This window comes from Mucilaginibacter agri (genome assembly GCF_009928685.1).
GTDB classification, from domain to species: Bacteria; Bacteroidota; Bacteroidia; order Sphingobacteriales; family Sphingobacteriaceae; genus Mucilaginibacter; species Mucilaginibacter agri.
Genome location: NZ_WWEO01000040.1, coordinates 228,100 through 285,770, shown reverse-complemented (window position 1 = coordinate 285,770; position 57,671 = coordinate 228,100). Strand labels below are relative to the sequence as shown.

47 protein-coding genes and 1 tRNA gene (1 of these 48 running past the window's edge) are annotated in these 57,671 nt (G+C 45.1%); 25 read left to right on the top strand and 23 right to left on the bottom strand.

All coding sequences use genetic code 11. The features are described from left to right. Positions 1 to 371: 371 nt before the first annotated feature. From GSY63_RS07070 to GSY63_RS07060, 3 genes are all read right to left on the bottom strand, one after another. Positions 372 to 935 (bottom strand): sigma factor-like helix-turn-helix DNA-binding protein, encoded by a 564-nt coding sequence (locus GSY63_RS07070; RefSeq protein WP_166585089.1) that lies wholly within the window; start codon positions 933 to 935, stop codon positions 372 to 374. Then, entirely contained in the window at positions 886 to 1,236 is a 351-nt protein-coding gene (locus tag GSY63_RS07065; RefSeq protein WP_166585088.1) for an RNA polymerase sigma factor, read from the bottom strand. Before GSY63_RS07065 ends, GSY63_RS07070 begins: the two co-directional genes overlap by 50 nt. A 148-nt stretch (positions 1,237 to 1,384) precedes the next feature. Further along, a complete protein-coding gene (locus GSY63_RS07060) occupies positions 1,385 to 1,843 on the bottom strand; it encodes a carboxymuconolactone decarboxylase family protein (RefSeq protein WP_166585087.1) in 459 nt (152 codons plus the stop codon). Between the two features lie 217 nt (positions 1,844 to 2,060). Between GSY63_RS07060 and GSY63_RS07055 the strand changes: the two genes are divergently transcribed. Beyond that, on the top strand, positions 2,061 to 2,834 hold the full coding sequence (locus tag GSY63_RS07055) for an SDR family oxidoreductase (RefSeq protein WP_166585086.1): 774 nt from the start codon (positions 2,061 to 2,063) through the stop codon (positions 2,832 to 2,834). A gap of 70 nt (positions 2,835 to 2,904) precedes the next feature. Here GSY63_RS07055 and GSY63_RS07050 read toward each other — a convergent pair whose 3' ends face one another. Both GSY63_RS07050 and GSY63_RS07045 read right to left on the bottom strand, forming a co-directional pair. Beyond that, on the bottom strand, positions 2,905 to 3,858 hold the full coding sequence (locus GSY63_RS07050) for a TolB family protein (RefSeq protein ID WP_166585085.1): 954 nt from the start codon (positions 3,856 to 3,858) through the stop codon (positions 2,905 to 2,907). Positions 3,859 to 3,885: 27 nt separating this feature from the next. After that, on the bottom strand, positions 3,886 to 4,863 hold the full coding sequence (locus GSY63_RS07045) for a TolB-like translocation protein (protein WP_166585084.1): 978 nt from the start codon (positions 4,861 to 4,863) through the stop codon (positions 3,886 to 3,888). Positions 4,864 to 5,323: 460 nt separating this feature from the next. Between GSY63_RS07045 and GSY63_RS25210 the strand changes: the two genes are divergently transcribed. The 3 genes from GSY63_RS25210 to GSY63_RS07030 all read left to right on the top strand — a co-directional run bounded on the left by GSY63_RS25210 (position 5,324) and on the right by GSY63_RS07030 (position 7,958). Continuing rightward, positions 5,324 to 6,127, top strand: coding sequence for a DUF3108 domain-containing protein (locus GSY63_RS25210; RefSeq protein ID WP_449560055.1), 804 nt, complete (start codon positions 5,324 to 5,326; stop codon positions 6,125 to 6,127). 107 nt (positions 6,128 to 6,234) lie between these two features. Next, positions 6,235 to 7,251 (top strand): sensor histidine kinase, encoded by a 1,017-nt coding sequence (locus GSY63_RS07035; RefSeq protein ID WP_166585082.1) that lies wholly within the window; start codon positions 6,235 to 6,237, stop codon positions 7,249 to 7,251. Between the two features lie 11 nt (positions 7,252 to 7,262). Then, complete coding sequence (locus GSY63_RS07030) at positions 7,263 to 7,958, top strand: LytR/AlgR family response regulator transcription factor (protein ID WP_166585081.1); 696 nt, start codon at positions 7,263 to 7,265, stop codon at positions 7,956 to 7,958. A 167-nt stretch (positions 7,959 to 8,125) separates the two neighbouring features. Here the strand turns inward: GSY63_RS07030 and GSY63_RS07025 are convergent, their stop codons facing one another. Both GSY63_RS07025 and GSY63_RS07020 read right to left on the bottom strand, forming a co-directional pair. Beyond that, positions 8,126 to 9,361, bottom strand: coding sequence for a site-specific integrase (locus GSY63_RS07025; protein ID WP_166585080.1), 1,236 nt, complete (start codon positions 9,359 to 9,361; stop codon positions 8,126 to 8,128). A 603-nt stretch (positions 9,362 to 9,964) separates the two neighbouring features. Continuing rightward, entirely contained in the window at positions 9,965 to 10,477 is a 513-nt protein-coding gene (locus tag GSY63_RS07020) for a helix-turn-helix domain-containing protein (RefSeq protein ID WP_166585079.1), read from the bottom strand. Positions 10,478 to 11,001: 524 nt separating this feature from the next. On the opposite strand from GSY63_RS07020, the gene GSY63_RS07015 reads away from it, so the two are divergent. The 3 genes from GSY63_RS07015 to GSY63_RS07005 are packed head-to-tail and all read left to right on the top strand — an operon-like array spanning position 11,002 to position 16,874. Next, a complete protein-coding gene (locus GSY63_RS07015) occupies positions 11,002 to 12,315 on the top strand; it encodes a TlpA family protein disulfide reductase (protein ID WP_166585078.1) in 1,314 nt (437 codons plus the stop codon). A gap of 3 nt (positions 12,316 to 12,318) precedes the next feature. After that, positions 12,319 to 15,492, top strand: coding sequence for a SusC/RagA family TonB-linked outer membrane protein (locus tag GSY63_RS07010; protein ID WP_166585077.1), 3,174 nt, complete (start codon positions 12,319 to 12,321; stop codon positions 15,490 to 15,492). An 11-nt stretch (positions 15,493 to 15,503) separates the two neighbouring features. After that, a complete protein-coding gene (locus GSY63_RS07005) occupies positions 15,504 to 16,874 on the top strand; it encodes a RagB/SusD family nutrient uptake outer membrane protein (protein ID WP_166585076.1) in 1,371 nt (456 codons plus the stop codon). 56 nt (positions 16,875 to 16,930) lie between these two features. Here GSY63_RS07005 and GSY63_RS07000 read toward each other — a convergent pair whose 3' ends face one another. Next, positions 16,931 to 17,224 carry a hypothetical protein gene (locus GSY63_RS07000; RefSeq protein ID WP_166585075.1) on the bottom strand — a complete coding sequence of 98 codons (294 nt, stop codon included), beginning with the start codon at positions 17,222 to 17,224 and terminating at the stop codon, positions 16,931 to 16,933. A gap of 93 nt (positions 17,225 to 17,317) precedes the next feature. Next, on the bottom strand, positions 17,318 to 17,761 hold the full coding sequence (locus tag GSY63_RS06995) for a MauE/DoxX family redox-associated membrane protein (RefSeq protein WP_166585074.1): 444 nt from the start codon (positions 17,759 to 17,761) through the stop codon (positions 17,318 to 17,320). Between the two features lie 85 nt (positions 17,762 to 17,846). On the opposite strand from GSY63_RS06995, the gene GSY63_RS06990 reads away from it, so the two are divergent. After that, positions 17,847 to 20,777, top strand: coding sequence for a lantibiotic dehydratase (locus tag GSY63_RS06990; RefSeq protein WP_166585073.1), 2,931 nt, complete (start codon positions 17,847 to 17,849; stop codon positions 20,775 to 20,777). Between the two features lie 33 nt (positions 20,778 to 20,810). Here the strand turns inward: GSY63_RS06990 and GSY63_RS06985 are convergent, their stop codons facing one another. Beyond that, positions 20,811 to 21,545 (bottom strand): LytR/AlgR family response regulator transcription factor, encoded by a 735-nt coding sequence (locus GSY63_RS06985; protein ID WP_166585072.1) that lies wholly within the window; start codon positions 21,543 to 21,545, stop codon positions 20,811 to 20,813. Further along, positions 21,542 to 22,558, bottom strand: coding sequence for a sensor histidine kinase (locus GSY63_RS06980; RefSeq protein WP_208094479.1), 1,017 nt, complete (start codon positions 22,556 to 22,558; stop codon positions 21,542 to 21,544). The genes GSY63_RS06985 and GSY63_RS06980 overlap by 4 nt, the downstream gene beginning before the upstream one ends. A gap of 104 nt (positions 22,559 to 22,662) precedes the next feature. On the opposite strand from GSY63_RS06980, the gene GSY63_RS06975 reads away from it, so the two are divergent. The 3 genes from GSY63_RS06975 (at position 22,663) to GSY63_RS06960 (ending at position 24,647) form a co-directional block, all read left to right on the top strand. Further along, positions 22,663 to 22,803, top strand: coding sequence for a hypothetical protein (locus GSY63_RS06975; RefSeq protein ID WP_166585070.1), 141 nt, complete (start codon positions 22,663 to 22,665; stop codon positions 22,801 to 22,803). Between the two features lie 177 nt (positions 22,804 to 22,980). Continuing rightward, complete coding sequence (locus GSY63_RS06970; protein WP_166585069.1) at positions 22,981 to 24,057, top strand: hypothetical protein; 1,077 nt, start codon at positions 22,981 to 22,983, stop codon at positions 24,055 to 24,057. A 311-nt stretch (positions 24,058 to 24,368) separates the two neighbouring features. Beyond that, positions 24,369 to 24,647, top strand: a complete 279-nt coding sequence (locus tag GSY63_RS06960) for a helix-turn-helix domain-containing protein (protein ID WP_166585067.1) — start codon at positions 24,369 to 24,371, stop codon at positions 24,645 to 24,647. A 399-nt stretch (positions 24,648 to 25,046) separates the two neighbouring features. Here the strand turns inward: GSY63_RS06960 and GSY63_RS06955 are convergent, their stop codons facing one another. The 6 genes from GSY63_RS06955 to GSY63_RS06930 all read right to left on the bottom strand — a co-directional run bounded on the left by GSY63_RS06955 (position 25,047) and on the right by GSY63_RS06930 (position 32,455). Next, a complete protein-coding gene (locus tag GSY63_RS06955; protein WP_166585066.1) occupies positions 25,047 to 26,180 on the bottom strand; it encodes a hypothetical protein in 1,134 nt (377 codons plus the stop codon). A 377-nt stretch (positions 26,181 to 26,557) separates the two neighbouring features. Then, positions 26,558 to 27,061, bottom strand: coding sequence for a DUF1281 family ferredoxin-like fold protein (locus tag GSY63_RS06950; protein WP_166585065.1), 504 nt, complete (start codon positions 27,059 to 27,061; stop codon positions 26,558 to 26,560). 1,222 nt (positions 27,062 to 28,283) lie between these two features. Continuing rightward, positions 28,284 to 28,556, bottom strand: a complete 273-nt coding sequence (locus tag GSY63_RS06945; RefSeq protein WP_166585064.1) for a helix-turn-helix domain-containing protein — start codon at positions 28,554 to 28,556, stop codon at positions 28,284 to 28,286. A gap of 157 nt (positions 28,557 to 28,713) precedes the next feature. Then, on the bottom strand, positions 28,714 to 29,973 hold the full coding sequence (locus GSY63_RS06940) for a site-specific integrase (protein WP_166585063.1): 1,260 nt from the start codon (positions 29,971 to 29,973) through the stop codon (positions 28,714 to 28,716). 247 nt (positions 29,974 to 30,220) lie between these two features. Further along, positions 30,221 to 30,310 (bottom strand) — tRNA-Ser (locus GSY63_RS06935). An 81-nt stretch (positions 30,311 to 30,391) separates the two neighbouring features. Further along, the gene (locus GSY63_RS06930) at positions 30,392 to 32,455 is read right to left on the bottom strand and encodes an HD family phosphohydrolase (RefSeq protein ID WP_166585062.1); all 2,064 of its coding nucleotides are present in this window, start codon (positions 32,453 to 32,455) and stop codon (positions 30,392 to 30,394) included. Positions 32,456 to 32,669: 214 nt separating this feature from the next. On the opposite strand from GSY63_RS06930, the gene GSY63_RS06925 reads away from it, so the two are divergent. The 7 genes from GSY63_RS06925 (at position 32,670) to GSY63_RS06895 (ending at position 41,850) form a co-directional block, all read left to right on the top strand. Next, on the top strand, positions 32,670 to 33,848 hold the full coding sequence (locus GSY63_RS06925; RefSeq protein ID WP_166585061.1) for an acetyl-CoA C-acyltransferase: 1,179 nt from the start codon (positions 32,670 to 32,672) through the stop codon (positions 33,846 to 33,848). Beyond that, positions 33,754 to 34,764, top strand: coding sequence for a hypothetical protein (locus tag GSY63_RS06920; protein WP_166584876.1), 1,011 nt, complete (start codon positions 33,754 to 33,756; stop codon positions 34,762 to 34,764). The genes GSY63_RS06925 and GSY63_RS06920 overlap by 95 nt, the downstream gene beginning before the upstream one ends. A gap of 105 nt (positions 34,765 to 34,869) precedes the next feature. Next, positions 34,870 to 36,588: a peptide MFS transporter gene (locus tag GSY63_RS06915; RefSeq protein ID WP_166585060.1), complete on the top strand. Its 1,719-nt coding sequence runs from the start codon at positions 34,870 to 34,872 to the stop codon at positions 36,586 to 36,588. Between the two features lie 95 nt (positions 36,589 to 36,683). Continuing rightward, positions 36,684 to 37,415, top strand: a complete 732-nt coding sequence (locus GSY63_RS06910) for a polyprenol monophosphomannose synthase (RefSeq protein ID WP_166585059.1) — start codon at positions 36,684 to 36,686, stop codon at positions 37,413 to 37,415. A gap of 146 nt (positions 37,416 to 37,561) precedes the next feature. Next, positions 37,562 to 38,584, top strand: a complete 1,023-nt coding sequence (gene ruvB / locus GSY63_RS06905; protein ID WP_166585058.1) for a Holliday junction branch migration DNA helicase RuvB — start codon at positions 37,562 to 37,564, stop codon at positions 38,582 to 38,584. Positions 38,585 to 38,612: 28 nt separating this feature from the next. Then, the gene (locus tag GSY63_RS06900) at positions 38,613 to 40,907 is read left to right on the top strand and encodes a GH92 family glycosyl hydrolase (RefSeq protein WP_166585057.1); all 2,295 of its coding nucleotides are present in this window, start codon (positions 38,613 to 38,615) and stop codon (positions 40,905 to 40,907) included. An 85-nt stretch (positions 40,908 to 40,992) separates the two neighbouring features. After that, positions 40,993 to 41,850, top strand: coding sequence for a polysaccharide deacetylase family protein (locus GSY63_RS06895; protein WP_166585056.1), 858 nt, complete (start codon positions 40,993 to 40,995; stop codon positions 41,848 to 41,850). Positions 41,851 to 41,974: 124 nt separating this feature from the next. Here GSY63_RS06895 and GSY63_RS06890 read toward each other — a convergent pair whose 3' ends face one another. Then, on the bottom strand, positions 41,975 to 42,271 hold the full coding sequence (locus GSY63_RS06890; RefSeq protein ID WP_166585055.1) for a hypothetical protein: 297 nt from the start codon (positions 42,269 to 42,271) through the stop codon (positions 41,975 to 41,977). A 149-nt stretch (positions 42,272 to 42,420) separates the two neighbouring features. Between GSY63_RS06890 and queG the strand changes: the two genes are divergently transcribed. Continuing rightward, positions 42,421 to 43,359 (top strand): tRNA epoxyqueuosine(34) reductase QueG, encoded by a 939-nt coding sequence (gene queG / locus GSY63_RS06885; RefSeq protein WP_166585054.1) that lies wholly within the window; start codon positions 42,421 to 42,423, stop codon positions 43,357 to 43,359. 142 nt (positions 43,360 to 43,501) lie between these two features. Here queG and GSY63_RS06880 read toward each other — a convergent pair whose 3' ends face one another. Then, positions 43,502 to 44,512: a 3'-5' exonuclease gene (locus GSY63_RS06880; protein ID WP_166585053.1), complete on the bottom strand. Its 1,011-nt coding sequence runs from the start codon at positions 44,510 to 44,512 to the stop codon at positions 43,502 to 43,504. Positions 44,513 to 44,740: 228 nt separating this feature from the next. Between GSY63_RS06880 and GSY63_RS06875 the strand changes: the two genes are divergently transcribed. From GSY63_RS06875 to GSY63_RS06865, 3 genes are read left to right on the top strand one after another with little or no spacing between them, the layout of a single operon-like run. After that, positions 44,741 to 46,615: a DUF3857 domain-containing protein gene (locus GSY63_RS06875; protein ID WP_243749171.1), complete on the top strand. Its 1,875-nt coding sequence runs from the start codon at positions 44,741 to 44,743 to the stop codon at positions 46,613 to 46,615. After that, the gene (locus GSY63_RS06870; protein WP_166585051.1) at positions 46,616 to 48,529 is read left to right on the top strand and encodes a DUF3857 domain-containing protein; all 1,914 of its coding nucleotides are present in this window, start codon (positions 46,616 to 46,618) and stop codon (positions 48,527 to 48,529) included. 7 nt (positions 48,530 to 48,536) lie between these two features. After that, positions 48,537 to 49,307, top strand: a complete 771-nt coding sequence (locus GSY63_RS06865) for a TMEM175 family protein (protein WP_166585050.1) — start codon at positions 48,537 to 48,539, stop codon at positions 49,305 to 49,307. Between the two features lies 1 nt (position 49,308). Here GSY63_RS06865 and GSY63_RS06860 read toward each other — a convergent pair whose 3' ends face one another. The 3 genes from GSY63_RS06860 to GSY63_RS06850 all read right to left on the bottom strand — a co-directional run bounded on the left by GSY63_RS06860 (position 49,309) and on the right by GSY63_RS06850 (position 53,418). Continuing rightward, positions 49,309 to 49,878, bottom strand: coding sequence for a C40 family peptidase (locus tag GSY63_RS06860; RefSeq protein ID WP_166585049.1), 570 nt, complete (start codon positions 49,876 to 49,878; stop codon positions 49,309 to 49,311). 173 nt (positions 49,879 to 50,051) lie between these two features. Continuing rightward, positions 50,052 to 52,661 (bottom strand): DNA mismatch repair protein MutS, encoded by a 2,610-nt coding sequence (mutS, locus tag GSY63_RS06855; RefSeq protein ID WP_166585048.1) that lies wholly within the window; start codon positions 52,659 to 52,661, stop codon positions 50,052 to 50,054. Positions 52,662 to 52,989: 328 nt separating this feature from the next. Beyond that, positions 52,990 to 53,418: a hypothetical protein gene (locus tag GSY63_RS06850; RefSeq protein WP_166585047.1), complete on the bottom strand. Its 429-nt coding sequence runs from the start codon at positions 53,416 to 53,418 to the stop codon at positions 52,990 to 52,992. Between the two features lie 492 nt (positions 53,419 to 53,910). Here GSY63_RS06850 and GSY63_RS06845 point away from each other — a divergent pair, with 492 nt between their 5' ends. After that, positions 53,911 to 54,495 carry a Crp/Fnr family transcriptional regulator gene (locus GSY63_RS06845; protein ID WP_166585046.1) on the top strand — a complete coding sequence of 195 codons (585 nt, stop codon included), beginning with the start codon at positions 53,911 to 53,913 and terminating at the stop codon, positions 54,493 to 54,495. A 70-nt stretch (positions 54,496 to 54,565) separates the two neighbouring features. Then, positions 54,566 to 55,540, top strand: a complete 975-nt coding sequence (locus GSY63_RS06840) for a quinone oxidoreductase family protein (RefSeq protein WP_166585045.1) — start codon at positions 54,566 to 54,568, stop codon at positions 55,538 to 55,540. A 48-nt stretch (positions 55,541 to 55,588) separates the two neighbouring features. On the opposite strand, the gene gnd is transcribed toward GSY63_RS06840, so the two are convergent. Continuing rightward, complete coding sequence (gnd, locus tag GSY63_RS06835) at positions 55,589 to 56,551, bottom strand: phosphogluconate dehydrogenase (NAD(+)-dependent, decarboxylating) (protein WP_166585044.1); 963 nt, start codon at positions 56,549 to 56,551, stop codon at positions 55,589 to 55,591. Positions 56,552 to 56,864: 313 nt separating this feature from the next. On the opposite strand from gnd, the gene GSY63_RS06830 reads away from it, so the two are divergent. Further along, on the top strand, positions 56,865 to 57,671 hold the 5' portion of the coding sequence (locus GSY63_RS06830) for an AraC family transcriptional regulator (protein WP_166585043.1). It continues 84 nt past the right edge of the window; the window shows 807 of its 891 coding nt (coding positions 1-807); the start codon lies at positions 56,865 to 56,867; its stop codon lies beyond the right edge, outside the window.

Sequence of the window (57,671 nt, the reverse complement as noted above, 5' to 3'; positions counted from 1 at the left end):
ATTAAACGACAAGTAGATATTGAAAGGGAGCCTCTATGCAATTTTTCGCGTTCACACCGTAATGCTGGTCGGTCATACTGGCGACTTTCAGCCCTCGAAGGTTATTTGCGATCGAGATCTGACTATAAAATGCGCCGCTTTTAGATGCTCATCCGCATAAGCATATCGATTTTCTGAAATGTAAATCATCTGTTCCGTTCAAGAAAATCACCGGTAACAGTGCCCTCGGTGATTTTTGTCCGCTTAAAAGGATGATCAATGCATTGAGTCTGCTACCTGCTTACTCATGTAAATACAGGCCATGCTGTGATACGCCAATCAACTCTTACAGTACGAGGAGTAGGAACTTCGTTCGCGCCATTGCAGGGTTATCATCTTAACCTAAATTCATTATTTAGATTTTTCAACTTTTGCGGATCAACCATTGAACAGATTTGCGTTATCCTGTATGAATCGTCAAAATTAAATATCTGACAACTGGTAATTTTACCATTTGAGTGATAAAGTAATGCGGGTTGGTGATTTAACTCGCCAACCGTTATTTCGTTCTTAAATGAATAATTATGAAACACATACAAGGAAATCTCGATGACAGCCGAAGCACCGGAGGCAATCTTCTGTACTACTTGGACATGATCACCACCGTCCGCACACAAGGTGATTTCATCGATTAACAATTTTTCCAGCGTCTTTAAATCGCGATTGCGTATTGCAGCAATATAATTATCTAATATCTTTTCGTTTGTTTTGGCCTTTTTGCTTCTTGAATTTGCCGCCGAAGATTTGAAAAGCGTTGCCTTTGCCCTGCTTAGTAATTTCCTGGATTGTTCGCGTGAAAAGGAAAGAATATCTGCTATTTCCTCGTGAGAATAGCTGAAGCTTTCTTTAAGAATAAATACGGCTCGTTCCTTTGCACTTAATTTTTCGAGGAGCACCAATAGTGAATATGAAAAGGATATCTCTCAAATGAAGATTAATATCAGCAGCATCTGATGTGGCAACCGGCTCGGGCAGCCAAACGCTGTTTTCAGATATCAGTCTGGATGATTTGATTTTAGCATTTATTGCGCGGTTTATTACACTTTTGATAAGGTATTTACGCTCATCTTCATCCGGGACCTTTGGTATGGAAAGATAGGATTCCATAACTTCCTGAACAACGTCTTTCGCATCATCAGCTGTACCAACGATATTGTAAGCATAGGGGAATAAAAAATTTTGATAATTTTCGATCATTGGTTGTTATTAAGTATCTGTTTCAGATTTTTTCAACCTATCATTAGCCTGTTATTAACTAAAGCAATCGGCTGACGTAAAAGCACGTGACTTATAAAATAACTTGGCCTTCACTTGTGGTAAAAAGCCAATGTATTCCTGAACTTTATTAATGACGCCCGACTACGTGATTTCCCGGAACAGATCTTATAGTTTTGTTTATTCTGTTCCATACGTTAATCTGGCTTATTGCTACTGTTAACACGGCAATTTCGCTTTTGGAGAAGTGACTAAGCAGTTGAGCATACAGTAAATCACTTACGTCATTGGTCGACGCATTCGTTAGTACCTCAGTAAATCTTAAAGCCGCCCTTTCACTATCGGTATAAAAAGGACATTCCTCCCAGGCTGAAAGAGAATATAATCTTACTTCATCCTCTCCTAAATGCTTTGCTTCTTTAAAATGCATATCAATGCAAAAGGCACATTTATTTAATTGAGATGCCCGAAGCTTAATCAATTCGAGCAATTTAAAATCTATGCCTGAATTTTTTAAAGCCACGTCGGTTTTAATAAGGCCGTCTCCCAAGCCAGCGGGAAAGTCTTGGTAATTTAGTCTTTGTTCCATGCGTAAAAGTTTTTAGGATAAACAAGCCTCAATCGCTAAACGTGACAAGATATTTCCGAATCAAACCCGACGTAGAGCAACCGCTTATGGCATCTTTGAAAGAACAGTACAGGTAATATTATTCGTTCTGTTCTTTATCAGAGCCATTTTTTAATGAAAAAGGTTCAAATCAGTCACGAAATGCAGGATATACCTGTTAATGCAATAAACTGAGAATATGAACGACGAACAGATGCCTGAAATTTTAATAACGGGTGGCACAGGACTCTTAGGAAAATCGGTATGCGCATTATTTGGACGTGATCATATACCCTACGTTATTGCTACGCATAGTCGTCAGCATTTGACTAGCAACCGCATATTTATTGACCTGTCGACCGGTGAAGGCATTAAGCAGGCGGTAGCAGGAAAAAAGATCATACTACACCTTGCATCAGATAAAAAGCATCCGAAAAATGACATTTCAGGAACGGCAGCGCTTCTCCGGGAAATACAGGCTTTGGAAGAAAAACCGCATCTCATTTATATCTCTATCGTAGGTATCGACCGCTTGCCGCTGCCCTATTTTAAAGAGAAGTGGCAAACTGAGCAGGCCATTATAAATGCTGCTGTCCCTTACTCTATTTTAAGAGCGACCCAGTTTCACGAATATGTCGAAGATCTGTTGAAACGATTGCTGAAATGGCCGCTCGGTATTCTGCCGAAGAAAGTGCCTATACAGCCTATAGATGTTTTAACAGTTGCAAAAGCCCTGTATATGATGGTAAAAGAACCGCCATCAGGAATGATTAAAAACGTGGGAGGGCCGCAGATATTTCCATTTATCGATGCGGCAAATAGCTGGCTAAAGAAAAATAATAAACGGCGATTGCTGCTGAATTTTCCACTATGGGGAATTGCAGGCAGAAATATAAAGAACGGGGCGCTCACCAGCAAAGATAGGAATGACCAAAGCGTTCCCTGGATTGAATGGCTGAACAAACCCCGATAAAATTCATCGATGAGTGGAAATTTAAAAACGAGCCATTATGAACCCTTCCGGTTGCTAGCTGCATGTCAACTTACTTTTTATTCAACGTCTGTACAGGAATCAATAAAATATTGCTGTCGCTATTGAAGACGCTTTTGCTTTCCGCCTCTACCGCATCAAAGTCCAAGGGTGGGGCACTGAGGTCACGTTTGTAAAACCCTTTCACCCTACTACTTGAATAATACAAAGTTTTGCCATCCGGAGATATATATGGGGACGAATTCGGGTCGCCATTGTTAACCTGTGGGCCTAGCTTTTCTGCTTTAGCCCAAGTCTGGCCATCTTTCCTGCTGTAATAAAGGTCTTTTCCGCTAAGAAAGATTATATAACTCTCATCGGGCGCAATGAAAGGATCCTGAACATCTTCATCTCCTAACAAAATGAGCCGCTCAGGCTTAGCGTAATGATCCCCTAACCATTTCGCGAAATAACCGCACATTCCTTTATTCCCTTCTCTGCCGCGCGAACAAAAGAACAAAGTGCCTTTAGCGCTTACTGAAGGTGCATAATTATTACTGCCGTCAAGGTTGACCGGTGAATCCAGATGCTTAGGCGCTGACCAGGAATGATTAGCCACTCGGTCTACATACCAAAGGTGATAATTTTTCTGCGGCTCACCATTTCCTGTCATTGGGCGGTTAGAGACGAAAAACAGCCGTTTGCCGTCCGGACTGATAAATGGATCAGTATCATTATACCTTCCAGAGAATGGTGCGACGCGCGGACGGGTCCACTGACCGGCTACCTTCGTAGCATAACATACCGTCCAGTAACTTGCTCCGCGGCAGAAAAAGACAGTGTCGCCGCGAGGTGACATGGATGTTGACCATTCGCTGGATGCCGAGGAAATAACTCCCGGTGCGAAAACCTCGGGGTGGGCAGTGCTGTCCAGTAAAGTTGCCTGACCGAGAACCGGCAAGGTCCCGCAAACTGTGATAAGTGTTGCGGCGGTCAGCATTTTCAAACGTAGGAAAATCGCGTTCATTGATCGAAATTTAATTTTGTTGATGGGTTATTTTAGGGAAGCTGGTGTTGTAATATGGTGGGCCTGTAGCAAACGGGTTAAACTGACAGACCACAAAAACTGTCCATCAGCTGTCATTTCTCCGAGTTCATTTAAGGAGTTACTGTAATAAAGAGTTTGCGCATCTGGGGAGAGCCGGGCTTCAATGCCGAAGACATGAGGGCCTAACACCTCTGCAAGATCGACAGGCTCTCCCCAGCCATTCTTTTCCCGGAATACAATAAAGAGGTCTGACCTTTTTACGGCTGGCGCACGACCCGAAGAAAAGATCAGGAAGGATTCATCGGGCGCAACTGCAGGATCAAAGTCTCCAAATTCCGGGACGCTGAAAGAACATAATATGGGTTTCAGGTAATCGCCCTTTCGGAGCTGTGACCGATATATATGAAATTTCCCGCCGCTGTCCGCTCGCATAAAATACAGACTGCCATCGCCGGCAACTGCGGGACTAAAGACTGTACTATTTGAATTTATAACATTAGGCAGCCGTTCCGGCCTTGCAAATTGTTGCCCCCGTAGTTTAACTTTCCAAAGGTTTCCGCCTCGTCCAGGCAGGCGCTTCCCGTTGTAGTAACCGATTAATTCACTGCCGTTCGGACGCAGTGGGCGGTTGGATGCAAATATCAGATATTTACCATTCGGGGCCATTGCCGGTTCCAGATCACGGTAGGTGCCTGTAAAATTAACCGGTCCGTTATATGACCATTGACCGTTACTCATTTTTGAAAGTTCTAGCGTATACTTATCATTTTCGCTGTGTTGACCCAGTAATACCGTTTTGCCATCGGGAAAAAATGCAGGAGCCGCAAAACCTGAAACAGATTCTTGCCTGGGAACTGGAATAAACTGAACAGGCACCGGCCTGGAAGTTTGAAGCGTATCTTTGACTGGAACCGAGAAACTTGCCGGGTTGGTTAAGGAAATGAGCCAAGTGATGGAATGAATGAATGCGTATAAATGATCCATGTTGTTTTGCTTTACATCATAAGAATTAAAGCAAACATGCACGGATATGCTTAAGTTACGGTACGCTTTCAATCAATGGGATCATATTTTTAACGTTTGCTATCAACCAGTTAACTTTTTATATTCAACGAGAATATCCTGTAAATTATAAAACGTTTGATCCGTAGCGGATTGCGCTGGTTTTTAATGCTTGTGGTAGTAAAAAAGTGCGAATGGCGTAAACTCGTTTTTACGCAATTCCACCTTAAAGATCCTGGTTTAAAGTTTAATACAGCGGAAAGTCCTCTAATGGTCCTTTTAATAGACCGTCGTAATGTGAAACATGAATTACCTATAGAAAAATTGAAATGACCTTGCGGATTTATGGACGAAAAGGCCGGATAGTTAAAAATACGACCTGACTGATTGAAATCATGGTGACGCATCGATTGCCGGAAAGATATTTAAGGTTTTAAATTAAATGATTATGAAATTGATTTCGATCGTTGCACTGACTTTGACGCTTTCCTCCAGGACATTTGCAGATAACCGGGATACAGTCCGTGTCCAGCCACACGACCTTAATTTGAACAGGGCGCAAACAGGAAACATGAATTATCTCATGTATTCAAAGAAAGGCAAGTCAGATATTCCGGTTCGGCCCACGTTGATTAGTTTTAACATTTCCCGGTCAGATTATGAAGGGAAACCGGCCTTAATCGTCAGGCAGCAATGGAATTCCGATACTACGACACACAAATGCTTTACGGTCTTTGATCCTGCGACGTTCCGGACCTTGTTTCATGAGACTTATTGGAAGCGCCTCGGCTACACTATGAAATTTGATTTCCGAACCAATGCGGTCTCATTTGTTCCCACCAGTGCTACGATCATTATTCCCGACTCGGTAAAGGCAACTGCCAAGCAAGATTTCATTGGTTCGCTCAGTACTTTTAACCTGAACTGGCATGCTGACCTGATCATTTATACGCTGTTAAAATACCAGGCAGGCAGAACTTTTATCATCAATTATTACGATCCGGGCTTTGGGAAGAATGAACAGGTCAGTTATACCGTAACAGGCAGCGATGTACTAACAGGCAGTGGAGGTCAAAAGATCGACTGCTGGATACTTAATCATTTCAATGACGACCATTCCGATAATGGAGGTTATGAGCGCTTTTGGATCAGCAAATCAACGAATGAGGTATTAAAAATGGAAGACTTCGGCGGGAACGGTCGTGGTTATCGGTACAAACTAAAACTTGGCGTGTCGGCAGAATAACGGGGTATAAGCAGAGAAGGGTTAGAATTTATAGCCGGATGGTTGAAATCCAATGGCCATTCATTTAAAAGCCTGGGAACACCCGCAAATGATTCGTATGTTTAATTATGAAAATGATCAAAAGGGAGCCCACTGTCCGCCAGTTAGTGATGCTGGTTTGGGCTGCTGTTTTCGTGGTCATTTTCTTTACTTTTTTGCCGGAGGAAGGTTTTACATTATCCCTCACCTATGCCGTGATCAATACTATTTTTTACGCATTCATTATCTATGGAAATATAAGCTTCTTATATCCGCGATTTTACTTAAAAGGCCGGCTTTCCGCGTACATTGCGGCGTCGGTCTTGCTTTTAGTTCTTGTCGGCGCGAGCCGTTGCTTCATTATCCTAACGGTACATAATGTCCTTTCCAGCGATGCGCCGGAGGAAGTGACAACCCTTCGCCTGGTTAATTATGTAACAGCTTGCGTCCTGATATTTATCCTGAGCTTCGTATTCCGTATAGCTTTGGCCTACTTTACGGTCAAAAAGCAGTCAGAGCAAATCCTTCTTCAAAAAAGCGCTGCAGAGCTGAGCCTGTTAAAATCTCAGGTTCAACCGCATTTTTTGTTCAACACGCTCAATAATATCAATTATGTGCTATATCGAGAGGCACCAGACACGGCTGTTCTAATCGAGCGCCTGGCTGATATCATGCGGTATTTTGTGGATGAAAGCCCAAAAGACCGCGTTTCTATCGCCGCGGAAGTTAAATTCCTCGAAAACTATATTGAATTGGAGCGGATCCGCATCAGGTTTCAGACGGAGATCAAATTCGGGAAAAATTATACCGAGTCCGATCTGGTTCCACCCATGTTGTTCATGACCTTCGTCGAAAATATATTCAAACACGGTATCGATAAATCAGGTAATAACTCGATAACTATATCCCTCCGTCAACAGAATGGCTATTTACAATTTGAAACGATAAATGAAATTAACCGGCGGGATAAAGCCGAGGGCATTAGTGGCTTCGGGCTGAGTAACCTTGACAAACGCCTGAAATTGTTGTTTGGCAACGCCTATTACCTTGATACCCGTGAAGATGCAAACTTATTTTTTGCTGAGCTTAAAATACCTATTACATGAATATCAATTGTATGATCATCGACGACGAACCCTATGCTGTAGAGTTGCTCGAACTGTTTATTCAAAAATCCAGCGATTGGACGATCATCAGCAAGTGTTATGATGCCGCAGAAGCAATGCTGATGATTAAAAGCAATGCGCCGCAGGTCATCTTTCTGGATATTAATATGCCAGGACTTAATGGGCTGGAACTCGCGCAGCTCCTGCCAGCAAATGTGCGGGTGGTTTTCACTACCGCTTATTCCGAACATGCCGCGGAAAGCTATAATTACCAAACCCTGGATTACCTTTTGAAGCCACTTACCTTGAAGCGCTTTTTAGCGACAGTGCAAAAAGTAGAGACTCACTTCAGTATTGCCGAAGCTGCTGCTGGAAGCAACATCTCAAAAGATACGGAGCATTTTTATATTAAATCAGGAAAAACACTGCACAAGATATTTTTAGATGACATTTTATATTTCGAAGGGCAGAAAGAATACGTCTGTCTCGTCACTTCCCTCGAAAAGATACTCATTTACCGACGTTTAAAAGATATTGAGCAGCAATTTTCCATGCCGTTCGTACGTGTTCATAATTCTTATATTATCAACACACGGCACCTGGTGAAGGTGATGGATAATCACATTTATTTAGCTGGGATACAAATACCAATCAGCGACAAGTTCCGGAACAGCTTCATGTCAGCTATCAGACAGTCGATTATTTGATTTACTTAAGTAACGTTATTGCCAACATTAGCTCACTCAAATGCTATATCAATTTCCATGGTTAAATCATCGATTACCTGTTCTTGTTATCCAATATTTTGATTTCAAAGGTGGCGGTTGGGGTAATAGGAACGACCGGACTCCGGGCGGAGTCCGGTAATTTTTTGTTAACCATGGTTGCCGGTCGCCGACAGACGCGAACGCAACGTGTGCATGTCGCGGCTCACTTTTTTCTCCTTCACACGCGCATAGATCTGCGTTGTAGTAATTTTGGTGTGCCCCAGCATCTTGCTCACCGATTCTATTGGTACATCGTTCTCCAGCGTAACCGTCGTGGCAAAAGTATGACGCGCCATATGTGTCGTCAGATTTTTTTTAATCCCGCAAAGCTCGGCTATTTCCTTTAGATAGGCATTGTATTTCTGATTGCTCTTGATCGGCAGCAGCTTGTTTTTAACATCACAGTAAGGGTGATCCCTATATTTTTCGATGATCGCAAGCGCCTGAGGAAGCAGCGGCACATTCGCCGTGATGTCGGTTTTTGTACGGCTGGTGTTGATCCATAATTGGCCGTCCTTACCGGTCACCAGGTTTTCTTTGGTTAGCTTAGATGCATCCACGAAGGCGTAACCGGTATAACAACTGAAAAGGAAGCAATCTCGCACTTCATCGAGACGGTCAGCATGTAGATTCTTTTGTGCCAGCACAGCCAGTTCTTCCTCGGTAAGTTCCTGCCTTTCAACCTTGCGCATACTGCATACGAAACCCGCGAACGGATTATGCAGGAGCCATTTGTTATTTAATGAGATCGTAATAATGCGTTTCAGCCGTTTGATATAAGCCATCGCAGTGTTGTGATCAATATCTTCAGCAGTTTTCAGGTAGTGTTCAAAACCCGTTACAAAGTTGTATTCTAATTGTTCAAGAAGAATATCCTCTTTGTCATATTTATGACGGATAAAAGCTGCGACCTTGCTCCGTATTGTTTTATACTTTGTCAGCGTAGCCTGTACGAAATCCTTGCCAACGAGATCAGCCATTGCCTGGTTATGTTCATCGAATACCTCCAGTAAATACTTATGTGGCGCGTCGTTACGGAGAAACAAGTCCTTGATCTCGTCAGCCGATACATACTCAGCAGAAGTTTGCTTTTGCGTGTAGATGTTCCAAAGCTGGTTGCGGGCCTCGGCGAGATATTTATTGACTTCACGAACTTCTGTACTACCGCCCTGCATATAACCGGTCTGGGCGTTCCAGTTCGCCGGTTTAACTTTTTTCTTTAGCGAGATCTCTGCCCGCTTGCCGTTGACGGTTACCCTGGCGTATAGTGGTAACAATCCGTTTTGATCTGCTTTTGATTTATTCGCCCAGATCAGGATCGAAAAACTTTGTAGATTTTTCATGTCCGTTTCCTTTCTTCAATTTTGGTGTTGGAAAATTTGGTTGGTTTAGGCATCATGAGGACGCATTTGTTAGCGTTTGATGCCAAATCATTCTTGGAAGTGGTGGCGCGCAGGAGCGCGAACCGTAAGGCCAAAATTAAAGGGGGCGGCCGTGCAATGCTATAGGAGAAAGGAGCAGGCTGAATGCTTTGTGCCGAAACAGCTCTGCTTGTCTTCCGATAGTAACCGAAACAGCCTTTTAGTTGAAAGATTTGACCATTTTGACGCGATTTAATCGTAGTCAAGTCTTTCAAAATCAATACATTATAATCGATTCGGTTACCTATTTTGGCACCGGACACAACAGGTAACCGAATAGGTAACTGCAAATGTTGAAAAGGATGATTTAAAATGGGTCTATATGAAACAAAAAAACCGCTTAAATCGTTGATTTTAAGCGGTTTTGGTTCTAAATGAACCTTAAAAAGCGGAATGGACGGGACTCGAACCTGCGGCCCCCCCCCCACCGATACTTTGACTTGCTTGCATCTAAATAGTTGACAAATTCAAGTAAAATTTACCTAACCTATTACTTGACACATGGGGTAAATCAAATCTTAACAACTATTTTAATGCCTTCTTAGAATATAAACGAGTATTTCCCTTTACAGTGCTCCATTCGATTTTGATAAAATTTGATAGCTCTGATAAGGAATTTGAGACTGAACCCGGATGATAGCTCCAACCTTTGGATTCGAAATAATCTAAAATCACAATCCTCTCGACGGGGGTGTCCAGGATATTTGTTTTCAGTAAATAATTTTCAATAGCGAATTTTATCCCTGGCGGCTTCAGTAAAATCCGATATTGCGATTTATTGCCATATTTCTGGATGAGTCGTTCTCTATAGTTAGAATCGATAGAAAAATCAGACGATTCTAATTTTCTTTTTGTGAAACCCAAGAACTGATACACAATACGCAGGATATCGTCAGCAACAGATTCTTTGCCTGTTTCAATATTATTAATTGTAGTCTTAGCGAGATTTAAAATTGTTGCAAGATCTTTTTGGGAAAGATTGAGCGCAGTCCTAGCCAATTTGACATTTCTTCCAAAATTGCCCCGGTTACATTCCATCGAGCAAATAGAACTTTTGAAATCGTGTGTAATTGAACACGAAAATCCTTGACAATGATATTTTTTTGGTTTACATTTGGATTATAAGTTGGTACAAATAAGAGTCTTGCGGTTACATTTTCTGACGCCGTGACGTAAGACGGTAGTTTATACCCACATCTTTATTCGGATATGTTATATTAGCGTGTCAAAATAGGATGTGGGAGCTGCCGTAAATCCATGTCACGTAAGGCGTCAGAAACTTTAATGTAGCCGTGGTTGGTAGTTCCCACATTCTATAACTCCAATGTTAAGACTCGTAATAATACGAGCATGAAAAACCTAACCCCACATGAATCTGTCAATCTCTGCACTTCCAAAGAGTTGCAGGCTTCCTGCCATTCCCGGTCTTCCCGTGCTTTCTCCATCAAATATTCATTTAGGAATTTAATTAAAGCTCCGGTTTAACCGTCTATTGCTATAGCAATCTCCTGACTGCTATTCTATCCTAGTAATCTCATTTCCTGAACTTTTACAACCTTAAAATGAAGCTAAAATTTTGCTTCCTGCTACTCCTATGCCCTATTTTCCGGGTATGGGCGCAGGAAAATATCACAGCCAAAGGCCTGCAGCCTGGGGACAAAGTGCCCGATCTGCGCCTTGCCATTTCCAACCATCAACCTACTTACGTCCACCTTTCAGATTTTCACGAAAAGGTATTAATACTGGATTTCTGGGCAACCTGGTGTGCACCCTGTCGCGTGATGATACGAAAAGGTGACTCCTTAAATACCGCATTTGCGGGTAAAGCCCTCATCCTTCCGGTCACCTATGAAACCGAGCAGCTGGCACGGCCGGTATTGACCAGTATCCGCAAACGGATTGACAGGGTTTCCCCGGAGATCTTCCATGACAGCCTGCTCCACCGCCTGTTCCCCCACCAGTCGTTACCGCACTATGTGTGGATCGATGGCACCGGCACTGTACAGGCATTGACAGAAGCCGGCGAAGTCAACGCAAATGCTATCACCGCAGCCCTCGCTGGTCAATTTCCTACCCGGCAAAAGATAGACCTGTCCATGCCTTATACCGACAACCAGCCCTTGCTCGTAGACGGCAATGGTGGTACAGGACAATTTTTGCGGTACCATTCGATGCTGGCTGGCTATATCCCCGGCCTCACGCCGGGTACAACCATTACGCGCTATGACACCGTCAAAGGGCAAAAGTTCAATGTGCGGAACGTACCGATGCTGTCCCTGCTCCGTATGGCCTTCGGCGACCGCGGCCGCTACTTCGCGCCTTCACAGTTTATTATCCAGACCAAAGACTCCCTTTCCCTAACCTCCAAACTGACCGGCAGCGCTTACACCGAGTGGCTGAGTGCCGGTCATGGCTACACTTACGAACTATTGTTACCCCCGGCACTTGCGACCCGGGCCTACCCTATCATGCACGCGGACATCGACCGGCTCTTCCCGCAATACAAGGTCAGCGTAGTCCGGAAAGATTCCACCTGTCTCGTGTTGGTAAAAACTTGCGAAATGGACCATTTCCGTTCTGCCGGTGGTGAGGTTAAAGTTGCCGTCACTCCATTTGGCTGTGAGCTGCATAACAGCAGCCTGGCACAACTGCTGATGCGGCTCAGTCACCAATACCTGCAGCTTTACCCCCATCCCATCCTCGATGGCACCGGCTACAAAGGCCGAGTTGACATCGAATTTTCCGCCTCGATGTCCAATGTTGCGGCCATCAATGCCGGGCTGGCACCCTACGGCCTGAAACTCGTCGAAAAAAACGCCCAGGCGGATTTCCTGCAGGTTGCAGATAACCCTGATTACCTACAAACTAAACCCTAACCCATGCATAAAAATTATTTACTCTTATTGCTGCTCTGTTGCCTTTTCGGCAGTGGGTATGCCCAAACCGTGCTGACCGGGAAGGTCAGCAACGGTTCCACGCCCCTTGCCGGGGCAACGGTAAGTATCCCCGGTACGGCTTACCAGGCCCGGAGCGACGGAAATGGCACCTTCCAATTCCGTCTGCCTTCCGGCAAATACCTTTTAAAAACCACCTACGTCGGATACGAGCCACTGGAACAGGTATTCCTGATGCCACATTCGGACACTTTGCGTGTAAATTTGGTATCCGCCACTGCGGAGCTCAAAGAAGTGGTTGTATCCACCGGTTACCAAACCTTACCGAAAGAACGGGTGACCGGTTCTTTTGTACAGGTAGACCACACCCTATTGAACCGGAGCGTCAGCACCGATATTTTAACGAGGCTGAAAGATGTGACCCCGGGATTGAGCTTTAATACCACCGGTACCCAGATCAGCATCCGCGGGCAAAGCACGCTGAAATCCGCTAGTGCCGATCCGCTGATCGTCGTGGACGGCTTTCCTTTTAACCAGCCCATCGAAAATATCAACCCGAACGACGTAGAAAGCATCAGCGTACTGAAAGATGCCGCTGCCGCTTCCATTTGGGGCGCCAAGGCCGGTAACGGGGTAATCGTGATCACCACCCGTAAAGGGAGCTATAACCGGAGTATGCGGGTGACTTTCAATGCCAATGTAAACATTGGCGAGCGTCCGAACCTGTTCTACCAACCGCAGATGAGCAGCAGCGATTATATCGCGATTGAACGCCGCCTGTTTACGGAAGGTTATTTTACAGGCACTGAAAATTCTGATTTCCACGCGCCGCTTTCTCCTGTTGTCGAACTGCTGATTGCCAGCCGGGATGGTAAGCTTTCTGCCGCCGAAGCCAACCGCCAGATCGCAGCCCTGGCAGGTAACGATTTACGACAGGACGAAACTAAATACCTTTACCGCAACAGCGTGAGCCAACAGTACGCACTCGGGCTGGATGGCGGAACAAGTACGCAGCGTTACCAGTTTTCTGCAGGCTTTGACAGGAATTTAGCGAACCAGTCCGGGAATGCCTTCAACCGGGTGACCCTCAATGGCGGCAATACCTGGTCGATGCTCAACCACCAGCTGGAGTTTTCGGCGTCGGGCTATCTGACCCAAACGCAAAACCAGCTGAACAACCCCGGGATCCCGGTATGGAACTACGGCAACAAATTATACCCTTATGCGCACTTCACCGATGATGCGGGCAATGCAGTACCGATCACGAAAGACTATCGCCAGGATTTTGTAGCAGCTGCCGCGCAGCAGGGCGTCTTGAGCTGGGCTTACAGCCCGATCGATGAGCTGGACGCTGCCAATAATACCAACAAGGTTTCCGACATCCGGTTAAACACTTCCTTGAAATATATCATTCTGCCAGGTTTGAACGCGCAGGTCTTATACCAGTACGACCATACATTGACGCGTGGCCGCAACCTCCAGAGTTTGGATACTTACTATACCCGTACCCTCATCAACCAGTTTACGCAGGGAACAGCCGGCTCGCTGACGCGTCCGGTCCCACTGGGTGGCATACTGGATAGGTTAGATGGGGAATCCATCAACCATGACATCCGCGGGCAGCTCAACTATGATTATCACCAGGGGCCGCACCGGTTGACAGCCATCGGTGGATACGAGCTGCAAACGCTGCATGTCAATTCCCTGGGGAACCGGTTGTATGGCTATGATGGTGCGCATGCCACCAGCCAGCCGGTGGATTACCAGAGCATCTTTTTCATGTACGACAACCCCTTTAACATTAACACCATTCCTTACGCTGATTACGAAACCGATGCGACCGATCATTATGTTTCCTGGTATGGCAATGCCGCTTATACTTTCCGGGACAAATACACGCTGACGGGAAGTGCCCGTTTTGACCGTTCGAACCTGTTCGGGGTGACCACCAACCGGAAAGGCGTACCGCTTTGGTCGGCGGGTCTGGGCTGGGCGATCTCCCGGGAGGATTTTTACCATCTCAGCTGGATGCCCGAACTGAAATTCCGCGCAACTTACGGTTACAACGGCAATATCAACAAAAGCCTGTCGGCATTTACGACAGCCTCCTATTTCGACGGCAGCGACAGCCAGAGCCGTTTACCCTATGCGACCATCATCAACCCGCCGAACCCGGAACTGCAATGGGAACGTATCCGTAACATTAACCTGGGGTTGGACTTTGCCTTGTTTGGCAGCCGGCTGAGCGGAACGTTTGAATATTTCTTCAAACAGGGAAAAAACCTGATCGGCAGTACCGCCTTTGCTCCCTCTACGGGTGTAAGCATTTTTACAGGCAACACGGCATCGAGTGCCGGGCAGGGCCTGGACTTCAACCTGACCTCGCACAACCTGACAGGTCGTTTAGGCTGGGTGACCGATTTCTTCCTGAGTTACATTACGGACAAAGTCACCGGGTATGACCAGCAGTCTTCCGCATCCTTGTACCTGACCGGGGGCGGTAACGGCTTTTACCCGCTGAAGGGCAAACCGCTTTATGCCATCTACAGCTACCGCTGGGCAGGGCTGGATCCGCAGACGGGCGACCCGATGGGTTACCTGAACGGCCAGGCCAGTAAGGAGTATGCGAAAATCATCAACGGCACCACGCCGGCGACGCTCATTTATAATGGCCCTTCCCGCCCGCAGGTATTCGGGGCTTTGCGCAATACCTTCAGTTACGGCCCGGTCAGCATATCGGCAAACATCACCTACAAGTTTGGTTACTATTTCCGGCGAAACTCCATCCGCTACAACAGCGACTATGGCTTGAGCAGCCAACATGGGGACTACAGCCAGCGTTGGCAGCAACCGGGTGACGAGCTGAACACTATCGTGCCCTCGGTCCCGGCATCCTTCGTGAGCGGACGTGACAACCTGTATACGTATTCGGAAGCGTTGGTGGATAAGGGAGATCACATCCGGCTGCAGGATATACAATTTTCGTACACACTGGGCCGGAAATCAAAATTTCTGCAAGCCCATCCATTCCAACTATACGGCTACGCCAGTAACCTGGGCATCATCTGGCGCGCCAATAAGGAAGGGATCGACCCGGACGCAGTGACCACCTACCCTGCACCGAGAACGTATGCGGCGGGTATCCGAATGAACTATTAAACCTGAACAACATGAAAAAGCAAAAGACTTTTATATTGATGCTGCTGCTTTCGGCAGCGGTGGTATCCTGTCAGAAACAATTCCTGGATACCAAGCCCAGCAAGTCCCTCCTCGTGCCGGAGACGCTGGCCGATTTCCGGGCCCTTCTGGATAACCTTTCAGTATTCAACCGTTCCCCGGGACTCACGGAAGTTGCCGATGGGGATTTTTACACGACGGACGCCGGGTGGAAAACCTGGACGAACAACCAGGAGCGGACCAGCTACCTGTGGCAGGCCGATATTTTCGGGGTGGAAAAAGGGTTCGACTGGAATGCCGCTTACCAGCAGGTTTTTTATGCGAATGTCGTACTGGATGGGCTGACACAAAATAAAATACCGGCATCGGCCGACCGTGACGCGGTCGAAGGCACGGCGCTGTTCAGCCGGGGCTGGGCGTTCTACCATTTGCTGCAAATGTTTGGACCGGCTTATCAGCCGCAGGCAGCTGCCACTGCTTTGGGCATTCCGATCCGGCTCGACCCGGACGTCACCAAATTGGTGCCCCGCTCTTCCCTGTCGGCTGGCTACGGGCAGGTACTGGCAGACCTGGGCCGTGCGCGCCGCCTGTTGCCTTCGACAACTTCTGCCAAAAGCCGTCCGGGGACTGTAACAGCACTGGCCATGCTGGCCCGCATCCACCTGGCCATGGGCAATTATGCCCAGGCGGGCGCCTACGCGGATTCCGCGTTGCAGCTCAATGGTAAATTACTGGATTACAACAACCTGAGCACCACCGCAGCACGCCCCTTTCCCCAAAGCCTGCCCAACGGCAATGACGAGGTGGTTTACCATGACGCGATGGCTTCTTATTCCTTCAACGCCGCGACATCGGTATTTTACTGCGATTCTGTCCTTTACCGCTCCTATAACAGCAATGATCTGAGAAAGGTCCTGCTTTTTAAGGATAACGGTTTGGGAAAGATCAATTTCAAAGGCAGCTATACGGGATCCAGTCTTTTGTTCGCGGGGCTGGCGAATGATGAGCTTTACCTGATCCGGGCGGAGTGCAATGCCCGTAACGGCCAGGCGGCAGCCGCGCTGGCCGACCTCAATAACCTGCTGGTCAAACGCTGGAAGAAAGGCACTTTCGTGCCCTATACCGGGACGGATGCCCAAAGCATACTCATGCTGATTCTGGCAGAAAGAAGAAAGGAAATGGTCGGACGGAATATGCGGTGGTACGACCTGAAACGGCTGAACCTAAATCAGTCCACGGCAGTAACCTTGATCAGAACCCTGAATGGGGCAGCTTATACGCTGGAGCCGGGAAGCCCCCGGTACACTTATCCAATCACTCCGGACGAGCTGCTCGCTAACCCCCTGGTGCAAAATGACCGATGAGTTATATCCCAGACACAAAAATCCCCGGCTGCTGGGCGCGGCCGGGGATAAGGGATTTAAAGGCTGATAAAAGTGCCTTCTGTAGAAGCGGTTGGCTCAGCCACACCCGGATGCTGGTCATTGGCCTGATCGTTAGGGTTAACGTCAGAAGGATAGCTTTCGGTGCAGGTGTTCGCGCTGGCATCGCAACGATAGTTGGTGCCCTGAATTTTGCCGGTCAGGTCCGTGTACATGCCGGTAGAAGAATTCAGCCCCCATTTGCGGTCCAATGTGCGTGCACTGGTAGACAAAGCGAATGTTCCGCCGATCGCTACGGCCAACAGGCCCATTTTAAAACTTACATTTTTCATAACGATGGATGCTTTTAGATCAAAAACAAACGAAAACTTTAGTGATGAACGCCTACTCTTTTCCAGGTTTTCGGCTTCCCCTGTAGGTATGGATCAGCTTATCCTGCTCAGCCGGAACCGCGGTTTTGGCCTGGAGCTGTAAGTCAACAATAACCCCGTGGCGCAGACCAGCAAGAAGGCCAGGTTAAAAGCGAAGTGCGCCCGCCAGGACATCCGGTTGAGGATGCCACCGCAGGAACAGGGAACCCTTGGCCAGGCATGCAGCAATACGGTGCCAACGTAGCCGGTGAAAGCGAGCATCATGCCGGTAGATAGCCAGAGCCCGGCCAGGCGGAAGCGCTCCGACAACAACAGCCCTACTGCCAACAGTTCAATGAGGGGTAAGGCATAGAATAATACGTCGGCCGCCCAGTGCGGGAATGGCTGATTATATAACTGCCCGAGGAATTCCCCGGGAGCCAGCAGTTTGCTGACCGGTGCGTAAACGAACAGGATGATCAGCAGGTAAACGGGCAGGGATCTTAATAAATGTTTCATGGGCTGTTAGTTTTCATCAAAGTAAAGCGGGCGGACCATGGCAAAACAGTTGTAAATGGGTAGTAATACCCCTAGACATGTCGTTATGAAGTATCAGTTTTCCCGGGGCCTGCTTTTGCGGGCACCCTATTTCAGTTACTTGTTGTATGATCCGGAGCGCCTTCCGGTGGTGCTCCAGAAGAAAAGTTTTCAGGATGCGCTATGGCTGGCCAGTCCTTCGGTCTACGAAATTGCGCGCGCAGCGAATTTCGAGCTTGCAGCCATCCCGGAAAAGGCACAGCTCACCTTGCACAAGTACTACAACCGGATGTGCTTCCGCGCTATACCATTCGGCGCCTTTGCTTCGGTCAGCCATGCGGAATGGGGCGATGAGGGTGGAATTGAAATGGTAAATGGCAAAACCGCTTTGCTCCATTACGCACCAGATGTCCGTTTGGCAGACGCCGGGCATATCAGGTGGAAAAAGGATTTGCAGGTTGGCAAAAATCCGCTGACCTATCGCGTAGGCAATAGTTACCGCTATTGGTCAAAGACTGCAGGTGCTGACCGCCGCTACCGTTTCCATCTGCAGGAATTGGAAACGGGTGAACTGAACGACAGCATGTTCCGTTTGTTGGAGAAAGGCCCGCTAAAATTGGGTGCACTGGCGACATGGGTTGCCGGTAAGGTTCAATGTGACAAAGTGGAAGCACGACGCTATATGATCTATTTGCTGCAGGAGCAAGTGTTGTGCCCGGTTGATACCACACCGCTCCTCATCCCGTCCGGAGCAGATGCCCAGTTAAAACAGGTCTGCTACGCAAAATTCCGCAAGCACCCAATAGCCGGCAAAAGCCATGAGGCAGGACCTCCCCCTTATGCCTGCCTGGAACGCCCTGTGGCCTCCGGCAACCTCGACCCGAATTTACAACGGGACTTACTGGCGGCGGTCCAGCTGCTATGCCGGCTGAATAGTGGCAAGCCCGCACAGCGGTTAGCGGATTTCCGAAAAGCTTTTTATGAGCGGTATGAATTGCGCAAGGTGCCCCTGCTTACACTTTTCGATCCTGATTCGGGATTGCCTTACGGTAAGCTGTCGATGGCGGATGAGCCTAACGGGCCGACCTCCATGATCACCAAATCGGGCATTCCTTCTGCGGGTTCAGATCAAATGGACCCTGATTGGAAAAAACTGGTTCTGTCCCGGCTACTATCACTGTCGCGCAAGGACTTGCGCCAGCCAATTGTCCTGGAGGACATCCCGGCCGACCCCGCCAACCTATCGGCTGAAGATCCTTTCCCGGGAACCCTTGCAGTGCTCTTCCGAAAGGGTGCGGACCGTCTTTTCCTCGATGGTTTTTCCGGATCCTCGGCTACGCAGCTTGCCGGCCGGTTCAGCCGGTTTAGCAAACCAATCAGGGAGCAGGTCGCCGACCTGGCCGAGCGCGAACAGGCAGGCAGCCCGGACGTAATCTTTGCCGACATTAACCATCGTTCCGAAGACCACACAGACAATATCAACAGCCGTGCGCAGGTTTTCGGTTACCAGATCAGCCTGGAGTTGCAAGATGCCGGTAGGAACAGCAGCATCCTTTATCCTGATGACCTGTTAGTTTCCGTATCTGGAAACGAATTGATACTCGAATCCCGCAGCCTTAACAAAAGGGTCATCCCGAGATTGTCAACGGCCTATAATTTCCGGAGGAGCGAACAACCACTGTTCAACTTTCTTTGCGACCTCCAATACCAGGGCTTGCGGACCGTGCAGTTACCGGATCTCGCGCAGATCCTGCCTGAACAGGAGTTTTATCCCCGTATCGAGTACCGGGGCGTGGTCATCAGCCGCGCAAAATGGCTCATTAACAGGGAGTCCTGGCCGGATTTGTTCAAGCGTTCAGCCTTAGACGCGCTGAACCGTTTCCGCGCGCAAAAGCAATTGCCGGACCTGATTTGCCTCGTTGAGGGCGACCAGGAATTGACCTTTGACCTCAGACAGTCGAAACAGGCTGTGTTGTTCCTGAATTGCATCCGGAACACCCAACGAGCTACTCTAACGGAAACTGCAATTGGTGACGGAACAGTGAAAACCGGCCACGAGCCCTATGCAGCCCAGTTTATGGCATTTTTGCATCACGGGAAAATCGTGTACAATGACAACCGCTCCATATCCCAAATGTTCCCAGCCGGTGAGCGCACTTTTGGGCCGGGCAGCCCCTGGCTGTATCTAAAGATTTACGCTACACCGCAAGTGGTCAACCGCATCCTGGCCGAACTGGTTGAACCCGTCTTGAGACGCCATTCCCGCTACATCCGCAAATGGTTCTTTATCCGTTATACCGACCCGGGGAACCACCTCCGCGTCCGTTTCCTCTTGAGTTCGCCACACCGTGCCGGCGCGCTTTTAGTAACGATCCAAAAAATGCTCCGGCAATCCGGGCTGGAGCATCTGATAACCGGATTGGTGATAGACACCTATCGGCGCGAATTAGAGCGGTACGGTGCGGGGCGCATAGAAGAAGTAGAAGGACTGTTTCAGTCAGGAAGCGATATGGTTCTGCAGGCAATTGCCGATCTGTATGGTGGAAACAGTGACGATATCCTCGCTTATGCGATCAGGAGCGCCACCATGCTGATGGAAGCTTTCTACCCCGAAAGTAAATCACAGGCGGCTTTTACGGAGAAGGTTTTCCAGCGATTTCTGGAAGAATTTAAATCCCAGGAAGGATTATTACCTGCGTTGGCCAAGGCATTCCGGCAATTTCAGTCCACCGGCGTTTCTAAAAGCAGGCCGATTCCATCAGCAAACGTTTTTGAGCCACTCCGTCCGCAGGAGCGGGCATTTTTGGATGCCTGCCAAGCCCTCGTGCCGACGACCAGTGAAATGAATATCGATGACCGGTCGCGGTTCGTTGCCGACCTGGTGCATATGCAAATGAACCGGACCTTTATGAACGACTGGCGCGCCAATGAATTGGTCGTTTGGTATTGCCTAAGCAAGATAACAGTTGCCTGGGTGCGCGATATGCGGCGCGCGTAATTGACAGACCTCCGTGGCACGTTTTGCGCGCTGCTATTTGGCTTTGTCGCTGTTTTCCCTGGAGCTGATGAGTGACCTTCCGGCAATGGCCAGCTGGAAAGACTTCTGATAAGTCCGGCCGACGGTCAAAGCGCTCCCGTCGCTCAGTATAATCTGGTCGGATTCGATGCGTTTAATGTAAGCCGTGTTAATGATATGGGAACGATGTATCCTTAAAAACCGGTCGCGGGGCAAATTTTGGAGCAGTTCTTCGAGGGTAAGATAAGTTACGATTTTGCGGTCCAGCATGTTGATTTCGATGTAATTCGAAAGAGCGGATGCAAAAATGACGTCACCTGGCTCAACCGGCAATAGGGTTCCACGCGCGCCGGATTTAACGAAGAAGCGGGAAGGCGCTGCTTCCGCGCTAATGGGGGTTCCGGCTAGTAGTTTTTCAACTGCCGCCTGAAAGCGTTCAGTCGAGAACGGTTTCAAGAGGTAATCTACCGCCTCATGTTCAAAGGCATCGACGGCGTAATCGCGGTACGAAGTTGTAAAAATTAACCGCGCCCGATCTTTTAATACGGCAGCCAGTTCAAGTCCGTTGAGATCGGGCATATCGATATCAGAAAAAACGACGTCCGGACGAAGTTTAGTGATCTCCTTCAGGGCGAAGACCGGCGAAGTTGCGCTGCCGATCAGTTCCAGCGAATCTGTTCTTTCGACCAGCGCTTTTAGATAAGCGACAGCATGTGCCTCGTCGTCGATAATATAGCATCTGAGCTTCATAGTTGTAGTTTCAGGGATATTTCAAATTCATCACGTTCCCTGCGGTCGACGAGGGAAAACCGGTCGTCATAAGCGAACTGGAGTCGCTGTCTCAAATTGACAAGGCCGAGGCCTGTCGATTTTCTGCCCCGGACGGACGTTTTAATCCGGTTCCTGCTGTAATAAGTTAGCACCCGGTTTTCATCAAATTCGATGCGTAGGATGGCGCGGTTGTCGGGGTGTTGCAGATCCCCATGTTTGAGCATATTCTCGGTGAGTGTAAGCAAAACAAGCGGAATGATTTTTGCGTCATGAAAGTCACCGGCCATCTCGACTTCGATTGCGAGCTGCCCGTCAAAACGCAGGCGGTGCATTTCCAGCAGGTTCCGGACCTGTGTGATCTCATCTCGCAGATAGACTGGCTCGTCATGCTGACTGGCCTCAGTGCCATAGCGCATAATCTCAGATAGCAACCATACGGCCCGGGCACCTTCTTCTGAAACCTGATGGAAATTAGTGTAGATCCGGTTCAGCATATTAAAGAGTAAATGTGGATTCATTTGCGCCTGGCGCAATGTATTTTGTGTGGTCACTGCCTGTTGCTGGTACTCACCGGTGAGTCGGGCCATGCTATAGAAAGCGACGAGAATATTGCAGAAAAGTCCGCGGTGAAACTGGATCGTAAGAAATTTTAGCCAATAGCCGGATGCTTTGTAATTTATCGCCGGCCCCTGGTGAAGCAGTATTTCGGCGATTTGTTTGACGCCAAAGTAAAGCAGCCAAATGATCAGGTATAACAACACAGCCTTTAGGTATGGTCTCGGGTGCCTTGTAAAAAAATGCGTGGTCAACGCAATAAGCCCATAAAAGAACAAGGCGTTGATGACATAGTAAGTGGCGTAAACAGTGAAGCTTTCCAAGGGTGCACCGACGGCGCGCAAAAAACTAAGCTCCGAAAAAATCAGCAGGGTCCAGCAGCCCAAATGAAGGATGAGCTTTTGCGGAAGGGTTAGGTGGTTGGGGCGGCTCAACATTAACATATCTGTTCGGGTTACTCACATCATTGCCAGCGATGTTCGTGTAATATTGGTAAAGGCTTAGATCTAAATTCTTAATTTAAAGGTAAATTAAATAATGTATGAAACCAAAATCTAAAGTAACATTCAGCCGCGTACGTCGCGTAGGAACAATGATTAACAAGAGCGCCGGAACCGCTCGTCCGTCAGGTGAACAAACCACGCAAACCTGGATCACTACTACTCACGGAGGCGCTCGCTAGTCGTAATTGAACTATTAAGCCGGTTCGTCTCCAGTGTTGCTTATGCCTCACGGCTGATGGCCGGCTTTCCTTTCTTAACTAGGTTGGCCGTTCCGGCGGTGTAACGATTTGCATGATGGACCACCGAAAACTCAACCGCATGCGCTTTTGGGACATTACAAATTTAACTAATAAGCAATGCCAACAACCGAGCCCTTTGACTTTCGATGGCCGCCATCAGCAGCACCGTTTTTAGAATGGTCTGAACGATTGAAATCAGAATGGTTGAGTACCCTTCTGTCCGACGCAGCCGAGCAAACGCTCCGGCGATATTTCAATTACCAGCTGGGCAGGCTTTCGGCCCTTGATGACGACCCGGAATGTCAAACTTCTTCAGAAATAAACGGGTTGATCGATTTCCTATGGAGCCAATTTGCATATTATCTTAACCCCAATATACCGGTCGCTATCGCCTTCCGCGATTTTTACATCGAACGGTTACAATGGCGTCTTGATCAAGTCCTGGCAAAGGTTTCCGGCAGCATATTATCTTCGGACCTACAATCATGCCTTATCTCGTATCTTGGGTCGTTCCTGGAACCCAGAGGGGATAAATTAACTTACCGGGACCTGTTTTATTTGGAGGGACTATTAACCGAGTTAGCTGGCATACTGGACAGCGGGTTTTCAGAGGAAGCAGTAAATCAGGTTCTTTTCCAGCGAAATTTCAACCAATTGGGTTACCTGTTTTACCGGCAGCAAATTATCCGTAATGCCATGCCGGCGGATGCCAGGGAAAAATTTGAATTTCTGGCAAGCTGCAAAATCAGAAACAGTGCAGTTCCGTTTTTGCAAGACCTGAGCTGCCATCCCAGCTGGCCCAGTTTGTTTGAAATGCTGGACAAATGGCTTGCAGAAGAATTAGCTATTGCGCATCTGACTTTACAACAGCCCCTCTCTACAACGTTGCCCGTCGCGACGAAAATGCCACTGAACCTTTCCGTTGCTCATTTAGCCTGCCTGATCTGTGTTTTCCTGGAAACACACTTATTACCAGACGAAGGCTTCGCCAGCATATTCCGGTTCGTCTCCACGAACTTCCGCACCAAACGCCAGGACAAGATCTCCACGAAAAGCCTGAGTAAAGAGTTTTATACGATTGACCAGGTAAGTGCTGCCGTCGTCCGCGGCAAATTATTAGAAATGGTCGAATGGCTCAACCGTTCTTATTTCCCGGTTCTTCTTGCAGGATGTGCAACAAGCCTTTTTCTTTAAGATACGCGCTTAAAATTTCCAACCAGCGGTAACTAAAACCGTTTTTGAGAACGAGCTCCCGGGCAGGGATTCGTTTAACATCAGCTAAACAATTGATTCCAATCGCATTACAGGCAGCAATAAAGTCCTGATCAAATCCGAGGGTTTGAAAGGATTGATGCAATAAGTCATTTTCTATTACTGCGAGGGCCATAAACTAATGTAGACAATTTAAAGTCATCAACCAAAAAAATGTATCATTTAAGATGTGTCTAAAATGGTGTGTCTGTAAAGGAGTACCTCATAAGGTACAAATTGGTTTATTTTACCCCATGCCAAAAAAAGCCAAGCCGTTATATGCTGACCCCAGTAAAGTACTCAGGTGTGTGGCATCGCGTGCCCAAGAATTACGTAAACAGAAATATTCCAGTTATGAAAAGTTTGCGGCATTAAAAGATATCAGTCGTTCCCAGATATGGCGTTATGAGAATGGTGGGGACCTCAAACTATCCTCGCTTATCAAATTACTAAATGCCTTGAACGTCCCGTTGAGCGAATTCTTCAATTCTGAATTTGAAAAAATGGCCAGTGAACAAAACAACGAAGAATAGCCTCTGAACAGGATAGTCGGGTAATAACGATGCGATGTAAACGCGACGAAAAACGCCGTTTCTCTGGCAAACGGCCTGCTAAAATTCTATTTCCGTAAATTCTGCCTGTTTGTACGGCTCCAAATGTTATCCGAGGCGAGGCCGGCTTTTTATGCTTAGCAAGCATTTTATCATTATTCGTTTGCTTCCCCGTACCCCATCTTTCAATCACCCCTGGAACTGTTCATCGATGAAATCGATTTTCATGAAACTATATGTTGTGATTAGTCATTTTCTTATTATCTCCAAAGGAGAAAAAGGACTAAGACGTTGAATATGGGACTAAGTCATGATTCAATCCTTTTGGGTGTCGCTCCAGGTGGATTAGGTTAGAAAACAAAATATCGGGGCGGTGCTTCATCAGTAGCTATAGGAACTTGAAACCATCGCTTGCTGAACTTTTTTTAATTCTGCATGGCTAATACCCCGCTGATTAGCCTTGGCGACAAAATCCTTGACAACGTTTTCACGTGTACGCCATGCGAAATAATAAACCTCCGTTTTACCTTCCAGTTTTACAGGAACCGGGATCGGTAACCTGTGGTTATGAGCTTTCGTCATGATCGCAAATTTGGTGCAGGTACGATGATATGCCTGCTCATCCGGAGCATGAGCTAATAGCTGAACAAGTTTCATTAGTTGGCAACGGCGGAGGTCTGTAACCGCTTTTTTCTTTTTCCGTTTTACAACGTGGCGTTTTTTCAGCAGGTCACTTTCCAACATGGCGGCTGTATAATCCGGGTACTTTAACAAGATTTCGGTCATCGCAAATAAAGGGCTACCCGCATAAATTCTTCGTACGAAATTGACCCGTTTTCTCTTCACGGCTTGCTCGATTTTGCGTTTCAGTTTCCTTTCGTCAAGCTTCCAATTCGGGGCATGCCCTTCCGCCGCATTCCTGTACATTGTTTTAAGCAACACTAACATCGGCAAACGTTTACCTTGCTTATTTTCTTTATCCAACAGTTCTCCGATCTCTGCTATGGTGTAATTATTGGCGGTTTCCAGCAATCTGTCAAGTTGATAATCTTCGGAAAGGAATTTGCCATCGGCGTCCGTATAACGCTTTAAAGAAGTTTGGAAACCAATTGGATACTTTTCCAGGTAGCCCTTCAAATTATCGAGGAAAACAAGCCCCGAGCCTGGATCTTCAAGGTCCATTTGCGCGGCTTCCTTCTCTTCCGCGTAAATCTGCTTTTGCCAATCTTCGTACTGGTGATAACAAAGCCGTGTATCAAAATGATGATATTCTATTTCCCCGCTATTCATTGGCCTTGTCAAAAAGGGCTGGGCGTGAAACAAGCCCATGGGACGCCGGTTACGATCCTGCCATATTTCTGAATGCATGAAAACGTAGATCCTGGCCGGGTACTTCGTTTCCGGCTTATAGTAATAAGCGACGCGGCCACACTTTTTCCGGGGTAGCGCATCTACCCTATCAAATTCTAGCTTTTCTTCAGGCGACATGTGGTAGCCTTCTTTGATTTTCACCATAGCATCAGGATTTAGTCATCATTTAAGGGACATCATATCAGACGCTAACAGCGAGGCACTTCCGACCAGCGTTGCCTAACACACAACGCTTATGGAAACCAAAACTATTTTACTTCTTTGGTTGATCGACCAGCAATTCTCAGGGTCGCAAAACTTCTCACCCAGTTAGCCTCGATTTTCTGTAAATTTCATTTTGTTTCACGACAGCCACACAACAACAATGATTGGTTCGCCAGCGGAGCAAAAAAACTGCCCGGTTACCTTACTGCTATGGGCAACACATTTGGACATTTCGCCAACGGTCAATACCATCTCCATGTGGAATCTTGTGATGACGTTGATTTTAATTTTGCGTATTTAGTGTTAAAGCATAGCATCTAACGCGGCGTAATAGAATTATCATCACGGCCAACCTGAGACAACCTCATTTTTTTACGCACCAGCAGGAAGTCGAGCAGTTCTTCAATGGCATCAAAACCGAATCCTTCCAGTTCATAGTAATCACCTTCTTCATGGTATCGAATACCATCGGTTTCGATGGTGTTAAGGTAAATGTTTGTTAATAAGCCATCCTTGTAACAGGCTTCACCACGGATACTGTTGCCAGGCTCCGTGTAATTGTGTATAAAGCCAACATTAAAGTAATCAGCTATTTTAACCATGACCACAAGATTGGGTTGCCACTTCGTTTGATAATAAAGCAACCCCTCCTTCCAGCAGATCTGGAACATAAAGCCGCTTTCTCCTTTTACAAAATCGGGCACCTGCCCTTTTTCCTCCTTTTTTTCCTTTATTTCCATAGCGCGGAAGAGAATTCCTAATTGTTCAAACTGCGAATGTTCGCCTATGAACTCGAATGTGTTGCTGCACCAGTTTCCCATTTTTTTTATTTTTTTGGATGAAATTTTTATCTGTTTTTTCTTTTTTTGCCAGCCTCTTTGTTTTGGAGCTCCGGACCGAAAAGGAAGCAGTGAAATGTGACCGGAAGCAGCCAAAAGGAAACGGAATAATTGGAGGGGACCCTTTGGGGAGGAAGCCGTTTATGCCGTAAGCTTTTGGCAACCCAAAGCACACACCGGTCACGAACTTAGCTGCGCTTTTATCCGGACAGCTGAGCGAAAGGATGACATAGAAAAGCGGTCTTCAAGAAAAATAAATAAGTGGTAACTGACCTGCACGAGCTAGTCGGGTAAATCAGTAACGGCCAGACAAGTTTTTGGGGATTGCCTGTTAGGCGGCTTCTGCGGTCTGTTTTTGAGAAGGGAGGGGATGAGGATTAACACCTTCAAACTGCAAATGTAATAGCAAGGAGAAGGAAATGGGCCTCAACTCCATAGTAAAATCCAAACGAAGTTTAATTAGGATCGCCCATTGCTCAATAACCTGTAATGGTCAAGGGCCGGGACGCCAGATGGGTGGGCAGGACTGGAGTACCCAGCGGCAGCGGGTTTCCAGTCCGGGTTGTGGTGCTGGAATTTGGCGCCCCGGCTCTTGCGAGCGAACCGGAACCGGGTGATAAACTGAGCGAAGCGGTGTGTAAGAACCGGGTGGAGGTTGAGGGTTGGCCCAGAGCCCCTGCCTGCTTTCCAAAGAAAAAGCGAATGGTCCATAACCTCCTTGATATTTTTTTTTTGAATTTTTAGATTCGGTGCATTTTCAGGAAAAAGCACCCGATTTGCGAGTGGGCAGGAAAATAGTTCGAAGGCAATACTTTCAATACGATGTCGAAAAATCACAGTGTTTTAGGTAATATTTCAGCGGGTACATCTCTATCGGACGAAAACCTGTAATTTTTAACTTCAACCCTTGATCTAGCCTTTCTAAAAGACAAAAATTCAGATCAGATAAATCCGACTTCCCTCAAATCGATTATAAGAAGGTTGGTATTTAATGTAACCGTATAGTTCTAATTGGGCAATAATTTTATGATAAGTTACTACTGAATTAATTTTCGCGACCTTCATCAATTTGATTCTAGTTACCCGTATTGGCATGACGCCGTTACTGCTCGTGCTCAGATAGACCAAACCTGCATAAAAGCTGATATGCAAAGGTTTCATTCTTTCATCGAATATAGCCACCTGCATAAAGCCAATGAACAATTCAATGGTCTCTACCCTGCTTACCATTCAATGTTTCTTTTAGATCCGTTACATTGTAGAGAAAGATGCCACCAACTTTGGTATATTGAATTTCTCCCTTGATCCGGAGATTTTGAAGTGTGTTCGGAGAAATGTTAAGCATTTCCCTTACCTGCCTGCTTCTCAGCCACTCTGAAGTTGAACTATTGTTTTTTTGCAGCAATTTTTCAATTGCATCAAGCATCTCCTCTTTGAAAAGCTTTAAGTCTTTTTTTGTAATGATTTCCACTTCCATAATTACCCTCGAAGTTCGGATCCCAGCATCTCAAAACTTCACAAGTAATTCCATAGTACCGATATTTTTTTAGTCCAAAAACCCTGTTATAGGGCTTTTGGACTTGGCATGAACATTTACGATTATGTCAATTTACAGAAACGATGATTATTCATTTTCACTCCGGCTTTTTCGCAATTTGATGGTCGGATATAAATTCTTTTTTTTCCAAGGTCTTCTGCAGCTCCGCCATGTCCTCGTTAATCTTCATACCGGTAATCTTAGCATAGTGCAAGGTCTGTCTCAAACTTTTGTGTCCCATCATATCTTTAATCGATTCTAAAGGCACGTTGTTGGCCAAAGTTACCGTTGTACCGAACGTGTGGCGTGCGACATGCGTCTTGAGCTCTTTCGCAATGCCGCAAATATTTGCGATCTCTTTTAGATAGACATTATATTTTTGATTTGATAAGACAGGCAATAGTTGATCAGTTGCCAGACATTCCGGATCATTCTCGTATTTTGACAAGATCATTTTAGCGATTGGAAGTAACGGTATCAAGGAAGGGGTTCCGGTTTTCTGCCGATTTTTGTAAATCCTGAGTTCGCTGTCAAACCCGAGCGTGATTTCTGATTTTTTAAGCTGCTTGACATCAGCAAATGCCAGACCGGTGAAGCAGCAAAAAATGAATACATCCCGAACCCTGCATAGTCGGCTATTGGTAATTTCTTTATTGGCGATTGCTTGGAGTTCTTCCTTTACCAGGTAGATCGTACTGACAACCTCTCTTGTTTCGTCAAACTTTAGAAAAGGGTCTGTCTTGAGCCATCCATTGTCAACACAGCTAATAACGATCTTCTTAACGTTAGCGATATTCTTGAGGGCACTATTATGACCAAGTTTCTTTTCTGTGCGAAACCAGTTGTATAGCCGCTTGACGAATTCCAGATTGAGCGACAGGATATTGATTTCATCTGTTTGATAATTGGCTTTAAGAAAGTCTAAGGAATGCCGGTAACTTGTATTAAAATTTGTCCAGGTACCTTTGGCAACACCCTTACCAATCATCTTCTTCATCGCATCATTGTGCTCCTTAAACATCGCCATTAGTCCCCGTTTGCGCTGTTCAGCACCATTTACAATTTCGATGATGGCGGAAGACGTTACGACCTGCCCGGTTTCCATTAACCGCTGTTTGGCATCGTACACTTTAGACTGTAAGCTATCCAGGTAAACATTAAGCTGTTTGGCATCTTCTTTTGTCCCGGATGCCCTTCCTCCTTTTCCATTCCAACGCGAGTGTTCCCAATTCCGCTTAACAGACATTTCTTTTGGAACCCCGTCTACCGTGATCTTCAGGTAAACATACATCGGACCTGATTCATAATTTCTTGGTTGCTTTAAGAAAAACAACAGACCAAAACTTCTTTCTAACATAAAGACGCATTTAATAAGTTTATAAATATCGAAATGCAGCTTTAAAGTGGCAAGATGTTCATCTCATGAACTGGATGAATATCAGCTAGTTACACCACTTCCATTGCGTCTTTTTTCTCGCAAAAAAGACGCAATGAATGACGCAATAGAATTATGCGAATCGGGACATTTTCTGAGTGTTTTTAAGAAACAAAAAAGCCTGTAATCGTGTGATTTACAGGCTTTTGAGTGTTTTTGATTGACTATCTGGCGGTGAGGGAGGGATTCGAACCCTCGGTACAGTTTCCCGTACGTCAGTTTAGCAAACTGATCCTTTCGGCCTCTCAGGCACCTCACCAATTCTTTTAAAGAATGTCCCCCGTTTTGGGTCTGCAAATATAGTAAAAGAGAAAACGCGTCAAAATAATTTTTCACATTTTTAATAATCAATTCTGACGTGGTAAATACTCATGAGCATTTTCTTAAAAATAGTCTTGATGGTTTGGATATCCTTTAAAGTAATGTTACTATCGTTAAGTTGCCCCTGATCAAGCTTATAGCTCACAATACGGTCGACCAGATTGCTGATAGATTGCGCATCCGGCTCGCGTAAAGAGCGTGAAGCAGCCTCTACAGAATCTGCTAACATCAGCACACCGGTTTCCTTAGAAAACGGTATTGGGCCCGGATATCTGAAGATATTTTCGTCAATTCCCTTCTCAGGATAGTTCTTAAGGAACGATTGATAGAAATAATCAACCCTGGTATTGCCATGATGAGTGCGTATAAAGTCGATCACGATTTCGGGCAAACCATGCTTCCGAGCCATCTCCGCTCCTTTACTCACGTGTCGAATAATGATTTGCGCGCTGTCTTCATAAGGCAGCTTATCGTGTGGATTAAAACCCGAGCTTTGGTTCTCTATAAAATAGAGCGGGTTCTCCAATTTACCAATATCATGATATAACGCCCCGGCCCTAACCAACAAAGCATTACCGCCAATACTATAAATTGCATTCTCGGCCAAATTGGCCACCTGCAACGAATGTTGAAACGTTCCGGGTGCGCTAAATGCCAATTCGCGTAGTAAAGGTGCATTAGTGTTAGTGAGTTCTATCAGCGTAATTTCTGAGGTAATACCAAACACACGCTCAAAAGCATAAATAAGCGGGTAGGCCAGTAAAGTAAGTAGTACGCTCACGAAGAATGGAAAGAAATCCATCCAGTCGATGTTCATAAAACTGCCTTCGCGGATAAACGAAATACCCAGAAATGCCACAAAGTAATTGAAAGTGATAATAGCGGCCGAGGTTAAAAACTGCTCCCTGCGAATCAGGTTCTTTATACTGTAAATAGCCACCATACCCGAAGTGATCTCGAAATAGGCAAACTCAAAACTATTAGGCACAAAGAAACCTGCCACCAATATTACCAACAGGTGGATATTAAGCGCCAAGCGGGTATCAAACAATATCCGGATAATGATCGGCACAATACAATAAGGGATATAGTATAGGTTAGGTAACTGGATGCGAATAGCCCACGAAAGTGTCGCAAGCATAGCTGTAACCACCAGCAAGATCAGCCCCACAAGGCGGTTATCGTAATAAATATCCTTACGGAACAGATAAAGGAAAACCATGAGGATGACGATAACAATGGATACTAGCAGAAACTGCCCAAGCAGTACCAGGTTACGATCGCCATTGATACGGGCATTATCCTCAAACGCCTTTTTGTACGATTCTAATTTCTGATAAACATCGTTGTTTACAACCGACCCTTTAATAACAATCACTTCGCCTTTTTGCACCATACCGCTGGTGGTGGAAATACCCTCCAGCACTTCTTTCTCCAACCGATTGGTAAGCTTATCATCGTAAACAAGGTTATTTTGAATTCGGTTTTGGATTAGGTTCAATAGAAATGCTTTGTCGAGATTGGTGGCATTCAGCACTTTTTCGCAATAGGCCTGCGCACGTTCTTTGGTTAGCAGGTCGGCCGTGTTTTTCTCGCCGGAAACGTTGTGGTCTAGTATGGTAACCGGATAGTTTTCGGCGTTGTGCTGATATTTTACGTTAAGCGTTAAAATACCTTTATCATAAACATCGCTCAACAAGTTAAGCCCAACCGTGAGGTAGCGGAGTTTTAAATGATCGTTCAGTCCCGAATCGTGCCATTTTATTTCAAAATCACTTTTAAACCCCTCTTCCTCTTCTTGTCGTATGTCGCTATCGAGCTGATAAACCGGTTTTATCGTTTTAAGCGCCGACGCTTTGTCACTCTCAATCTCTTGCGTGGTTTTTAATATCGCGAAGTTGTAGGGAGATATAAGGTCTTTCTGATTCCAGATCCGGCCCTTATCGTATTCGTATCTGAATTTGGCTTGTTTAGGCAGCGCAAAAACAATTACGCATATACTAACCAATATCATAAAGAACTTCAGATTGCGGGCGTATTTGCGCAAAAGTGCCTTTTGGCGCGAAGATGAAAGTTTTGCCATTGAAATTATTAACTCACAAAATTAAGAACTTTCGGCCATTTCTGTTTATCAGCGTAATTTTAAGTGGCTAAAGCTCAATAACAACAGGCAAAATACGTTAAATGTTGTAGCTAGGAAGGCTCAAAAGCCGTTTAAACGGATATCCATCTATATGATATTTTTGTCGGACGGGTCAAAAAGCTAAATTGCGCAACCAAATTATAAAAGATACAAAATGAAAGAAGTATATATTGTAGCTGCAACCCGCACTGCTATTGGCAGTTTCGGGGGCAGCCTTGCTCCTTTTACAGCCACCCAGCTTGGTGCATTAGCCATTAGCTCTGCGGTTGAAAAAGCCGGGATTAAGCCAGAACATATTCAGGAAGTATATATGGGGAATGTAATGTCGGCCAATTTGGGGCAGGCACCTGCTACCCAGTCGGTACGTTTTGCAGGTCTTCCAGATATCCCAGCCACTACGGTTAATAAAGTTTGTGCTTCGGGCATGAAAGCGATAATGTTGGCTGCCCAAAGCATCGCGCTTGGCGAGCAGGAGATTATTGTTGCGGGAGGTATGGAGAGCATGAGCAACGTTCCTTATTATTTAGATAAAGCCCGCACCGGTTACCGCTTAGGCCACGGACAGGTTACAGACGGACTGGTAAAAGATGGCCTGTGGGATGTTTATAATAACTATCATATGGGCTCGGCTGCCGAATTATGCGCCACCGAATGCCACATTAGCCGCGAAGATCAGGATGCTTACGCGATAGAATCATACCAAAGAGCACAAAAAGCGCAGGCTGACGGACTTTTCAAAGAAGAGATTACGCCGATAGAACTGAAAGACAAAAAAGGCAACGTCACCTTTTTTGATAAAGACGAAGAGCCAGAAACCGTTAAGTATGATAAGATCCCTGGCTTAAAACCCGTTTTTGATAAGCAAGGTAGCGTAACTGCAGCCAATGCCTCAACCCTTAATGATGGAGCCGCAGCGCTTATATTAATGAGCAAAGAGCGTGCAGAGACCATGGGGGTAAAACCATTAGCCCGTATTGTTTCTTATGCCGATGCTCAACAAGCGCCCGAATGGTTTACTACCGCGCCCTCAAAGGCTATTCCCCTGGCTTTACAGCGTGCTGGATTGTCGGCAAATGAGATAGATTTTTTTGAGATTAACGAAGCTTTTTCTGTTGTGGCTATAGCTAACAATCAGATTCTCAAGCTCGATCCATCCAAAGTCAACATTAACGGAGGTGCTGTATCCTTAGGCCATCCGCTTGGTGCTTCGGGTGCCCGGATTATTGTAACTTTGCTGCATGTTCTTAAACAAAAAAATGCCCGCTACGGCGCCGCAGGAATTTGTAACGGCGGAGGTGGTGCCAGCGCAATGGTTATCGAAAATTTGCGTTAATAGTTTTATGATCAAAAGACTGTTAATCTGCTTATTAAGTTTCAGCCCGGTGATGCTGCTGGCACAGGTTGGCCCGCAAACTGCTCTACCCCGTGTTTATCGGGATAGCCTTAAGCACCTCGGCGTACGAATGATCAACAATGAAGATGAAATGGAGCGCAAGGCTGCCAACTATAACTTCATTAAAACACTTACAACTACGCTCAAAATGCCGGGCTCGTTCAATTTCAAGTTCGACTCGGTTAAAACCATCAGCATTATTAATGCACCGGACGGCCGTTTCCGCATTTTTAGCTGGCCTGTAATGAACCAGGATGGCAGCTATCGTTTTTACGGTACCATACAGATCAATACCGGCACTGCACCGCTCGAGATGTATCCACTGGCAGATTATTCGCCGTTTATGAGTAGCCCGCAGGATACCGTAACCAGCAATACAAAATGGTATGGCGCTTTATATTATAACATTATCCCGGTAGCGGGGGCTAATCCCTATTACGTGCTTTTGGGCTGGAAAGGCAACACCCCAAAATCTACCAAAAAACTGATCGAGGTGTTATCATTTCAAAATGGCAAACCAGTATTAGGCGCGCCGGTTTTTGCAGACAAAGGCACAACGCACGACAGGATCGTGTTCGAGTACTCGCGCCAGGTATCTATGATGCTCAAGTATTTGCCCGAGCAACATTTGATTGCCTTTGACCACCTTGCCCCTCCCGATAAAAAGCAGCAGGACAAGCCTGAAACCTATGGCCCCGACCTTACTTATGATGGTTATCGTCTGCAAAACGGCAAATGGATATTTCAGGAGAATATCGATCTGCGTAATTTAGGCAGCCCTACCGATCAGGATATCGTAGATCCTAAAAAACAAGCCTTGCTTGACAGGGCAGCTGCAAGCGCAGGACATAATTAATTCATACCTTTATTCAGAAGTATTAGTAACACCTCTGTTATTTAACAGAATAAAATTTCGGTTTATCAGAATAATCCTATTTTTAGCAAATTTTTTAATTTTTATATGAGTGCAGAACCAGAGTTGGCGTTAGATCCGGCTTTTATAGAACAGTCTCCAAAGGGACATCCTAAAGGCCTATATGTGTTGTTTTCTACGGAAATGTGGGAACGGTTTAATTTTTATGGTATGCGCGCCCTGCTTACCTTGTTTTTAGTAAATGCACTTGCTTTTTCTGATAAAGATGCCGCCATTATTTACGGTGGTTTTTTAGGGCTTTGTTATTTAACCCCAATGCTGGGCGGCTACATTGCCGATCAGTACCTGGGTAACCGCGCCTGTATTATCCTCGGTGGTTTTGTGATGGGCGGCGGGCAGATCCTCATGTTTTTCAGTGGATCAATGTATGCCAGTAACCTCGAAATGGCTAAGCTATTAATGTGGGGAGCTCTGGCGGTTATGATATTTGGTAACGGTTTCTTCAAGCCCAATATATCATCTATGGTGGGTATGCTGTACAAAAAAGGCGATTCGCGCCTCGACTCGGCATTCACCATTTTCTACATGGGTATCAATTGCGGCGCTTTATTAGGTATGGCTATTTGTCCATTATTAGGCGACGTTAAGGTTGGTGATGTACGTGTTGTCGAAGCTTTTAAATGGGGATTTTTAGCAGCTGGTGCTGCTTTGGTCTTCGGTACCATCCTTTTTATCTTCTTAAAGAACAAATATGTACACGATCCGGACGGTAAAGCTGTAGGTACAAAACCTACCCACGATGGCTCAACGTTAAGCCCGACTGGCGAAGCTGAAAAAGCTAACTTTTCTACCAGCTCTATCATAGGTGTGGTTGTGTTAATGATTGCACTATTCTTCGGTATCCATTATTTATCTATCGATCCCAACCCTATCAAAAGCTGGGTGTATCCGTTCATTTATGCTTCGGGTATCAGCTTAGCCGTGTTGATCCTTACCGACAAATCCATAACTAAAATAGAGCGCGACCGTATTTTTGTACTGTACATCGTAGCCTTCTTCGTTATCTTCTTCTGGTCGGCTTTTGAGCAGGCTGGTTCGTCGCTAACCTTTGTGGCCGATAAACAGACCGATACGCACATTTTTGGCTGGCAAATGCCTCCAAGTGCTGTGCAAAATGCTAACTCATTCTTCATCATTGTATTTGCGCTACCATTTAGCTGGTTGTGGTTAAAATTACAGAAACGTAATCTTGAGCCTATTTCGCCAATGAAACAGGCTATCGGCCTGTTCTTGCTAGCAGTTGGTTATTACATCATCGCAGTGCAGGTAAAGGCTATTGGCAATACTGGCAAATTGGCTGTAATCTGGTTATTTGTAATGTACCTGTTCCATACCCTGGGCGAGCTTTGTCTATCTCCTATCGGTTTATCACTGGTATCAAAACTGGCTCCTAAAAGATTCTCGTCGTTGCTAATGGGTGTTTGGTTTTTAGGTAACGCAGCTGGCTACGCCTTGGCCGGTACTTTGGGAGCAATTATCCCGCCTACAGGCGACAAGTTTACCCTTGCGGCTTCGAAGGGTATCGACCTTCAAGGCATCCTGGATGGTAAAATTACTGCTACAGCGCAGCAAATTGCCGAACTGGCGAAAGATAAGATCGATATTCATTATCCTACGTTTGTGGGCTTTACGATTCATAATCTGTACGAATTCTTTATGGTATTCGTAATTTTATCGGGTGTGGCGTCAGTAGTTTTATTCCTGATATCGGGCTTTTTGAAAAAAATGATGCACGGGGTAAGATAATCACCCTTTTTAATAGCAAATAATTTAAGATATTTGAAGCCGCATCATTTGGATGCGGCTTTTTTTATTTCGTCAAAGCATTATAAATTTATACGGTGCCCGACAGCATAGTTATTATCCCCACTTATAATGAGAAGGAAAACATTGAACGGATGATCCGCAAAGTGTTCTCGCTTCCTCATGACTTCCATTTGCTTATTGTTGATGATGGTTCGCCCGATGGCACAGCCAACATTGTAAAAAATCTGCGGCAAGAATACCCCGAAAAACTGTTTATAGAAGAACGCGCAGGCAAACAAGGCCTGGGCACTGCTTATATACATGGCTTTAAATGGTCGATACAACGCAAGTACGATTACATTTTTGAGATGGATGCCGATTTTTCGCACAACCCCGAAGATCTGATCAAATTACGTAATGCTTGTGTTGGTGGTGCCGACGTAGCCGTGGGCTCACGTTATATTAAAGGCGTAAACGTGGTTAACTGGCCAATGAGCCGGGTACTGATGAGTTACTTTGCCTCGGTATATGTGCGCTTTATAACCGGTATCAACGTACAGGACTCAACCGCTGGCTTTGTATGCTACAAGAGCCGTGTATTTGACGTACTTAACCTGGATAAAATAAAATTTGTGGGCTACGCTTTCCAGATTGAAATGAAGTATACCGCCATTAAACATGGCTTTACCCTGGTAGAAGTGCCGATCATTTTCACCGACCGTACTGAAGGCACTTCCAAAATGTCGACAGGTATTTTCCGCGAAGCCTTTATCGGTGTTATCCAAATGAAGATCAATAGTATCTTTAGGAAGTATCCGGAAGGATAAGTGGGGTGGTTGATTAAGTGAGTAGTTGATTAAGTTAAGCGATTGGATGGATTTTAAAAGAAGAACAACTCACTTAATAAACTTATTCAACTCAAACAACAATTCCACAGCCAACAACTCAAACAAATTTGCTAATTTCGTTGGTAATGAATGAACATCTCGATCCTGACCGCGAACGCCTTTCGCCCACCGAGCGCGACATCGAAAAAGTGTTGCGCCCGCAGGCATTTGAAGACTTTACCGGTCAGCATAAAATATTAGCTAACCTCCGCATTTTTGTTCAGGCAGCGCGCCAGCGCGGCGAAGCGCTCGACCACGTACTGCTACATGGCCCGCCCGGCTTAGGTAAAACAACACTATCGCACATTATCGCCAACGAAATGGGGGTTGGCATCAAAATCACCTCCGGTCCGGTTTTAGATAAACCCGGCGACCTTGCAGGTTTATTAACCAACCTCGAACCGGGCGACATCCTTTTTATTGATGAGATACACCGCCTAAGCCCTTTGGTTGAAGAATATCTGTATTCGGCTATGGAAGATTTCAAGATCGATATTATGCTCGAATCTGGTCCTAATGCCCGTTCGGTACAGATCTCTTTGAATCCCTTTACCCTTGTTGGTGCAACCACGCGCTCAGGGTTGCTTACAGCGCCTTTGCGTGCACGTTTTGGCATTAATTCAAGGCTGGAATATTACGACGCTAAATTACTGACTACCATTGTATTGCGATCTTCAGATATATTAAAAACGCCAATTAGCGATGAGGGTGCTTACGAAATTGCACGCCGCAGTCGTGGTACTCCGCGTATTGCCAACGCACTTTTGCGCCGTACGCGCGATTTTGCCCAGATAAAAGGCAATGGTAACATTGATACTGAAATTGCCCAATATGCGTTAAATGCCCTGAACGTTGACGAACACGGGCTTGACGAAATGGACAATAAGATCCTCGTTACGATTATCGAAAAATTCAAAGGCGGTCCCGTAGGTTTAAAAACGATTGCCACTGCCGTTGGCGAAGATGAAGGCACTATTGAAGAAGTATACGAACCTTTTTTAATACAGGAAGGCTACCTGATGCGCACCGCCCGTGGCCGCGAGGTAACAGATTTTGCTTACAAACATTTAGGCATCTTTAGGCCGGGAGGCAACGCTACTTTATTTTAACACATTCGCTCCATCCTTATATCAAAAAATGAAAAAATTCATCCTACCTCTGCTTTTGTTTGCGGGCATCAATTCGTTTGCCCAGCAAGTTAACCAGATTACAGACCCTGCCGATTGGGTTAACCCACTAATGGGCAGCCAATCTAAAGTCGAACTATCAAACGGTAACACCTACCCTGCCATTGCACTGCCCTGGGGTATGAATACCTGGTCGCCGCAAACAGGCACCATGGGTAACGGTTGGATGTATACCTATGATGCCGATAAAATTCGCGGCTTTAAGCAAACGCACCAACCTTCGCCATGGATGAACGATTATGGCCAGTTTGCGATTATGCCAGTTACCGGCAAAGCCAAATTTACGCAGGACGACCGCGCCAGCTGGTTTAGCCACAAGGCTGAAGTTTCGAAACCATATTACTACAGTGTTTACCTGGCCGATGCCGATGTAACCACCGAGATAACTCCTACAGAACGTGCAGCGCAGTTTCGCTTTACCTTTCCTAAAACGGATAGCTCATTTATTGTAGTAGATCCTTTTAATAAGGGTTCGTACGTTAAAATTTTACCGAAAGAGCAAAAGATCATTGGCTATACTACACGATACTCTCGTGGTAAATACACCAATTTTAAAAACTACTTCGTTATTTACGTAGATAAGCCATTTACCTACAACCGTACCTGGCATGGTAAAACCTTTGCAGGTGCCGACTCGCTGGAGTTAAGCAACGACCATGCTGGTGCTATTATTGGCTTTAAAACTGTTAAAGGAGAGCAAGTGCATTTACGCGTAGCCTCATCATTTATCAGTGCCGAACAGGCAGAGCTAAACTTGCAGCGCGAACTGGCTCATGATAGCTTTGATCAAACTAAACAAAAAGCCCGCGCTACATGGAACAAAACCCTAAGCCGCATTAGCATTGAGGGTGGTTCTGTTGATCAAACACGTACTTTTTATTCATGTCTGTACCGTATGCTTTTCTTCCCGAACAAGCTTTATGAGGTTGATGCTAAAAATCAGATTGTACACTGGAGCCCTTATAATGGCAAAGTATTGCCGGGTTATATGTTTGGTGGCACCGGATTTTGGGACACCTTCCGTGCTTTGTATCCTTTCTTAAACCTGATGTATCCTTCTATTAATAAAGAGATGCAAGAGGGTTTGATTAACGATTATAAAGAAGGTGGATGGTTGCCAGAGTGGAGCAGCCCGGGCTACTCAGATATTATGGTTGGCAATAACTCTGCCTCAGTAGTTTCTGATGCTTACGCAAAAGGCTTACGTGGTTACGATATTAATACCTTGTACGAAGCATTGATACATGGTGCCAACAACGAAGGACCTATTTCGGCAGTTGGCCGTTATGGCGTTAAATATTATAACGAATTAGGGTACGTGCCTTATGATGTTAAGATCAACGAAAACGCTGCCCGTACGTTGGAATACGCGTATGATGATTTTGCGATATATCAATTAGGCAAAGCACTGCACCGCCCGAAATCCGAGACCGATCTATATAAAAACCGCGCCATGAACTATAAAAACCTTTTTGACCCACAATATGGTTTAATGCGTGGTAAAAACAAAGACGGCAGTTGGGCAACACCTTTTAGTCCGTTTAAATGGGGCGATGCTTTTACAGAGGGTAACAGCTGGCACTACTCATGGTCGGTATTTCATGATATTAACGGCCTGATTAAGTTAATGGGCGGCAAGGATAAATTTGTAAACAAGCTGGATTCTGTATTCCTGCTTCCGCCAACGTTTGACGATAGCTACTATGGCGAAGTGATCCACGAGATCCGCGAAATGCAGATAATGAATATGGGTCAGTATGCGCATGGCAATCAGCCAATACAGCACATGATTTACCTGTATAACTATGCAGGTGCGCCGTGGAAAACCCAATACTGGGCACGCGAAGCCATGAACCGCCTTTACAAAGCCACACCAGATGGCTATTGCGGCGATGAAGATAATGGACAGACTTCGGCTTGGTACGTATTTTCGTCATTAGGTTTTTACCCGGTTTGCCCGGCTACAGACCAGTACGTAATTGGTGCTCCACTGTTTAAAAAAGCAACTCTAAAACTGGAGAACGGCAAAACTGTTGTGATCAATGCTCCGGCTAACAGCGACACTAATAAGTACATTAATACTATGCAATATAACGGCAAACCTTATGATATGAACTGGTTAAGCCACAGCAGCCTGATGCAGGGTGCGGTGATTAATTATAACATGTCGGCGCAGCCAAATAAAACAAGAGGTGTTAAAGAAACTTCGGTTCCTTACTCTATGTCGTTGCAGGGCGATAAATAGAAAATGTTTATAATTCGCGTTAAATAATTTTACTGACAGAACATTTATTATTCTATTTTCGTCGCTATTAAAATATATATCTAATATGTCAAAGCTACTGTCTACCCTACTACCTTTCTGCATGCTGGCTGCAGTATCATGCCAATCAAAACCTGCAGAAAAAACTATTACGGCAACTGCTACAGCTGCAACAAAAACAGAAACTACCGAAACAGTAACCAAAATACCGGGGGGAACGCCGGCTTCGGCAGCAACCATTATGGGCCGTAAACAAGTGCCTGTGATTTGCTACCACCAGATCCGTGATTGGAAACCGACCGACTCTAAAGTTGCTAAAGATTACATCGTACCAATTGCTTCTTTTAAAGAACACATCAAAATGCTGGCCGATAGTGGTTACCATACCATTTTACCCGATCAGCTGTATTCGTACCTGGCTTTTGGCACACCGCTGCCAAGCAAGCCTATTATGTTAACTTTTGATGATACCGATTTAGATCAGTTTACCATTGCCCGCCCGGAGATGAAGAAATATGGCTTCAAAGGCGTATTTTTTATCATGACGGTATCGCTTGGTCGCCCGCATTACATGAGCAAAGAGCAGGTAAAACAACTATCTGACGAAGGCAACGTTATCGGCAGCCATACCTGGGATCACCACAACTTCAAAAAATTTGCAGGTAAAGACTGGGAAACCCAGTTAGATAAACCAACCAAAAAACTGGAAGAGATCACCGGTAAAGACATTAAATACTTTGCCTATCCGTTTGGTTTGTGGAATGCAGAAAACCTGCCGGAATTGCATAAACGCAATTTCCTGATTGCGTTCCAACTAGCTGATAAACGCTATGCAAACGATCCATTAATGACTGTACGCCGTATTTTAGATAGCGGCTACTGGAGCACCAAGACGTTGAGTAACAGTATTAAGAACAGTTTTTAATGGTTAGTGAATGGTTGATTGGGTTGATTAAGTGAATAGTTCTGCTTAAGAATCTAATCAACCACTCAACTTAATCAACTACTCTCTAAAAAAGAAAAGCCGCTCGAATGAGCGGCTTTTCTTTTTACAAGTTTTCTCCCGCGGGCCCTTCTCCTTTATTCGAAGAGTTGGTTATCGGCTGCTCGGCCGATGAATTAGTAATCGGCTTACCATCCTCTGGGCTCGGGTCGCCATCTCGGGATGGAGTTACCGTTTTCACACGCTCGGGATCGGGCTTATCCTGCACCGTTGGGTCATTGGTTTCGTCGATGGCGGAGTCGCCCTTGTTTTCGTGAAGTGTGTCATCACTCTTATCGGTACTATCGTAATTGGCTACGTCCGGGTTCTTCGGATCAGCTGTTTTCAAATCGTTGGTTATCATAATTGTATGTTTTATAGGTGCGTTATTGTTTTAATACAACGCTACCACTTTCAATCTGTTTGCAATAGTTAACCTTAGTGATCGCCAAATTAACTTAACCTTAAATAAATCAACTGCTTACTTTGCTGCATATCCGTATCTTTGCGGCAATGCTTAATAACCACGCCGCATACAGCCAATTGATAAAAGATGAAGCCCAAAAGCTTGGTTTTTTATTTTGCGGTATAGCGAAAGCAGAATTTCTGGAACAGGAGGCGCCTCGGTTGGAGAAATGGCTCAACGCCGGCATGCACGGCGAAATGACCTACATGGAAAACTACTTCGACAAGCGCCTCGACCCACGTTTATTGGTTGAGGGTGCTAAATCGGTAATCTCTTTAGGGTTAAACTATTACTCTGATAATGAACAGGCCGATTCATCCGCGCCCAAAATATCCAAATATGCTTATGGGGCCGATTATCATACCGTTATTAAAGACAAGCTAAAATTATTGTTGGCTATCATCAACGATAAAATAGGCGAAGTAGGTGGCCGGGCATTTGTAGACTCGGCACCTGTATTGGACAAGGCCTGGGCAAAAAAAGCCGGACTGGGCTGGATAGGCAAAAACTCTAACCTGATCAGTAAAAAAACAGGCTCATTCTTTTTCCTTGCCGAACTGATTGTTGACATTGAGCTCGAGTATGACATTGAACCAACAGCCGACCACTGCGGCACCTGCACTCGTTGCCTTGATGCCTGCCCTACCGAGGCCATAGTTGCCCCACAGGTAGTTAACGGCAGCCGCTGCATCTCTTATTTAACTATAGAGCTTAAAAACGAGATCCCCGCCGAGTTTAAAGGCAAAATGGATGGCTGGATGTTTGGCTGCGATATTTGCCAGGATGTTTGCCCCTGGAACAAATTCTCTGTGCTTCACCAGGAACAATCGTTTGATCCGCACCCTGATCTGCTTGGTATGAACTCAGCTGACTGGAACGAGATCACCGAAGACGTTTTCAGAAAGGTGTTTAAAAATTCGGCTGTGAAGCGCACTAAGTTTAATGGCTTGCAGCGAAATATTAGCTTTTTAAAGAAGATAGAATAGACAAAAACGTCATTGCGGGCGATAGCGAAGCAATCCCAAACTATACGGAACGGCTCTGTAAATCGTGGATTGCTTCACTATCGCTCGCAATGACGCATTTTTATATAAATTCGAAATAGAACATCCGAATTCCGAAATCAGTTTATCCTTTTTTAAATTTATCAGCCAACAACTTCAGCATGTCATCATTAACCGGTTTAGCCGGTTCTTCCTTCTTCTTAAAGTTAGGATTTTGCTGATATGGTTTGTTTTGCTGATACGGCTTATTAGGCTTCTCAGTCAGTGGCTTTTCAAGTGCATTAGGTTCCGGCTTTGGTTGTTGTACCGGTTTTGGGCGGGCAGCAATGCGAGCTTCGTTCCAACGTTTGTAGATGGTTTCAATTTTGCGCTTAGTGTAAAGCGGAAAATCGCCCTGCATCATCCATGAGTAATAGCTTGGCTCTGTTTCAAACACATCTTCAACTCTTCGGCCTTTGTGCTTGCCGAAGTTAAACACTTCGTGGCCATCGGCATTAAACACCATACGTCCTGCAAAATCAACATTCCTGTTCATGTTGGTAAATACATGCAGGGCTTCTACATCTGGCACAACCGGGATAGATTTATTGCCTTCACGGTCTTCAAACTCCGTTTCGGCATAACGCTCCAGCTGGGCCAGCAATACCTCCATGGTGGCACGGGTGTCTGCTTCGGCGCTGTGTGCGTTAACAATTTCTTTGTTGCAATAAAAACGGTAAGCAGCTTTTAAGGTGCGTTGTTCCATCTGGTGGAAAATATTTTGCACATCAACCAAATGGCGGTTTTCTATATCAAAAGGCACACCAACGCGTAGAAACTCCTCCATCAGCATAGGGATATCAAACTTGTTAGAGTTAAAGCCCGAGAGGTCGCTGTCGCCAATAAACTCAGCTATTTCTGGTGCCAATTGTTTAAAGCTTGGCTCGGCTTTAATATCCTCGTCATATATACCATGTATAAGGGATGTTTCATACGGAATAGGCATTTCCGGGTTCACCCGCCATGTTTTTACCGCTTCGCTGCCATCTGGCATCATTTTAATTACGGATATTTCAACAATACGATCAACCCCAATGTGTGTACCTGTGGCTTCCAGATCAAAAAATGCCAACGGACGCTTTAAATTCAATTTCATTCGTGTAATGTCTACCCGCCAAAAATCGTAAAAAGGTTTGTTATACCCGCACAATATATTTTTAAAATGGTATTTAGCATCTGCTTATAAATCGTTATTTTAATACCCACCTAATTACAATTTTTAATGAAACGCCCCCTATTCCTATCCCTCCTACTGTTATTTACTTGCTATCAATCATTTGCACAAGATTTTGAGTTCGGAAAATTCACCGATCAGGAGATCCAAATGAAAAAATACGACAAAGACACCAGCGCCCACGCACTTGTGCTTAACGAATTTGGCAAGGCATACATTAACACAAACGACAATCTCCGCCTTGTTTTTGAGCACCATGTGAAGGTAAAGATATTCGATAGCCAGGCTTTTAAATCGGAAGGCGACGTGGTGATAACCCTACACAGAGATGATAGCAATACTTACGAAACCATACGGGATGTAGAAGCCGTTACTACTTATACAGACGAAAACGGCATTCTTAGGCAATCTCAACTCGAGCAGTCGAAGATCTTCAAGACGAATGAGAACAAATACACCGATCTCGCCAAATTTAGTATGCCCAACCTGCGCCCTGGCTGCATTATTGAATATAGGTACACTACAGAATCGCCTTTTCTGTTCAACTTTCACACATGGGAGTTTCAGTCAGACATACCCAAAATCCATTCGGAATACCGGGCCGATATACCTGCCGTATTTCAGTATAACGTAAGCCTGAGGGGGGCCTTAAAACTTACTAACTCCCACTCAGAATTGGACAGGGAGTGCTTTTCTTATGCAGGCACCCGTTGCGATTGCAGCAGGCTTACCTATATTATGGATAATGTGCCTGCGTTTGTGGAAGAAGAGTATATGACCGCCGCCAAAAACTTCATTTCGGCCATGTATTTCGAGCTTTCGGAATATATTAATTTTAACAATGGGACAAAAGTGAAGGTGACCAAAGAGTGGCATGATGTTGACCAATCGTTAAAAAGCAACGAATATTTCGGCAGTCAGATTAAACGAAGCGGTTTAATGAAAGACCGCATTAAAGATGTTATTGCCGGTAAAACCGATGAGCTCGCCAAAGCTCAGGCCATTTACGAGTTTATCCAAAAAACTATGAAATGGAATCAGTTTTATGGTAAGTATAGCGATGACGGTATCCGCAAAGCACTCGATCAGCATACGGGCAGCATCGGTGATATTAACCTGGCACTTATTGCTGCACTTAAAGCGGCAGATCTGAACACGGAGGCTGTATTGCTTTCTACCCGTGAACACGGATCGGTTAACAGACTTTTCCCCGTAGAGAGCGACTTTAACTATGTGATAGCCAAAGTAAACATCGGCGACAAAAGCTACCTGCTCGACGCATCTGACCAATTACTTGCCTTTGGTATGTTGCCACTACGTTGTATAAATGATCAGGGCCGGGTGCTTAGCTTCGAGAAAGAATCTTATTGGATGGACATTGTGGAACCGCAAAAAGAGTCTAAAATAGCTAGCTTAAACCTCATTTTGCAGCCCGACGGTAAGCTTAAGGGCACCTTCAAACAATTCTCGGCAGGCTACGCAGGGTACCTCAAACGTAAAGAGATCAAGAAGTTTAATTCGATAGATGAGTATGTGGAAAATCTGGACGAGAAGTTTCCAAAAATTAAGATTTTGAAATCAGAAATTCAGAATGTTGACAGCTTGAACAGCACTATTTTGGAATCGTATGAAGTAGAGATCGACGCTTATAAAAACCTGGATCATGCCAAGCTTACGCTAAACCCGTTTGTTTTTGGCCACACCAACGAAAATCCCTTCAAGCTGATGGATCGTAGCTACCCGATAGATATGGGGATGCCTTCAATTTCGAGATTTACCGTTACCGTACATATGCCGGGTAACTTTATAGTGGAAAGCGGAACTAAAGATTTAGCGATAGCTTTACCTAACAAAGGCGGTTCGCTCATGACCGAATTTGCAAACGATACCGAGAGCTTCACCTTCTCGGAAGCATTGCAGTTTGCCAAGCCGGTTTACAGTGTTGCAGAGTACCCATACCTCAAAGAGTTTTATAACAAAATTATACAGGCAGAAAGCTCGGAGATTCTTTTCACAAAAAAATAAATGAGAGCACTTATAATTGCCGCTGCCTTTAGCATCGGGCTATGCCGGACTGCCCTTGCACAGCAAAGCTATGGCACAGGATTAATAGCCAAAGACCTGCTACCTTATGCAAGCTCGGTGATTCGTAATGACGAAACCACAATTACCATAAAAGAGAACGATAACGTGCTTTATCATTATAAAAAAGCCGTTACCGTGTTAAATAAAAATGGAGCAGAAGATGCCCAACTAGCTATTTGGTACGATAAGAGCCGACAGATAAAAAGCATTAAGGGTATTATTTACGACGAGTATGGCAAACAGCTGAGCAAGTTTGGCGAAAGCAGCTTTAAGGATGAGAGCGCGGTTCACGATTTTTCTTTGTTTGAAGATGAACGCGTTAAATATTATGAACCGGCGGTTACCACTTACCCCTACACCGTTGAATATGAGTATGAGGTAAAGCAAACCCAAACGCTTAACATCGAGCCCTGGTTTCCCACTTATTCAAGCGGTGTGTCTGTTGAGCAGAGCTCATATAAATTAGTATGTAAACCATCGTTAAACATACGTTATAAAGAAACCAGCTATGCTGACAAAGTTGAAACCGGCACCGATGAAAAAGGGATGAAAACTTATAGCTGGGCGGTTAAAAATGTAAAAGCCCGCCGCAGTGAACCCTATAGCCCCAACAAAACTAATTACATTACGAGCGTGCGCCTGGCCTCGCAAGATTTTATTTATTCGGGCATACCCGGCACCTACACCAATTGGAACGATTTGGGCAAATGGATTTACGACAAGCTGCTTACCGGGCGGTCGCAGTTATCGCCCGAAACTTTACAGCAAGTAAAAGACCTCACAGCGGGCATTGCCGACCCAAAGGAGAAAGCGCGAAAGATATACGAGTTTATGCAACAAAAAACCCGTTACGTAAGTATCCAGATTGGCGTCGGCGGCTACCAGCCATTTAAAGCCAGCGAGGTAGACCAATTAAGTTATGGCGACTGCAAGGGCCTGGTTAACTACACTCAGGCATTGCTTAAAGCTGCCAGTATCGATTCATATTACTGCGTTGTAAAATCGGGCAGTGAAAAAGAAAGCTTGAAAACTGACTTTGCAAGTATGGATCAGGCCGACCATATTATCTTATGCCTGCCTTTTAAAAGCGATACCACCTGGTTAGAGTGCACCAGTAAAACCATCCCCTTTGGCTACCTCGGCGATTTTACAGACGACCGTACAGTGCTGGCCTGCACGCCGGAAGGCGGTAAGTTATTACATACACCTAAATATACTGCCCAGCAAAACAAGGAGGAGATCAAAGCAACTTTCACCCTTAATGAAAGCGGGGTGCTTACCGGCAACGTATTGACAACTGCGGAAGGCACACAGTATGAAAACCAAGATGATATGCTTACCAAATCATACCAGGATCAGGTTAAACATATTCAAAAACGGTACCCGATCAACAACCTCGAGGTTGAATCTTTTAAATTATCGGCGGCCAAAAATATTAAACCTGTACTAACCGAAAACCTGAAGCTTACCGCAGCCGAATATGCAACTACGGAAGATGGGAAGCTACATTTTATTGTTAATGCTGTTAACCGTGTATCGAACACGCCCCGCGAACTACGCAACCGAAACACCCCCATGTACATTAACAGAGGCTATACCGATGATGATGTGATAACTTATACCCTACCAGATGGTTACGCATCCGACAGAGTGCTTTTAAATGTTAAATTGCAGAAAGATTTTGGCAACTACACCGCCAGCGTTGTTGTAACCGGCAATAAATTGATCTATACACGCAAAATGCAGATGTTAGACGGTACTTATACCAAGGAGGCCTATAGCGACCTTGTAGAATTTTATCAGGCCGTGGTAGATGCCGACAATTATACCATGACTTTAGTTAAAAAGAAGTAACCCTTTTATGAACGCACACGAAGAAGAGGAAATTAAGAAAGAATTTCAGTTAGAGCGGGTAATTCTGTTTAGTGATGCTGTGTTCGCTATTATTATTACCATAATGGTGATTGATATTAAGCTACCAGAGAATATGCGCGAACTGACAGAAGAGCATGTCCGGCATTCTTTTTTTGAATTGATTCCAAAGCTTTTGGCTTACGCATTAAGCTTTTTCCTCGTAGCCACGTTTTGGATGCGCCACCTTAAAATTTTTAGCTTCCTGCGCGACTATAATAAGATGGTGTTAGTCTATAACCTGCTTTTTTTATTTGTTGTGTCGCTGTTTCCTTTTGGTGTATCCATGATATCGGGATTAATCAGCTTAAAGTCGGCGGCTTATGGTTGGTCTGTAAATATATACATCGGCATAGTGCTGTTAACCTTTTTCGCACAAACCTTACTCACGCGCTATCTGGTGAAACATAAAGCCGAGCTATGCTATAATAATAAAGATATGGAACGCGTATTGCAATGGAAATCGCAGCGCATCAATCTTTTTGTAACTCCTGTTATAGCCGCCGCGGTTTGCGTTTGCAACTACATCAATCTATCACCTACTATTTCCATGTATTGTGTAGGTACCCTCGGTATAGTTAATGGTTTTGCCAGGAAGGCTTATTATCCCGATCAAGATGCCAAAATCAGCTTCTTTAAAAGAATTTTTAGAAAACAAACAAGCAAAAAGCCAGCTGCAAAGTCAAAAAAAACAAAGGAAGATTTAACGGAAGATAATTAACTTATTGCCCGCTGGTATAAACGGCATCGGGCTGGATAGACCCCGCGCGCGAAAAGTACTTGTACATAGAAGGATCTCGCAACCTTACAATCATAACCCCTTTACGGGTGCTGGCATGTACTACATAGCCATTTTGCAGATAGATACCAACGTGGCTAAACTTCTTACCATCAAAGTCGAAGAATACCAGATCGCCCTCCTGTAACTCATCCTCGTATTTGCGTTTTATAACAGTGATCTGCTGGCTGGTCATCCGCGGGATGTTGATACCGTACACTTGCTGCTCCAGTAAATAAGCCAGACCGGAGCAATCAATGCCGTTTTTATCCAACCCTCCAAAACGGTAACGCGTGCCGGTCCATTCTTCAATAAAGTTATACAAGCGGCCATTTTGGATGTCGCCGCGGTCAACCCCCATAATATCAGCATATTTATCAGCTATAAAACCTTGCGGCTTTACAACTTCGCCCGGGCTGCCTTTTAAAACAGCCTTTTTAGACTTACAGGAAGTAAACAGAAATACGGCAGAAAATAAAATTAATGCAATTCGATAGGTAAGTTTCGAAATCATGCAGGCAAGATAACGGGCTTTAATTATAAGGCAAAAGCAATGTTATAAACATATCAACATAGAACGTTGAATTGGTAGAGTTGCAATTTCGAACGTATGTGAGAAATCTTCTGCTTCATACCCTAACAATGCAAAAGATTTCTCGTTATCACTCGAAATAACAAAAGTAAAAACTAACTCTTCAGCATCCGCTGTATTTCATCCAATTTCATCATGGCTTCAACCGGGGTGAGGGTGTTTACGTCGAGGTTGTTCAGCGTGTCGCGAATTTTAACCAGTATAGGGTCGTCTATCGAAAACATTTGCAGTTGCAACGCTTGTTTCTGTACCTTTTTAATACTCTCTTTAATATGCTCGCCGCCGGTGCGTTCGTGCTCCAGTTTCTTTAAAATATCATTAGCCCGGGCCAATACCTTTGGAGGCATGCCAGCCAGTTTAGCCACATGGATACCAAAGCTGTGTTCGCTACCACCGGGCACCAGTTTACGGAGGAAAATGATTTGATGCCCTACCTCCTTAACCGTTACATTAAAGTTTTTAATACGGTTAAAAGAGTTACTCAACTCATTTAACTCGTGATAGTGCGTTGCAAAAAGTGTTTTGGCCTGTGCCGTTGGATGATTATGTAAATACTCCGCAATAGCCCAGGCAATAGAAATACCATCGTAAGTTGAAGTACCGCGGCCAATCTCATCTAGCAAAATCAAGCTTCTATCCGAAAGGTTATTTAGGATACTGGCGGTCTCGTTCATCTCCACCATGAAGGTAGATTCGCCCGACGATAGATTATCAGACGCGCCCACACGGGTAAAGATCTTATCTACCACCCCTATTGCGGCTTCTTTAGCTGGCACAAAACAACCCATTTGCGCCATCAGCACAATTAAACCGGTTTGCCTCAGCAAGGCCGACTTACCCGCCATGTTGGGACCAGTAATAATGATGATCTGCTGTGACTCCGAATCGAGGAATACATCATTGGTGATATAAGCCTCACCCGGTGGAAGGTTCTGTTCTATAACCGGGTGGCGGCCACCTTTAATGTCAATTACCCTGCCATCGTTTATTTGCGGCTTAACGTAGTAGTTTTTTTGCGATATGGTAGCAAAATTGAGCAATACATCCAAACGGGCAATCAACTGCGCATTAAGCTGTATAGGCTTAATATATTCGGTTAGCGCATATAAAAGCTCGTTGTAAAGCCTTGTTTCCAGGGCAAGGATCTTTTCCTCGGCACCAAGAATCTGCTCTTCGTACTCCTTTAATTCGGGCGTAATATAACGCTCTGCATTTACCAGCGTTTGCTTACGGATCCATTCCGAAGGTACTTTATCGCGGTGCGAATGGGTGACTTCCAGGTAATATCCAAAAACGTTATTAAACGAAACCTTTAACGACGGGATGCCCGTTGCCTCGGCTTCGCGTTTTTGAATTTCCAGTAAATAACCCTTACCCCCGAACGCGATTTTACGCAGGCGATCTAACTCTTCGTTAATGCCTTCGGCCATTACGCCGCCTTTGGCTATCATTACCGGTGGCTCGGCGCTAAGTTCACGGCCTATTTTTTCACAGATGATAGTACAGGGATTCAACTGCTCACCTATGGCTTTTAGGGGTGCACTTTCAGCCTGTGAACACATCGTTTTAATAGTGTCAATTGCTGATAAAGCTCTCTTTAGCTGACTAACCTCGCGCGGATTGGCTTTCTGCAAACCAATTTTAGAGATCAGCCTTTCGAGATCACCTATCTGCCTGATGTTCTGCTGCAATTCTTCACGCAGCTCGTCGTTGGCAATCAGGTGTTCAACTACGTTGAGCCTGTCGGTAATGGGTTTCAATTCCTTAAGCGGCATTACAATCCAACGACGCAGCAAACGTGCCCCCATTGGCGAACAGGTATGATCCAGCACATCGGCCAGTGTCATAGCGTGTTCATTGGTGGAACCAATCAGTTCCAGGTTTCGGATACTGAAGCGGTCAAGCCATAAATAACGGTCTTCCTCTATCCTCGAAATACCCGAAATATGTTGCAGGTTGCGATGCTCGGTCTCATTCAGATAATGCAACGCCACACCGGCGGCTACAATACCCAGATTCAACTTATCGATACCAAACCCTTTAAGCGATTTAACGCCGAAATGCTTTAACAACGTCTCCTGCGCATAGTCGCCGCTGTAAGGCCAATCGTCAAGCATGTAGGTATAAAAACGATCGCCGAAAGTATCCCTGAAATCGTGGTTACGGCTTTTAGGGTAAATAACCTCGCTTGGCGCAAAGCTTTGTAATAGCTTATCAATATAACCGGTGTTACCCTGCGCGGTTAAAAATTCGCCGGTAGAAATATCGAGCAGCGCAATACCGATGGTATTTTTCTCGAAGTATAACGAAGCCAGATAATTATTGCGCTTCTGTTGTAAAATATTGTCGTTAGTGGCAACACCGGGTGTAACCAGTTCGGTAACCCCACGCTTTACAATGGTTTTGGTAGTCTTCGGATCTTCCAGCTGATCGCAAATAGCCACTCGCTGACCGGCTCGCACCAGTTTTGGCAGATAGGTTTCGATAGAGTGATGCGGAAAGCCCGCCAACTCGATATGCGTGGCAGCACCGTTGGCGCGCCTTGTTAACGTGATACCCAAAATACCGGCCGCCTTAACAGCGTCGGACCCAAAAGTTTCGTAAAAATCGCCAACGCGGAACAGAAGCAAAGCACCCGGGTACTTAGCTTTGATCTCGTTGTACTGCTGCATCAGCGGCGTTTCTTTAGTAGCGGTTTTTGCCAAGCTTATAAAAATAATTAATCCGTAAAGTTAAGCTGTTGGCGGTGCATTTGGGCTACTTGTGGAAAAGTTTGGAAGGGTGTGGAGAGATAGTGATTTCGGATATCAGATTTTAGATTTAGGGTTTAGTTGAATTGGAGTTTTATTTTTTAATAACTGTGAGGATTTCCAATCCTGACTGTTGATTCTGATTTCCATTGTTCGGGCGTTACCCTACGGGTCAGGCTATCCGTTGCAAGTCCTCGCTACGCTCCGGGCTTTCCACTACTATCTTAACGCAAGCTGCATCAGCTAGTCCCAAGTTGCCTCTCTGTTTCTCACACTCTTCAACCTACTTCACCCGCAAATACCGCGCATTCCAATCATAATCTGGCCCATGATCAATCGCGTTAAGTACTAAGGTATCGGGTTGGCCACGATGAATTTTGTATTTACCCTTCGCTTCATTGTTTACGGTTAAAACGCTATCGGCAAAATAACCCGGGATGTATTCGTACTTATTTACCAGGGCATAGGTACCGGTAACAGCAACCTTGCCAGCGTCAGTTTCGGTATAGGATGATTCATTAAAATTGATAATAATTGGGTTTGATGGATCGGCGGGATGTTTGAATAAACCAGCGATAGTAACATTGCTGCTCTCCAAAAACTTCCAGTTTCCTTGTATCGAATCAGAGCTTACCAGGGCAACCTCATCCGATTTTTTGCACGCTATAAATGTTAAAGCTAAAATGAAGCTTAAGGTAACTTTACTTCTCATTTGCAAATGGTTATACAAATATTACGTAGAAAAATTAACAATATAACAATGCTTATCGATTATTTTATTCACCCCCATTTTGTCGGTCGGGTAACTTAATATTTTATTCCCCGGCGATAATTACATTCCATTTTTAAATATCAATAACTAAACAATTAATAATCAGCCCAAACATACCGTTCGGACGATCCATATCGTAACGGATGGGTTAAAACTTATCAGGCGGTGATCTCATGTTGAACAATTAATAATTTAACAAATAGTCGAACCAAAATGGCCGATGCTAAGTTGAGGCTTATATTTAACACTTTTGCTGGCGATGTTTTGACAGCATGATTTAATTTAAACTGTAGAAATTTTATAATCAAAAATTTACTTAGATTATATAAAGTTTTAATTTAATATAAAACATCTATTTCTAACAATCAATTGATCGACGCCAGACAACTTTGATGATTAATGGGCTTATATTAGAGTTCTAATGTCCAAACGATGCTTTTTCATTTCAGAGATAAATTTCCGCAGCTAAATGCCTATTGGGATAAGTACCTCCCCTTTCAGAAGCGGATGGAAGTACCTGCAAAGTCTGTTCTGTTGGAAGAAGGCAGCGTATCTCAGAATTACATCTTCATAGAAAAAGGCTGCGTGCGCACTTTCTTCAACAATAAGGGTGATGATAAAACGGTGCAGTTTTTCTTCGAGAATGACGGATTAAGCTCGCTCGATAGTTTTATAAACCATATACCAAGCACGTTTACTATCGAAACCATTGAGCCATCTATTATCTATTTGTTACCCCGACAGTATGTCGCTCAATTGATAGATGATCTGAGCCACGAACCCGATTTCACCTCGCTATTACTACAAATGTGGGCCATAAGGCAAACTCATTATATGAACGAGTTTGTATCCTTTATTCGTGATACGCCAGAGCAACGCTACCAAAATCTACTGACCCAGAGGCCGCATATTATACAGCGGGTACCACAACATTACATTGCATCGTACCTGGGTGTGAGCACTGTGCACCTCAGCCGCATTAAAAGCAAGCTGGCTAAAGGCAACCCGCATTTTTAAACTTGATAACATATGTTATCGTGCTGCCACTTTGTGCTATCTAATTTTGTATTAACAAATTTGAAAGAAAATGAAAGCAGCAGTAATGTATCAAAAAGGCACAATGCCTCAATATATAGACTTCCCCGAACCGGTTATTAAAAACGACGATGAACTACTGGTAACGGTAAAAGCGGTAGCCCTTAAGCATCTCGATAAAAGCCAGGCTTCGGGCAAACACTACTCCAGTAACACCCACCAACAAACGGATGGCCGCGTGGTGGGGGGCGATGGCATTTGCCTGTTACCTAATGGCTCGAGAGTTTATGGCATGGGTGTAAGCGGCATGCTGGCCGAAAAAGCAACGATCCATAAAGACAGAATTGTACCGGTCCCGGAAACACTGGATGATATTACTGCCGCTGCGCTGCCCAACGCCGTTATCGGTTCGGCTATGGGCTTAAAATTTAAGGCGGATATTCAGCCGGGGGACATAGTATTAGTTAACGGCGCAACCGGTTTTACTGGTAGAGTTGCGGTGCAGCTGGCCAAGCATTACGGCGCTAAAAAAGTGATCGCTACGGGCAGAAACCAAGCCTCACTGGAAAAGCTCTTATCACTTGGTGCAGATGAAATAATACAAATTAACGACGATAACAAAGATTTTAAAGATCGGATTACGGCGATTCATTCGTTAACGCCAATTGATGTAATCCTGGATTACCTGTGGGGCGACACCGCCCAAATCATATTCGCCTGCCTAAAGGGAAATGGCACTTTTACCAACCGGATAAGATATGTATCTGTAGGCGAAATGTCAGGCGAGCTTATTCAACTCTCTGCACAAAACCTTAGGAGTGTCGACCTTCAATTATCGGGTTCGGGTTTGGGAGCCTGGTCTAAAGCACAGGTTGGCAAATTATTTGGCGAGATACTCCCAGAGATGTTTCAGCTGGCTGCTGATGGAAAACTTAAAGTAGAAACCGTAACCGTAAAACTGGAAGACATTGCCAAACTTTGGGATATGGAACTAACCGGCGGCCAACGCCTGGTAGTTACGATTTAAGAAACCATCACCCGGGTCGTTAACATTGACCCGGGTAACGGTTTAATATTATTTGCTGTCAGGCTGTTCGTAGCCGCCAACTTTACCAAAGTGTCGTTCGTAACGGATGCCTTCGTCTGTACCAAATGGATGCCCGCCAAAACCGTTGCGCATCATAGCGATGGCTTTAGGAGCAATGTTTTCGCTATCGCGCGAAGCGATCAGCTGCATAACCGACTGGGCTATTACCGGAATAGAAACTTCCATGTGCATAGCATCGGTTACCAACCAATTTACTTCGCCGGTATCCTCAACATATGATGGCACATTAAAGCCTTGTTTTTCGTCGTACAGTTTCTTCATTAGTTCTATCAGCCACGAGCGTACTACCGAACCATGGTTCCAGGTGTGCAGAATTTCGCTGATGTTCAGTTCTTCGCGATAATGTGCAAGTAGATCCATCCCCTCACCTATAGCTTGCAGCATGCCAAACTCAATACCGTTATGTACCAGTTTCACAAAGTGCCCAGAGCCCGAAGCGCCGGTGTGTGTATAACCATTGGGAACGGAAAGATCTTTCAGCAAACCTTCAATCTGACTAACAGCTTCTTTATCGCCGCCTATCATAAAACAGGCACCGTTACGAGCACCGCTTACGCCGCCGCTGGTTCCACAATCAATCAAGTGAATACCTTTATCTGCTTTCAATTCTTTAGCTCTGCGGATGCTATCGCCCCAGTAAGAATTACCGCCGTCGATAATAATATCGCCTTCTTCTAATAAGGGGGTCAATTCGCCAATAACCACATCTATGGCCGCGCCGGCAGGTATGTATATAAATACTTTACGTGGGCGGTCGAGTTTGTTTATCAGTTCCTGTAAGCTATTTACCAGTGTAAGATTTTCCGTTTCGGGTTGTGCGGGTAAATATTTATCGTAACCGATAATCTGATAACCTTTTTCTGCCGCCTGCAAGGCCAGGTTTAGCCCCATTTTGCCAAGGCCTACAACCCCATATGTATGTTTTTCCATAATTATGCTCAGCCGATATGGCTTTGTTAATATTCAGTATTTGTTGATGCGTAATAATCTGGCGCAAATTAATGCAATAATTATCACCCTCTTTACAAAGATGCTAACAATTACGTGTACTATATTAACCCGCCACTTTCCCGGATCGCTTTACGTATCCGACACATAATAACATTGGATACTTTTATGTATTATTATAACATAATTAGTAAACAAATCACATATTTTAGTTAATATAATACATACAACATGCGAGGTTCTTTTACGTAAATTTAGCAATAAGACGATACTTAATTCAACCTAAACAACAATTATGAAAGCGATACTAAAGAAAACCACCACCACACCCGACCACTCTTTTAATATTCATAAAGATGTTGGGGCGGAGATGCTGAGTTCGTGGCATTACCACCCGGAGGTTGAATTATTGGTAATTAAAAGAAGCTCTGGAACCTGTTTAATTGGCGATTATGTGGGCCCGTTTAAAAATAATGATGTTTACTTATTGGGCTCTAACCTGCCGCATACCTTCCGGCACGAAAGAAAGTACCTGCATCGCACGGACGAAAAGATAGGCGAATCTGTGGTAATACTTTTCGAACCGGAAATGCTGGGTAATACCTTTTTAAATCTGCCCGAAGCTAAATTTATACAACGTGCGGTAGATGCTTCTAAATTGGGCTTGCGCATTAAAGGTGAAGCCCGTAAGAAAATTGCCAAAATAGCCGAAGAAATGCTGACCGAATCGCCCGCCAAAAGGATGATTCACCTGTTATCGGCATTGGAGATCATTTCCTCAACGCAAGAGTATGAAACGATATCAAGCAACGGTTTCTTCCACGAAGTAAACAACCTGGATAAGTCGCGCATCAACAAAATTTTTGAATACACCTTTAACAATTTTCAGCGTAAAATATTGGTTGAGGATGTTGCCGCGCTGATTGCCATGGGCAAGCACTCGTTCTGTCGATATTTTAAAGCGAAAACCAAGAAAACGTACCTCGATTTTTTAATAGAAGTTCGCATTGGCCACGCCTGCCGCCTGCTGGTAGAGCAAGACATGAACGTTGCAGAAATTGGTTATGCGTGTGGGTACAACAATATCTCCCATTTCTATCAT

Excerpts from the sequence above, each read along its gene's own strand:
- GSY63_RS07060 (WP_166585087.1), bottom strand. The coding sequence starts at position 1,843 with ATGGAACAAAGACTAAATTACCAAGACTTTCCCGCTGGCTTGGGAGAC.
- GSY63_RS07045 (WP_166585084.1), bottom strand. The coding sequence starts at position 4,863 with ATGGATCATTTATACGCATTCATTCATTCCATCACTTGGCTCATTTCC.
- GSY63_RS07065 (WP_166585088.1), bottom strand. The coding sequence starts at position 1,236 with ATGATCGAAAATTATCAAAATTTTTTATTCCCCTATGCTTACAATATC.
- GSY63_RS06975 (WP_166585070.1), top strand. The coding sequence starts at position 22,663 with ATGAAACCAAAATCTAAAGTAACATTCAGCCGCGTACGTCGCGTAGGA.
- GSY63_RS06990 (WP_166585073.1), top strand. The coding sequence starts at position 17,847 with ATGAAGTATCAGTTTTCCCGGGGCCTGCTTTTGCGGGCACCCTATTTC.
- GSY63_RS07010 (WP_166585077.1), top strand. The coding sequence starts at position 12,319 with ATGCATAAAAATTATTTACTCTTATTGCTGCTCTGTTGCCTTTTCGGC.
- GSY63_RS07005 (WP_166585076.1), top strand. The coding sequence starts at position 15,504 with ATGAAAAAGCAAAAGACTTTTATATTGATGCTGCTGCTTTCGGCAGCG.
- GSY63_RS06970 (WP_166585069.1), top strand. The coding sequence starts at position 22,981 with ATGCCAACAACCGAGCCCTTTGACTTTCGATGGCCGCCATCAGCAGCA.
- GSY63_RS06960 (WP_166585067.1), top strand. The coding sequence starts at position 24,369 with ATGCCAAAAAAAGCCAAGCCGTTATATGCTGACCCCAGTAAAGTACTC.
- GSY63_RS06900 (WP_166585057.1), top strand. The coding sequence starts at position 38,613 with ATGAAAAAATTCATCCTACCTCTGCTTTTGTTTGCGGGCATCAATTCG.
- GSY63_RS07050 (WP_166585085.1), bottom strand. The coding sequence starts at position 3,858 with ATGAACGCGATTTTCCTACGTTTGAAAATGCTGACCGCCGCAACACTT.
- gnd (WP_166585044.1), bottom strand. The coding sequence starts at position 56,551 with ATGGAAAAACATACATATGGGGTTGTAGGCCTTGGCAAAATGGGGCTA.
- GSY63_RS06850 (WP_166585047.1), bottom strand. The coding sequence starts at position 53,418 with ATGAGAAGTAAAGTTACCTTAAGCTTCATTTTAGCTTTAACATTTATA.
- GSY63_RS07000 (WP_166585075.1), bottom strand. The coding sequence starts at position 17,224 with ATGAAAAATGTAAGTTTTAAAATGGGCCTGTTGGCCGTAGCGATCGGC.
- GSY63_RS06895 (WP_166585056.1), top strand. The coding sequence starts at position 40,993 with ATGTCAAAGCTACTGTCTACCCTACTACCTTTCTGCATGCTGGCTGCA.
- GSY63_RS06980 (WP_208094479.1), bottom strand. The coding sequence starts at position 22,558 with ATGTTGAGCCGCCCCAACCACCTAACCCTTCCGCAAAAGCTCATCCTT.
- GSY63_RS07015 (WP_166585078.1), top strand. The coding sequence starts at position 11,002 with ATGAAGCTAAAATTTTGCTTCCTGCTACTCCTATGCCCTATTTTCCGG.
- GSY63_RS06930 (WP_166585062.1), bottom strand. The coding sequence starts at position 32,455 with ATGGCAAAACTTTCATCTTCGCGCCAAAAGGCACTTTTGCGCAAATAC.
- GSY63_RS06890 (WP_166585055.1), bottom strand. The coding sequence starts at position 42,271 with ATGATAACCAACGATTTGAAAACAGCTGATCCGAAGAACCCGGACGTA.
- GSY63_RS07035 (WP_166585082.1), top strand. The coding sequence starts at position 6,235 with ATGAAAATGATCAAAAGGGAGCCCACTGTCCGCCAGTTAGTGATGCTG.
- GSY63_RS06840 (WP_166585045.1), top strand. The coding sequence starts at position 54,566 with ATGAAAGCAGCAGTAATGTATCAAAAAGGCACAATGCCTCAATATATA.
- queG (WP_166585054.1), top strand. The coding sequence starts at position 42,421 with ATGCTTAATAACCACGCCGCATACAGCCAATTGATAAAAGATGAAGCC.
- GSY63_RS06945 (WP_166585064.1), bottom strand. The coding sequence starts at position 28,556 with ATGGAAGTGGAAATCATTACAAAAAAAGACTTAAAGCTTTTCAAAGAG.
- GSY63_RS07055 (WP_166585086.1), top strand. The coding sequence starts at position 2,061 with ATGAACGACGAACAGATGCCTGAAATTTTAATAACGGGTGGCACAGGA.
- GSY63_RS25210 (WP_449560055.1), top strand. The coding sequence starts at position 5,324 with ATGATTATGAAATTGATTTCGATCGTTGCACTGACTTTGACGCTTTCC.
- GSY63_RS06995 (WP_166585074.1), bottom strand. The coding sequence starts at position 17,761 with ATGAAACATTTATTAAGATCCCTGCCCGTTTACCTGCTGATCATCCTG.
- GSY63_RS07030 (WP_166585081.1), top strand. The coding sequence starts at position 7,263 with ATGATCATCGACGACGAACCCTATGCTGTAGAGTTGCTCGAACTGTTT.
- GSY63_RS07020 (WP_166585079.1), bottom strand. The coding sequence starts at position 10,477 with ATGGAATGTAACCGGGGCAATTTTGGAAGAAATGTCAAATTGGCTAGG.
- GSY63_RS06865 (WP_166585050.1), top strand. The coding sequence starts at position 48,537 with ATGAACGCACACGAAGAAGAGGAAATTAAGAAAGAATTTCAGTTAGAG.
- GSY63_RS06880 (WP_166585053.1), bottom strand. The coding sequence starts at position 44,512 with ATGAAATTGAATTTAAAGCGTCCGTTGGCATTTTTTGATCTGGAAGCC.
- GSY63_RS06925 (WP_166585061.1), top strand. The coding sequence starts at position 32,670 with ATGAAAGAAGTATATATTGTAGCTGCAACCCGCACTGCTATTGGCAGT.
- GSY63_RS06845 (WP_166585046.1), top strand. The coding sequence starts at position 53,911 with ATGCTTTTTCATTTCAGAGATAAATTTCCGCAGCTAAATGCCTATTGG.
- GSY63_RS06860 (WP_166585049.1), bottom strand. The coding sequence starts at position 49,878 with ATGATTTCGAAACTTACCTATCGAATTGCATTAATTTTATTTTCTGCC.
- GSY63_RS06920 (WP_166584876.1), top strand. The coding sequence starts at position 33,754 with ATGTTCTTAAACAAAAAAATGCCCGCTACGGCGCCGCAGGAATTTGTA.
- GSY63_RS06950 (WP_166585065.1), bottom strand. The coding sequence starts at position 27,061 with ATGGGAAACTGGTGCAGCAACACATTCGAGTTCATAGGCGAACATTCG.
- GSY63_RS07025 (WP_166585080.1), bottom strand. The coding sequence starts at position 9,361 with ATGAAAAATCTACAAAGTTTTTCGATCCTGATCTGGGCGAATAAATCA.
- GSY63_RS06875 (WP_243749171.1), top strand. The coding sequence starts at position 44,741 with ATGAAAAAATACGACAAAGACACCAGCGCCCACGCACTTGTGCTTAAC.
- GSY63_RS06985 (WP_166585072.1), bottom strand. The coding sequence starts at position 21,545 with ATGAAGCTCAGATGCTATATTATCGACGACGAGGCACATGCTGTCGCT.
- GSY63_RS06955 (WP_166585066.1), bottom strand. The coding sequence starts at position 26,180 with ATGGTGAAAATCAAAGAAGGCTACCACATGTCGCCTGAAGAAAAGCTA.
- ruvB (WP_166585058.1), top strand. The coding sequence starts at position 37,562 with ATGAATGAACATCTCGATCCTGACCGCGAACGCCTTTCGCCCACCGAG.
- GSY63_RS06940 (WP_166585063.1), bottom strand. The coding sequence starts at position 29,973 with ATGTTAGAAAGAAGTTTTGGTCTGTTGTTTTTCTTAAAGCAACCAAGA.
- GSY63_RS06915 (WP_166585060.1), top strand. The coding sequence starts at position 34,870 with ATGAGTGCAGAACCAGAGTTGGCGTTAGATCCGGCTTTTATAGAACAG.
- GSY63_RS06870 (WP_166585051.1), top strand. The coding sequence starts at position 46,616 with ATGAGAGCACTTATAATTGCCGCTGCCTTTAGCATCGGGCTATGCCGG.